Source organism: Streptomyces canus 299MFChir4.1 (assembly GCF_000383615.1).
Taxonomy (GTDB): Bacteria; Actinomycetota; Actinomycetes; order Streptomycetales; family Streptomycetaceae; genus Streptomyces; species Streptomyces canus_C.
The window spans coordinates 416,593-474,263 of record NZ_KB911584.1 but is presented as its reverse complement, the minus strand read 5'-3'; the positions used below and the strand labels follow the sequence as shown (position 1 = coordinate 474,263).

At 71.1% G+C, this 57,671-nt stretch carries 50 protein-coding genes and 1 tRNA gene; 24 read left to right on the top strand and 27 right to left on the bottom strand.

The annotated features are described in order from the left end of the window. Window positions 1–83: 83 nt before the first annotated feature. The 3 genes from H293_RS0110220 to H293_RS0110210 are packed head-to-tail and all read left to right on the top strand — an operon-like array spanning window position 84 to window position 3,141. A complete protein-coding gene (locus H293_RS0110220; protein WP_020117775.1) occupies window positions 84–857 on the top strand; it encodes an SDR family NAD(P)-dependent oxidoreductase in 774 nt (257 codons plus the stop codon). Further along, a complete protein-coding gene (locus tag H293_RS0110215; protein ID WP_020117774.1) occupies window positions 854–2,521 on the top strand; it encodes a class I adenylate-forming enzyme family protein in 1,668 nt (555 codons plus the stop codon). Before H293_RS0110220 ends, H293_RS0110215 begins: the two co-directional genes overlap by 4 nt. Before the next feature lie 26 nt (window positions 2,522–2,547). Further along, window positions 2,548–3,141: a TetR/AcrR family transcriptional regulator gene (locus H293_RS0110210; protein WP_007380924.1), complete on the top strand. Its 594-nt coding sequence runs from the start codon at window positions 2,548–2,550 to the stop codon at window positions 3,139–3,141. An 8-nt stretch (window positions 3,142–3,149) separates the two neighbouring features. On the opposite strand, the gene H293_RS0110205 is transcribed toward H293_RS0110210, so the two are convergent. From H293_RS0110205 to H293_RS0110180, 6 genes are all read right to left on the bottom strand, one after another. Continuing rightward, window positions 3,150–4,373 carry an acyl-CoA dehydrogenase family protein gene (locus H293_RS0110205; RefSeq protein ID WP_020117773.1) on the bottom strand — a complete coding sequence of 408 codons (1,224 nt, stop codon included), beginning with the start codon at window positions 4,371–4,373 and terminating at the stop codon, window positions 3,150–3,152. Between the two features lie 5 nt (window positions 4,374–4,378). After that, entirely contained in the window at window positions 4,379–5,410 is a 1,032-nt protein-coding gene (locus H293_RS0110200; protein ID WP_020117772.1) for a phosphotransferase family protein, read from the bottom strand. A gap of 188 nt (window positions 5,411–5,598) precedes the next feature. After that, complete coding sequence (locus tag H293_RS0110195) at window positions 5,599–5,895, bottom strand: hypothetical protein (RefSeq protein ID WP_020117771.1); 297 nt, start codon at window positions 5,893–5,895, stop codon at window positions 5,599–5,601. 238 nt (window positions 5,896–6,133) lie between these two features. Next, on the bottom strand, window positions 6,134–6,457 hold the full coding sequence (locus H293_RS0110190) for a DUF202 domain-containing protein (RefSeq protein WP_020117770.1): 324 nt from the start codon (window positions 6,455–6,457) through the stop codon (window positions 6,134–6,136). Then, the gene (locus H293_RS0110185; RefSeq protein ID WP_028807719.1) at window positions 6,454–6,846 is read right to left on the bottom strand and encodes a YidH family protein; all 393 of its coding nucleotides are present in this window, start codon (window positions 6,844–6,846) and stop codon (window positions 6,454–6,456) included. Before H293_RS0110185 ends, H293_RS0110190 begins: the two co-directional genes overlap by 4 nt. 66 nt (window positions 6,847–6,912) lie before the next feature. Further along, window positions 6,913–7,992 carry an endonuclease/exonuclease/phosphatase family protein gene (locus H293_RS0110180; RefSeq protein WP_020117768.1) on the bottom strand — a complete coding sequence of 360 codons (1,080 nt, stop codon included), beginning with the start codon at window positions 7,990–7,992 and terminating at the stop codon, window positions 6,913–6,915. 373 nt (window positions 7,993–8,365) lie between these two features. On the opposite strand from H293_RS0110180, the gene H293_RS0110175 reads away from it, so the two are divergent. Beyond that, window positions 8,366–9,463: a sensor histidine kinase gene (locus H293_RS0110175; RefSeq protein ID WP_051138080.1), complete on the top strand. Its 1,098-nt coding sequence runs from the start codon at window positions 8,366–8,368 to the stop codon at window positions 9,461–9,463. On the opposite strand, the gene H293_RS0110170 is transcribed toward H293_RS0110175, so the two are convergent. Further along, window positions 9,438–9,944: an NUDIX hydrolase gene (locus tag H293_RS0110170; RefSeq protein ID WP_020117766.1), complete on the bottom strand. Its 507-nt coding sequence runs from the start codon at window positions 9,942–9,944 to the stop codon at window positions 9,438–9,440. The genes H293_RS0110175 and H293_RS0110170 overlap by 26 nt on opposite strands. A 60-nt stretch (window positions 9,945–10,004) precedes the next feature. Then, window positions 10,005–10,898, bottom strand: a complete 894-nt coding sequence (locus H293_RS0110165) for a DMT family transporter (protein WP_020117765.1) — start codon at window positions 10,896–10,898, stop codon at window positions 10,005–10,007. A 518-nt stretch (window positions 10,899–11,416) separates the two neighbouring features. On the opposite strand from H293_RS0110165, the gene H293_RS0110160 reads away from it, so the two are divergent. The 4 genes from H293_RS0110160 (at window position 11,417) to H293_RS0110145 (ending at window position 15,385) form a co-directional block, all read left to right on the top strand. Continuing rightward, on the top strand, window positions 11,417–12,367 hold the full coding sequence (locus tag H293_RS0110160) for a hypothetical protein (RefSeq protein ID WP_020117764.1): 951 nt from the start codon (window positions 11,417–11,419) through the stop codon (window positions 12,365–12,367). 29 nt (window positions 12,368–12,396) lie between these two features. Further along, window positions 12,397–13,929: an APC family permease gene (locus tag H293_RS0110155; protein ID WP_020117763.1), complete on the top strand. Its 1,533-nt coding sequence runs from the start codon at window positions 12,397–12,399 to the stop codon at window positions 13,927–13,929. Window positions 13,930–14,052: 123 nt separating this feature from the next. Next, entirely contained in the window at window positions 14,053–14,781 is a 729-nt protein-coding gene (locus H293_RS0110150) for a molybdopterin-dependent oxidoreductase (protein ID WP_020117762.1), read from the top strand. Next, window positions 14,765–15,385 carry a cytochrome b/b6 domain-containing protein gene (locus tag H293_RS0110145; protein WP_028807717.1) on the top strand — a complete coding sequence of 207 codons (621 nt, stop codon included), beginning with the start codon at window positions 14,765–14,767 and terminating at the stop codon, window positions 15,383–15,385. Before H293_RS0110150 ends, H293_RS0110145 begins: the two co-directional genes overlap by 17 nt. Before the next feature lie 36 nt (window positions 15,386–15,421). Here H293_RS0110145 and H293_RS0110140 read toward each other — a convergent pair whose 3' ends face one another. From H293_RS0110140 to H293_RS0110130, 3 genes are all read right to left on the bottom strand, one after another. Then, a complete protein-coding gene (locus H293_RS0110140; RefSeq protein ID WP_028807716.1) occupies window positions 15,422–16,021 on the bottom strand; it encodes a YdcF family protein in 600 nt (199 codons plus the stop codon). Between the two features lie 113 nt (window positions 16,022–16,134). Continuing rightward, a complete protein-coding gene (locus H293_RS0110135) occupies window positions 16,135–17,532 on the bottom strand; it encodes a GntP family permease (protein WP_020117759.1) in 1,398 nt (465 codons plus the stop codon). Window positions 17,533–17,632: 100 nt separating this feature from the next. After that, the gene (locus H293_RS0110130; protein WP_020117758.1) at window positions 17,633–18,139 is read right to left on the bottom strand and encodes a gluconokinase; all 507 of its coding nucleotides are present in this window, start codon (window positions 18,137–18,139) and stop codon (window positions 17,633–17,635) included. Window positions 18,140–18,276: 137 nt separating this feature from the next. Between H293_RS0110130 and H293_RS0110125 the strand changes: the two genes are divergently transcribed. Further along, entirely contained in the window at window positions 18,277–18,978 is a 702-nt protein-coding gene (locus H293_RS0110125; protein WP_020117757.1) for a FadR/GntR family transcriptional regulator, read from the top strand. Between the two features lies 1 nt (window position 18,979). On the opposite strand, the gene H293_RS49310 is transcribed toward H293_RS0110125, so the two are convergent. From H293_RS49310 to H293_RS0110105, 4 genes are all read right to left on the bottom strand, one after another. After that, window positions 18,980–19,372, bottom strand: coding sequence for a YchJ family protein (locus H293_RS49310; RefSeq protein WP_028807715.1), 393 nt, complete (start codon window positions 19,370–19,372; stop codon window positions 18,980–18,982). After that, window positions 19,369–20,745 (bottom strand): M1 family metallopeptidase, encoded by a 1,377-nt coding sequence (locus tag H293_RS0110115; RefSeq protein ID WP_028807714.1) that lies wholly within the window; start codon window positions 20,743–20,745, stop codon window positions 19,369–19,371. The genes H293_RS49310 and H293_RS0110115 overlap by 4 nt, the downstream gene beginning before the upstream one ends. 77 nt (window positions 20,746–20,822) lie before the next feature. Continuing rightward, a complete protein-coding gene (locus H293_RS0110110) occupies window positions 20,823–24,689 on the bottom strand; it encodes a Pls/PosA family non-ribosomal peptide synthetase (RefSeq protein ID WP_020117754.1) in 3,867 nt (1,288 codons plus the stop codon). A gap of 285 nt (window positions 24,690–24,974) precedes the next feature. Then, window positions 24,975–25,062: transfer RNA gene (locus tag H293_RS0110105), tRNA-Leu, on the bottom strand. Between the two features lie 199 nt (window positions 25,063–25,261). On the opposite strand from H293_RS0110105, the gene H293_RS0110100 reads away from it, so the two are divergent. The 3 genes from H293_RS0110100 (at window position 25,262) to H293_RS61370 (ending at window position 27,950) form a co-directional block, all read left to right on the top strand. Further along, window positions 25,262–26,587, top strand: a complete 1,326-nt coding sequence (locus H293_RS0110100; protein WP_007380903.1) for a M20/M25/M40 family metallo-hydrolase — start codon at window positions 25,262–25,264, stop codon at window positions 26,585–26,587. Window positions 26,588–26,733: 146 nt separating this feature from the next. Continuing rightward, the gene (chpH, locus tag H293_RS0110095) at window positions 26,734–26,967 is read left to right on the top strand and encodes a chaplin ChpH (RefSeq protein ID WP_020117753.1); all 234 of its coding nucleotides are present in this window, start codon (window positions 26,734–26,736) and stop codon (window positions 26,965–26,967) included. A 149-nt stretch (window positions 26,968–27,116) separates the two neighbouring features. Further along, window positions 27,117–27,950 carry a chaplin gene (locus H293_RS61370; protein WP_020117752.1) on the top strand — a complete coding sequence of 278 codons (834 nt, stop codon included), beginning with the start codon at window positions 27,117–27,119 and terminating at the stop codon, window positions 27,948–27,950. An 86-nt stretch (window positions 27,951–28,036) separates the two neighbouring features. Here H293_RS61370 and H293_RS0110085 read toward each other — a convergent pair whose 3' ends face one another. Then, window positions 28,037–28,225: a DUF5703 family protein gene (locus H293_RS0110085; RefSeq protein ID WP_007380901.1), complete on the bottom strand. Its 189-nt coding sequence runs from the start codon at window positions 28,223–28,225 to the stop codon at window positions 28,037–28,039. A 47-nt stretch (window positions 28,226–28,272) separates the two neighbouring features. Between H293_RS0110085 and H293_RS0110080 the strand changes: the two genes are divergently transcribed. After that, complete coding sequence (locus H293_RS0110080) at window positions 28,273–28,944, top strand: hypothetical protein (RefSeq protein WP_028807713.1); 672 nt, start codon at window positions 28,273–28,275, stop codon at window positions 28,942–28,944. Between the two features lie 62 nt (window positions 28,945–29,006). On the opposite strand, the gene H293_RS0110075 is transcribed toward H293_RS0110080, so the two are convergent. Further along, window positions 29,007–31,217, bottom strand: coding sequence for a helix-hairpin-helix domain-containing protein (locus tag H293_RS0110075; protein WP_020117750.1), 2,211 nt, complete (start codon window positions 31,215–31,217; stop codon window positions 29,007–29,009). Then, the gene (locus H293_RS0110070; protein WP_028807712.1) at window positions 31,214–32,197 is read right to left on the bottom strand and encodes an aldo/keto reductase; all 984 of its coding nucleotides are present in this window, start codon (window positions 32,195–32,197) and stop codon (window positions 31,214–31,216) included. Before H293_RS0110070 ends, H293_RS0110075 begins: the two co-directional genes overlap by 4 nt. A gap of 175 nt (window positions 32,198–32,372) precedes the next feature. On the opposite strand from H293_RS0110070, the gene H293_RS0110065 reads away from it, so the two are divergent. Beyond that, window positions 32,373–33,428 carry an LLM class F420-dependent oxidoreductase gene (locus H293_RS0110065; RefSeq protein ID WP_020117748.1) on the top strand — a complete coding sequence of 352 codons (1,056 nt, stop codon included), beginning with the start codon at window positions 32,373–32,375 and terminating at the stop codon, window positions 33,426–33,428. A gap of 225 nt (window positions 33,429–33,653) precedes the next feature. After that, a complete protein-coding gene (locus H293_RS0110060) occupies window positions 33,654–34,442 on the top strand; it encodes a ferritin-like domain-containing protein (protein ID WP_020117747.1) in 789 nt (262 codons plus the stop codon). Window positions 34,443–34,449: 7 nt separating this feature from the next. Here H293_RS0110060 and corA read toward each other — a convergent pair whose 3' ends face one another. After that, a complete protein-coding gene (gene corA / locus H293_RS0110055) occupies window positions 34,450–35,445 on the bottom strand; it encodes a magnesium/cobalt transporter CorA (protein ID WP_020117746.1) in 996 nt (331 codons plus the stop codon). A gap of 62 nt (window positions 35,446–35,507) precedes the next feature. On the opposite strand from corA, the gene H293_RS0110050 reads away from it, so the two are divergent. The 5 genes from H293_RS0110050 to H293_RS0110030 all read left to right on the top strand — a co-directional run bounded on the left by H293_RS0110050 (window position 35,508) and on the right by H293_RS0110030 (window position 40,165). Beyond that, entirely contained in the window at window positions 35,508–36,194 is a 687-nt protein-coding gene (locus H293_RS0110050) for a histidine phosphatase family protein (RefSeq protein ID WP_020117745.1), read from the top strand. Window positions 36,195–36,299: 105 nt separating this feature from the next. Continuing rightward, a complete protein-coding gene (locus H293_RS0110045) occupies window positions 36,300–36,890 on the top strand; it encodes a DUF3090 domain-containing protein (RefSeq protein ID WP_020117744.1) in 591 nt (196 codons plus the stop codon). Beyond that, a complete protein-coding gene (locus H293_RS0110040) occupies window positions 36,854–37,666 on the top strand; it encodes an SCO1664 family protein (RefSeq protein WP_199790146.1) in 813 nt (270 codons plus the stop codon). The genes H293_RS0110045 and H293_RS0110040 overlap by 37 nt, the downstream gene beginning before the upstream one ends. A 125-nt stretch (window positions 37,667–37,791) precedes the next feature. Further along, entirely contained in the window at window positions 37,792–39,021 is a 1,230-nt protein-coding gene (gene mshC, locus H293_RS0110035) for a cysteine--1-D-myo-inosityl 2-amino-2-deoxy-alpha-D-glucopyranoside ligase (RefSeq protein WP_020117742.1), read from the top strand. 205 nt (window positions 39,022–39,226) lie between these two features. Next, a complete protein-coding gene (locus H293_RS0110030) occupies window positions 39,227–40,165 on the top strand; it encodes an SMP-30/gluconolactonase/LRE family protein (RefSeq protein ID WP_020117741.1) in 939 nt (312 codons plus the stop codon). 38 nt (window positions 40,166–40,203) lie between these two features. Here H293_RS0110030 and H293_RS49305 read toward each other — a convergent pair whose 3' ends face one another. The 6 genes from H293_RS49305 to H293_RS0110000 form a co-directional block, all read right to left on the bottom strand. After that, window positions 40,204–41,235, bottom strand: coding sequence for a PAC2 family protein (locus H293_RS49305; RefSeq protein ID WP_020117740.1), 1,032 nt, complete (start codon window positions 41,233–41,235; stop codon window positions 40,204–40,206). A gap of 152 nt (window positions 41,236–41,387) precedes the next feature. Then, window positions 41,388–42,059 (bottom strand): FadR/GntR family transcriptional regulator, encoded by a 672-nt coding sequence (locus H293_RS0110020; protein ID WP_020117739.1) that lies wholly within the window; start codon window positions 42,057–42,059, stop codon window positions 41,388–41,390. A 230-nt stretch (window positions 42,060–42,289) separates the two neighbouring features. Then, on the bottom strand, window positions 42,290–43,906 hold the full coding sequence (locus tag H293_RS0110015; RefSeq protein ID WP_020117738.1) for a glycerol-3-phosphate dehydrogenase/oxidase: 1,617 nt from the start codon (window positions 43,904–43,906) through the stop codon (window positions 42,290–42,292). Window positions 43,907–43,947: 41 nt separating this feature from the next. Then, window positions 43,948–45,489 (bottom strand): glycerol kinase GlpK, encoded by a 1,542-nt coding sequence (gene glpK, locus H293_RS0110010; RefSeq protein WP_020117737.1) that lies wholly within the window; start codon window positions 45,487–45,489, stop codon window positions 43,948–43,950. An 81-nt stretch (window positions 45,490–45,570) separates the two neighbouring features. Next, window positions 45,571–46,371 (bottom strand): MIP/aquaporin family protein, encoded by an 801-nt coding sequence (locus tag H293_RS0110005; protein WP_020117736.1) that lies wholly within the window; start codon window positions 46,369–46,371, stop codon window positions 45,571–45,573. Window positions 46,372–46,691: 320 nt separating this feature from the next. Beyond that, on the bottom strand, window positions 46,692–47,465 hold the full coding sequence (locus H293_RS0110000; RefSeq protein ID WP_020117735.1) for an IclR family transcriptional regulator: 774 nt from the start codon (window positions 47,463–47,465) through the stop codon (window positions 46,692–46,694). Window positions 47,466–47,750: 285 nt separating this feature from the next. Between H293_RS0110000 and metH the strand changes: the two genes are divergently transcribed. The 4 genes from metH to H293_RS0109980 all read left to right on the top strand — a co-directional run bounded on the left by metH (window position 47,751) and on the right by H293_RS0109980 (window position 55,832). Next, a complete protein-coding gene (metH, locus tag H293_RS0109995) occupies window positions 47,751–51,272 on the top strand; it encodes a methionine synthase (RefSeq protein ID WP_020117734.1) in 3,522 nt (1,173 codons plus the stop codon). 117 nt (window positions 51,273–51,389) lie between these two features. After that, complete coding sequence (locus H293_RS0109990) at window positions 51,390–52,088, top strand: HAD family hydrolase (protein ID WP_020117733.1); 699 nt, start codon at window positions 51,390–51,392, stop codon at window positions 52,086–52,088. A gap of 445 nt (window positions 52,089–52,533) precedes the next feature. Further along, entirely contained in the window at window positions 52,534–54,138 is a 1,605-nt protein-coding gene (locus H293_RS0109985; protein WP_020117732.1) for an ABC transporter substrate-binding protein, read from the top strand. A 113-nt stretch (window positions 54,139–54,251) separates the two neighbouring features. Then, complete coding sequence (locus H293_RS0109980) at window positions 54,252–55,832, top strand: ABC transporter substrate-binding protein (protein ID WP_020117731.1); 1,581 nt, start codon at window positions 54,252–54,254, stop codon at window positions 55,830–55,832. Window positions 55,833–55,939: 107 nt separating this feature from the next. Here H293_RS0109980 and H293_RS0109975 read toward each other — a convergent pair whose 3' ends face one another. Together H293_RS0109975 and H293_RS0109970 are read right to left on the bottom strand one after the other, a co-directional pair. Continuing rightward, complete coding sequence (locus H293_RS0109975) at window positions 55,940–56,611, bottom strand: response regulator (RefSeq protein ID WP_020117730.1); 672 nt, start codon at window positions 56,609–56,611, stop codon at window positions 55,940–55,942. A 14-nt stretch (window positions 56,612–56,625) separates the two neighbouring features. Beyond that, window positions 56,626–57,504, bottom strand: coding sequence for a RecB family exonuclease (locus tag H293_RS0109970; protein WP_259294453.1), 879 nt, complete (start codon window positions 57,502–57,504; stop codon window positions 56,626–56,628). Window positions 57,505–57,671: the final 167 nt, after the last annotated feature.

Sequence of the window (57,671 nt, the reverse complement as noted above, 5' to 3'; positions counted from 1 at the left end):
CTAGGGCAACCAGCTCACTCTTCCTTCCACCATACCGACCGGTTAGTCTGGCCGTGCATTCGAGCCGTAGTCGAAGGAGACCGATGGTGGAAGCCCTGCACGATGCCGGAGTGGTCGTCACCGGAGCGGGAGGTGGCATCGGGGCTGCGCTTGCGCGGCGGTTCGCCGCCGAAGGGGCTCGGGTCGTCGTCAACGACCTGGATGCCGGGCGGGCCAAGGCCGTGGCCGAGGAGATCGGCGGGATCGCCGTCGCCGGGGACGCCTCCGCCGTGGTCGCCGACGCCCTTGACGCCCTGAACGGCGTGGTCGACGTCTACTGTGCCAACGCCGGGGTCGCCTTCGGGGGCGGCAACGCCGACGAGCCGTTCGACGAGACCGGGTGGGCCACCTCCTGGGACGTCAACGTCATGGCCCATGTACGGGCCGCCCACGCGCTGCTCCCCGGGTGGCTGGAGCGGGGGAGCGGGCGGTTCGTGTCCACCGTGTCCGCCGCCGGGCTGCTGACCATGATCGGAGCCGCCCCCTACGCCGTCACCAAACACGGGGCGTACGCCTTCGCCGAGTACCTGTCGCTGACGTACCGGCACCGGGGGGTCAAGGTGCACGCGATCTGCCCGCAGGGAGTGCGGACCGACATGCTCGCGGCCGCAGGGACCGCGGGGGACCTGGTGCTCAAGCCGACCGCTGTCGAACCGGAGGACGTGGCCGAGGCCCTGTTCCGGGGGATCGAGGAGGACCGGTTCCTGATCCTGCCGCATCCGGAGGTCACCGAGTACTACCAGGCGCGGGCCGCCGAGCCCGACCGCTGGCTGGCCGGCATGAACCACCTCCAGCGCACGTGGGAGGAGACCCGATGAGCGAGTCCCGGTACGCGGCCAAGCCCTGGCTCGGCCTGCTCAGCGAGGCCCAGCGCGGTCCGATCGAGCCCGACGACTCCCTGGTGCACGCCCTGCGGCGGGCCGTCGCGGAGGCCCCCGAGCGACCCTTCCTCGCCTACTTCGACGGGCGGCTCGGCTACCGCGAGGTCGACGAGCTCAGCGACTCCGTCGCCGGGCACCTCGCCGCTCGCGGTCTGGAGCGCGGGGACCGGGTGGCGATCCTGCTCCAGAACTCGCCCCTGTTCGTGCTCGCGCTGCTCGGCGCCTGGAAGGCGGGCGCGGTCGTCGTGCCCGTCAACCCCATGTACAAGTCGGGGGAGGTCGGCCATGTCCTGCGGGACGGCGAGGTGGCCGCGCTGATCTGCTCCGACCGGGCCTGGGAGGCATATCTGCGGGAGACGGCGGCCGGCTCGCCGGTGCGGATGGTGCTCACCGGGTGCGAGCTGGACTTCCAGACGCGCGGGGACGCGCGCGTGCTCACCTTCGAGCGGCTGCCGCGGGCCGAGGACGCCGACGACCTGGTCGAGGTCGCGCGGGCCGGGCACAAGGCGCCCGAAGGGCGGGACGTCACACCCGGCGACATCGCGCTGATCAGCTACACCTCCGGCACCAGCGGCACACCCAAGGGCGCCACCAACACGCACGGCAACCTCATGTACAACGCCGAGCGGCAGCGGACCGGGCTCGCGTTGCCCGAGGCGCCCGTGTACTACGCCCTGGCACCGCTGTTCCACATCACCGGCATGGTCTGCCAGCTCGGGGCGTGTCTGAACAGCGTGGGCACGCTCGTGCTGACGTACCGCTTCGAGGCGGGTGTGGTCCTGGATGCCTTCGCCGAGCACCGGCCGCACTACACGGTCGGCCCGTCGACCGCGTTCATGGCGCTGGCCGCCCACCCGGACGTCACCCGCGAGCACTTCTCGTCGTTCGTCAACATCTCCTCGGGCGGGGCCCCGCTGCCGCCCGCCCTGGTGGAGAAGTTCCGGGCCGGTTTCGGACCGTACATCCGCAACGGCTACGGGCTGACCGAGTGCTCCGCGCCCTGTGCGTCCGTGCCGCCGGAGCGGGAGGCGCCCGTCGACCCGGTGTCCGGGACGCTCGCCGTGGGGGTGCCCGGGCCCGACACGGTCGTACGGATCGTCGACGAGAGCGGCGTCGAGGTGCCGTTCGGAGAGCAGGGCGAGATCGTCGTGCGCGGGCCGCAGGTGGTGCCCGGGTACTGGCGGCGGCCGGACGCGACGGCCGAGACCTTCCCGGACGGCGAGCTGCGTACGGGTGACATCGGCTTCATGGACCCGCAGGGCTGGCTCTACGTCGTCGACCGCAAGAAGGACATGATCAACGCGTCCGGCTTCAAGGTGTGGCCGCGCGAGGTCGAGGACGTGCTGTACACGCATCCGGCGGTGCGCGAGGCGGCCGTCGTCGGGGTGCCCGACGGGTACCGAGGGGAGACCGTCAAGGCGTACATCAGCCTCCGTCCGGGTGTCGAAACCGACCCCGATGCACTCGCCGCGTACTGCAAGGAGAGACTGGCGGCCTACAAATACCCGCGGCAGGTGGAGATCCTGCCCGAGTTGCCGAAGACGGCCAGTGGGAAGATCCTCCGTCGGGAACTCCGTTCCCGACCGCACGACAACGATTGACCTCTCGAAAGGCAGGTGGCGGCACAGTGCCCAGGACGACGGACGGAGACGGTACGCCCGTCCCGCAGCGGCTGCTGGCCGCCGCCACCCGGCTCTTCGCCGAGCAGGGCTACGACCGCACCTCCGTGCAGGAGATCGTCGAGGCGGCCGGCGTCACCAAGGGGGCGCTGTACCACTACTTCGGCTCCAAGGACGACCTCCTGCACGAGGTGTACGCGCGCGTGCTGCGCGTCCAGCAGGAGCGCCTGGACGCGCTCGCGAACGCCGACGAGCCGATCGAGAAGCGGCTGCGGGCCGCCGCCGCGGACGTCGTGGTCACCACGATCGAGAACCTCGACGACGCGATGATCTTCTTCCGCTCGATGCACCACCTGAGCCCGGAGAAGAACAAGCAGGTGCGGGCCGAACGGCGCAAGTACCACGAGCGCTTCCGCGCACTCATCGAGGAGGGCCAGGAGGCGGGCGTCTTCTCGAAGGCGACCCCGGCCGACCTCGTCGTGGACTACCACTTCGGCTCCGTCCACCACCTGTCGACCTGGTACCGCCCCGACGGCCCGATGGGCCCGCAGGAGGTCGCCGACCATCTGGCCGACCTCCTCCTGCGAGCCCTGCGGCCGTAGCGCGCCGCCTAGAGGTACTTCTTCAGCTCCCGTCGCGCAAGCGAGCGCTGGTGCACCTCGTCCGGCCCGTCCGCGATCATCAGCGTGCGGGCGCCGGCGTACAGCTCGGCCAGGGGGAAGTCCTGGCTGAGGCCGCCCGCGCCGTGCAGCTGGATCGCCCGGTCGATGATGTCCACCACCGCGCGGGGCGTGGCGATCTTGATGGACTGGATCTCGGTGTGGGCGCCCCGGTTGCCGACCGTGTCCATCAGCCAGGCCGTCTTCAGGACCAGCAGTCGCAGCTGCTCGACGGTCACGCGCGCGTCGGCGATCCAGTTGTGGACCACGCCCTGCTGGGCCAGCGCCTTGCCGAAGGCCGTGCGGGAGACGGCTCGCCTGCACATCAGCTCGATCGCCCGCTCGGCCATGCCGATCAGCCGCATGCAGTGGTGGATCCGGCCCGGGCCGAGGCGGGCCTGGGCGATGGCGAACCCGCCGCCCTCCTCGCCGATGAGGTTCGAGGCCGGCACGCGCGCGTGGTCGAAGATCACCTCGGCGTGGCCGCCGTGGTAGTGGTCCTCGTAGCCGAACACCTGCATCGCCCGCTTGACGGTGACGCCCGGGGTGTCGCGGGGCACCAGGATCATGGACTGCTGGCGGCGGATGTCCTCGCCGTCCGGGTCGGTCTTGCCCATCACGATGAAGATCTTGCAGTCCGGGTTCATCGCCCCGGAGATGTACCACTTGCGGCCGGTGACGACGTACTCGTCCGTGCCTTCCGGGGACCGCTCGATGTACGTCGTGATGTTCGTGGCGTCCGAGGAGGCCACCTCCGGCTCGGTCATCGCGAACGCCGAGCGGATCTCGCCGGCCAGCAACGGCTCCAGCCACTGCTTCTTCTGCCGCTCGTCGCCGAACTGGCTCAGAACTTCCATGTTGCCGGTGTCGGGCGCCGCGCAGTTCAGCGCGGTGGGCGCGAGCTGCGGGGAGCGGCCGGTGATCTCGGCGAGCGGGGCGTACTGGAGGTTGGTCAGCCCCGCGCCGTACGCGGGGTCGGGCAGGAAGAGGTTCCACAGCCCCTGCCTGCGTGCCTCGGCCTTCAAATCCTCCACCACGGCCGGGGTGTCCCACGGCGAGGCCAGTTGGGCGCGCTGCTCCTCCGCGACGGCCTCGGCGGGATAGACGTACTCGTCCATGAAGGCGAGCAGCTTGGCGCGCAGCTCCTCGGTGTGCGCGTCGAACGCGAAGTCCATGCGGATCAGCCTTCCTGGATGCCGTCGTGAAGCGTGGTCAGACCGTGCTGGATGAAGACCGGGACGAGGTCGCCGATGCGGTCGAAACCGCCGCCGACCGTCTGGCCCAGGGTGTAGCGGTAGTGGATGCCCTCCAGGATCACGGCGAGCTTGAACCAGGCGAACGCCGTGTACCAGGACACCGCCGAGACGTCCCGGCCCGAGCGCTCGGCGTACCGCGCGACCAGTTCGGCCGGATCCGGGTGGCCGGGGGCCTCGGCGGTCGTGGAGACCGGGGACTCGGGCATGCCCAGCGGCAGGCTGTACATCACCAGCAGGCCCAGGTCGGTGAGCGGGTCGCCGAGGGTGGACATCTCCCAGTCGAGGATCGCCTTGATGCGGTCATCGCCCATCAGGACGTTGTCGAGCCGGTAGTCGCCGTGCACGACGGTGGCGGCGGGGGACTGCGGCAGGTGGCGGCCGAGGGCCGCGTGCAGCTCGTCGATACCGGCCAGGTCGCGGTTGCGGGAGGCGTCCAGCTGCTTGCCCCAGCGGCGCAGCTGGCGGTCCAGGAAGCCCTCCGGGCGCCCGAAGTCCGCGAGCCCGACCTCCGCGGGGTCCACCGCGTGCAGCTCGACGAGGGTGTCGACCAGGGACAGCACGGCGTCACGGGTGCGCTCGGGGCCCAAGGGGGCGAGCTGGTCGGCGGTGCGGTACGGGGTGCCCTCGACGAAGTCCATGACGTAGAAGGGCGATCCGAGCACCTTCTCGTCCTCGCACAGCAGGACCGGGCGCGGCACCGGCACGTCCGTTGGGTGCAGGGCGCTGATGACCCGGTGCTCGCGCTTCATGTCGTGCGCGGTGGCCAGGACATGGCCGAGCGGGGGCCGCCGTACGACCCACTTCGTGGTGCCGTCCGACACCGCGTACGTCAGGTTCGACCGTCCGCCCTCGATCAGCCGGCCGGTCAGGGGGCCCTGCACCAGGCCGGGCCGCTCCAGGTCGAGCAGGCCGCGCAGCCGGTCGAGATCGAGGCCTGGCGGATGGTCGGGACTCATCGGGGCTCCTTACGCGCGCGTGAACGGGTAAGGACCATCATGCCGACTGGTCGGTATGTCGTCCAGGGGGAACGGTGAACGTGATCCGGCCCACGATAGGCCGACAGCTCCCCACGCGGATGCGGCGGGGAGCTGTCGGCGGTGCCTGTCGGCTGTGTGCTGTGCTTCTTTGGCGGTTCTCGCCCCGGTCAGTGGTCGTCCCAGTGGCCCTCGTGGGCGGCGTGGCGGTGGCCGTCGTGGAGGTAGTCGACGTGATCGCCGTGCAGCACGCTCTCGTGTCCGCAGTCCTGGCCGTGCCGGTGGTCGTGCTCCTCGTGGGACACGTGCCCGCCCGGCTCGCACTCGTCCCAGTGCCCCTCGTGCTCGCGGTGCAGGTGCCCGTCGTGCGCGTAGTCGACGTGGTCCTCGTGCGGCACCTCGGTGTGTCCGCAGTCCGAGCCGTGCGTGTGCGAGTGGGAGGCGTGCTCGTGGTGGAGGGTGGTCATGGTGCTCACCTTCGAAGCGACGGGCGATGACGTCGGACAGGCTGCCACGGGTGGGGTGCATATCGGGCGATTCGGTGCGCGTGGCGTGGGTGTGCCCGGTGGGGGTGAGGGCTGGGACTGAGGCTGGGTGGGTGGCGGGGGTACGGCGCGTGCGCAGGTGGGGGGCACGGGTGAGGGGGCGCGGCGGGTCCACGGTGGTCGAGTGCGCGGTCGCGTCGCCGGGGCGGCGTGGCTCTGTTCAGAACACCAGGGCCGCCCCGCACACCGCCATCGCCACCGTGCACAGCACTGCTGTCGTGGCGGCCCGAGGGGTCAGGGTCGGCGGGGTGTCGGACGAGGACAGGGTGCGGATGCGGCGGTGGGCAAGGTAGAGGAAGGCGAGCCACAGCGCGCAGCACAGGGCACACGCCACGAGGGCGGCCGGGGACGGGCCGCCGTGCAGGGCCGTCTTCACCGCGAGTACGGCGGAGACGGTGCCCGAGAGGGTCGTACGGCGCCAGGCGAGGCGGGTGCGTTCGGGCTGGAGCCCCGGGTCGCGGTCCGCGGCGGCGCCCTCGCTCATCCCTCCCACCCGACCAGCACCACGAAGACCATGGCCACGGCCACCACCGCGACCACCACGCTCAGCAACGCCGGGAACCGCGACACCGGCAGATCCTCGCCCCGCCGCATCGCCCGCTCGCACCGCACCCAGTGATTGACCGCCCGCAACGAGCACAGCACGCCCGCCGCAAGCAGCGCGAGCGCCAGCCCGACCCGCCACCCCCAGCGCAGATCCGGCAGGAACTGGTCCACGGCGAAGCCTCCGCCGATGAGCGCGAGCGCCGTCCGCAGCCAGGCCAGGAAGGTGCGCTCGTTGGCCAGCGAGAACCGGTAGTCGGGGGTACGGCCCTCCTGCCGGACCTCCTCGGGGGCGAACCAGACGCGGACGTTCCGTGCAAAATCGATCACGCGCACGAGCCTATCGGCCCCGCCGTCAAAGGGCGTTGCCGGTGCTCACCGGTGCTCCCGGGGCGTTCACCAACTGATCCTCGCCGCCACCGGCAGATGGTCGCTCCCGGTGGCCGGAAGGACCCAGGAGCTCTCCGGCCGCACCCCCCTGACCAGGATCTGGTCGATCCGCGCCAGCGGGAACCCGGCCGGCCAGGTGAAGCCGAAGCCGTCCCCGGCCGCGTCCTGGGCCGAGGTCATCCGCGCGCCCAGTGCGGTGAACGCGCGGTCGTCCAGGGTGCCGTTCAGGTCGCCGAGCACCACCACCCGCTCGTTCCGCTCGGCGGCGACGGCCCGGCCGATCGCCTGTACGCCCCGGTCCCGCTGGGCCGTACCGAAGCCGTCCCTGGGCGTCACCCGCACGGACGCCAGGTGGGCCACGTAGACCACCAGCGGCCCCCGGTCCGTGGTCACCGTCGTGCGTAGCGCCCGCGTCGCGGTCGTGTCGACCGGCTTGGTGTCGGCCAGCGGCCCGTAGTCCATGTCGATGTCGACCCGCCGGGTGTCCGACAGCGGGAGCCTGCTCCACAGCCCGACCGTCCCCCGCACGGCGTGGAACGGGTACGCCCCCGCCAGTTCCTTCTCGTAGGTGCCCGTGGCCTCGGGGGTGATCTCCTCCAGCGCCAGCACGTCCGCTCCGGAGGCGGCCAGGTCGCGGGCGGTGGCCGTCGGGTCGGGGTTGTCGGCGCCGACGTTGTGGCTGACCAGGGTCAGGTCACCGCCGGTGTGGGACCTGTCGCCGAGCAGCCCTCCGAAGAGGTTCAGCCACACCACGACCGGCAGCAGCAGCGCGACCACCGCGGAGGCGGAGCGGCGCCACAGCGCCCCGGCCAGCAGCACCGGGACGAACAGGCCGAACCACGGCAGGAACGTCTCCACCAGACTGCCGAGCTGCCCGATCCGGTTCGGGACACTCCCGTGCAGCAGCATCAGCAGGCCGAGCAGCAGCGCCGACGCGGTGAGCAGCGGGCCGCGCCTCCAGGGCCCGGGGCGGGCGACGGCCAGGACCGCCCGGCGGACACCGGCTCCGGCACGCGGGGTCCAGGAGCCGGTGTCCTGGCGGTGCTCGCCGTCCTGTCCGCTCTCCGCCGTGTCCACCTGTGTCATCGTCGTCCGTCCTTGCTCACTGCTGGTCACTGCTGGTCACTGCCGCGTCCTCGGGTCCCGGGCGGGGGCGGTGCGCGGGCAGCCGTCGTCGACCGTCACGCCGTCCGGGGTTCCGCGTCATGCCATAAGCCAAGGCGACGCGATGTTGCCGGGCCGTATGCGGATTTCGATACACCGGCGATATGCGCCGGTTCGTAGTATCGGGACCATGCGAGTGCTGACGGTCGAGGACGAGCCCGGTCCGGCGGAGGCCGTCCACGGCACCTGGCTGGACGCCAAAGCCCGCGACATCGCCCGCACGAGACGAGAACGCCGACCCGCGACACGAGGCCGGCCGGCAAGCAGGGAGCGGACCGTGGACAGGCAGCCGGGGCTGAGCGTCCGCCTCAAACTCACCCTCAGCTACGCGGGGTTCCTCATGGTCGCGGGCCTCCTGCTGCTCGCCGCGGTGTGGCTGTTCCTGCTGCGCTACGTCCCCAACCGCGCGATGCTCTACAACCCCGACGACGGACCCACGGGCGGTGTCTTCCCCATCCGGTCCGCCCTGCTGGAGGTCTTCGCCCCGAGGGCGGCCGCGGTGCTGGCGTTCCTGCTGGTGTTCGGCCTCGTGGGCGGGTGGATCCTCGCCGGCCGGATGCTCGCCCCGCTGACCCGCATCGCGGAGGCCACCCGCCTGGCCACCCACGGATCGCTCTCCCACCGGATCCTGCTGCCGGGTCACAAGGACGAGTTCCGCGAACTCGCCGACGCCTTCGACGCGATGCTGGCCCGGCTGGAGGCGCATGTCGCCGAGCAGCAGAGATTCGCGGCCAACGCCTCGCACGAGCTGCGCACCCCGCTGGCCATCTCGAAGGCCCTGCTCGACGTGGCCCGCGCCGACCCGCACGCCGACACCGGCGAAGTCATCGCACGCCTTCACTCCGTCAACGCCCGGGCGATCGACCTCACGGAGGCACTGCTCCTGCTCAGCCGCGTCAACCAGCGGTCCTTCACCCGAGAACCCGTCGACCTCTCCCTCCTCGCGGAAGAGGCCACCGAGGAACTTCTGCCGCTGGCGGAGAAGCACGGGGTCACCCTTGAGACCGGCGGGGACGCCGCCCCCACCAACGGGTCCCACGCGCTCCTGCTCCAGCTCACGACGAACCTCCTGCACAACGCGATCGTCCATAACCTGCCCGAGGGGGGCACCGTGCGGGTCACGACCGGCGTCAGCCCCGGGGCGGTGGTGCTCACGGCCGAGAACACCGGCGATCGGCTCACCCCGGAGCTGGCCGCGACGCTCACCGAACCGTTCCAGCGCGGCACCGAGCGCGTGCACACCGATCACGCGGGCGTGGGGCTCGGACTGGCCATCGTGAAGACCATCACCCACGCCCACGACGGAACGCTCGCCCTGGCCCCACGCCCTGGCGGCGGGCTGCGCGTCACGGTGGCGCTCCCGGCGGTCAGCCCATCGACCGGTACGCCCTGAGCCGCTCGTAGGCCGCCAGCCCGTCCGGGACCCACGCCCAGTCCCGCAGCCGCAGCTCCACCTCGTCCTCGGTCAGGAAGTCGTGCCAGGCGACCTCCTCGACCTGGGGACTGACCGGGAGCTCGCAGCGGACCTCGTACACCGCGGACCACCAGGTGTGGCCGGCGCCGTCGGCGTACAGGAACTTGAAGAGGAACTCCGGTCGGGGCAGGCCCGTCACGCCCAGTTCCTCCTCGGCCTCGCGCAGGGCCGCGTCGTCGTAGGACTCGCCCGCGCCGACCACGCCGCCCACGAACATGTCGTAGAGGGACGGGAAGACCAGCTTGGTGGGCGTGCGGCGATGGACGAAGAGCCGCCCCTCGGCGTCCCTGGCCTGGATGAAGACACAGCGATGACGCAGGCCCTGGGCGTATGCCTCACCACGCGGTGACTGTGCGACGACGTTGTCGTCTTCGTCGACGATCTCGTCAGCAGCGCTCATGTCCCCCATCCAAGCAGGGGTACGGGGCCATGCTCGGGGGGCGTCCGTGCAGGGATCCCCTCAGCTCGGCTGAAGATTCCGTGTGGGTTCCGACCGGTCGGCTCCGCGGGGCATCGCGGGATGCATCCCCAGCAGCACGATGCCCGCGACGATGGCCGCGAGCCCCACCGCCTCCCAGGTCAGCGCGGCGGTGTCGGTGCGCAGGCGGTCGCCCAGGAAGCCCACCCCGCACACGATGCCGGCGAGCGGCTGGGCCGCGGTCAGCGCGGGCAGCGACATCCGCAGCGGCGCGGTCTCGAAGGCGCTCTGCACCAGGACGAGCCCGGTGATGCCGAGGGCCAGCACGGCGTACGGCTGCCAGCCGGTCAGCAGCTCGGCGAGGCCGCTCGCGGAGAAGCGCTGGCCGCTGACCCGGGTGAGGGCGTCCTGTACGCCGTAGAGCAGACCGGCCGCCAGGGCCAGCAGGACCGGCCCCGCACTGAGCCGGGAGCGCTTGGCGTAGGTCGTGAGCAGCAGGGCCAGGCCGATCATGACGCCGATGATCAGCCAGTGGCGGAAGGGATCGGTGACCGCCGTACCACCGCGCGGCTCGCCCGCCACGATGAACGCGGTCACCCCGCCCGCCAGCAGCGCGAGCCCCGCCCAGCCCTGGCGGCCCAGGGGCTGCTTGGTCTGCCTGCGGGAGAGGCCGAGGGCGAACAGCAGGTTCGTGGCGAGCAGGGGTTCGACCAGGGAGACCTCGCCCTGACCGAGCGCGATGGCGCCCAGCACCATGCCGACCACCATCAGCCCGATGCCACCGAGCCAGCGCGGTACCTTCACGAGGTCGAGGAGCAGCCGGGGGGAGAGGAAGTCGCTCAGCGGGGCCTGACGGGCCGCGTTCTGCTGCAGCACGAAGCCGAAGCCCAGGCAGCAGGCAGCACTCACGGCGAGAATCAGAACCAGAACCGACACGCTGCGTACCTCGATCGTCCGGCCGGGCGGCGGGGTGGTTGTCGCCGACTGTAGCGTCCCAGCGTCCGGCATGCCCCTGGGAGTACCCGGATTCGGGCCGTCGACTCGGCCGCCGAACCCTTCTCGGCGGCGGGGTGTCCCGCCATGGTGCGGTGCCGGGAAGGGCGGCGCCATGGCGTACGCCACAGAAGCGGGGCCTTGACCCCGCCCCACCAGCACCGCATCGCCACAACTTCCTCTCGGGCGTGGAGAGTTGACGCGTGTAATGCGCCTTCGACCCTTGACTCAAACCATAGGCGGGGGGTTGGCTGTCCGTGATCAGTCGATGGCCGTGCGAATCGGCACCCCGACCTGCCCGCGTTGACCGTCGGCCTGCCCGCATCCTCCCAGGCATCCCGCCTTTCACCCGGCCCGCACCCACCCCGTCACCCCCTGGCACTCCTTTCCGCCCCACCTGCCCCCTCACCCCCTTCCGCCCCACCGGCCACGTGCCATGTTCCGTGAGGAAAACCCACACGGTGTCCCCGCCCCCACCCCCCTTCGGCCGCAGTCGGAAACGCGCCTCCCAGGCCTTCGACGCGGCCCTCGACGACGCCGAACTCATCGACGTGCGCGCCGCGTTGGCGCAGGGCAGGTGGCAGGCGGCCCGGGCGTTGCTCACCCGGACAGGTGATGAGTGGGACCGGCGGGGCCACCGGGTCACGGTGCTCGCGGCCGAGCCGTACAGCGACGCCTGGGCCAGGGACTGGCTGGTGGCCGAGCCGGACTCCGCCGACGCCGCCGTACTGCTCGCCCTCGCGCTGGTCCAGCGCGTCCGGCGGGGCAAGGGCAAGCCCGTCGCCGCCCGCGAGGCCTGCCGGACCGCGGCCGGCCTCGCGCCCGCCGACCCGACCCCCTGGCTCGGCCTGCTGATGCTGGAGCGGGACCTCGGGGCGGCGGACGAGGTGGCCCACGTCTTCGGTGAGATCCGACGGCGGCACGCCGACCACCACCACGCCCACCACCTGATGGTCGCCCGGCTCGCCGAGCGCCGGGCCGACACCGGCCCCGACCCGCTGCACGAGGTCTACGACTTCGCCAACTGGGCCGCCGAACAGGCCCCCGCCGACTCACCGCTCGCGATCCTGCCGGTCATCGCGCACACCGAGCGCTACCGTGCCCTGGCCGCCGCCGGGCACGAGCCGCACGACCCCGCCGCCTCCGCCCACTGGACCGGCCGCCGGGCCCGGCAGGTGATGAAGGCGGCCTTCGACTGGTGGCTGGAATGGGAGCACGAGGGCCATCCCCGCCGCCTGGTCGACCTCAACTTCCTCGCCCACGCGAAGGTCTGCGAGGGCCGCGGCGCCGAGGCCGCCGCCCTCTTCCACCGCATCGGCGAACGCCCCACCCCGGCCCCCTGGTCCTATCCGGACCGCGAGCCGTACTCCGCCTTCCGTGCCGCCCGCGACACCGCGCTCGGCACGGTGTGACACCCCCGAACCCCAGAAGGACGGTCCCCATGGCCACCGAGAGTTCCAGCAAGAGCAGACCAGGCATCAGTACGTTCAAGGGGCAGGACCGCGCGCTGCGGGCCGGCCGGCTCGGCACCGGGGGCCTGCTGCTCTCCGTCCTCGCGGCGACCGCCCCTCTCATGGTCGTCGCGGGTGTCATGCCCACTACATTCGCAGTGATGGGGATCGTCGGCCAGCCCCTCCTCTTCGTCATCCTCGGCGTCGTCCTGGTCCTGTTCAGCGTCGGTTACGCCGAGATGAGCCGGCACGTCCACAACGCCGGTGCCTTCTACGCCTACATCTCCCGCGGCCTCGGCGGCACCGCCGGGGCGAGCGCGGCCCTCGTCGCCCTGGTCGCCTACAACGCCCTCCAGGTCGGCATCTACGGCATCTTCGGCTTCGAGGTCTCCAGCCTGCTCGCCACCTACGCCGACCTGTCGGTGGCCTGGTGGATACCGGCGCTGGTGGCCGCCCTGGTCGTCGGCGCGCTGGGCTGGCTCAAGATCGATGTCAACGCGCGCGTGCTCGGTGTCCTGCTGATCATCGAGGTCGCCCTGGTCGTCACCTTCGACATCGCCGCCGTCGCCGACCCGGCGGCCCAGGGCCTGTCGCTGCACGCCTTCAACCCGGACACCCTCAGCGGCGCCGGCGTCGCCACCGCCCTGTGCTTCTGCATCGCGGCCTTCACGGGCTTCGAGCAGGCGCCCGTGTACGCCGAGGAGACCAGTCGGCCGCACATCCTCGTGCCGCGCGTGATGTTCCTGGCCGTCAGCGGGGTCGCCGTGTTCTTCGCGCTCAGCAGCTGGGCCCTCACCGTCGCCACCGGCCCGTCGGCGATCGTCGCCGAGTCCCAGAAGCAGAGCGCCGGACTGCTCTTCGGCCTCACCGAGTCCCGGCTCGGCGGCACGTTCACCGACGTCCTGCACTTCCTCTTCGTGACCGGCATGTTCGCGGCCCTGCTCAGCTTCCACAACGTCGTCGCCCGCTACGCCTTCGCGATGGGCCGCGAGGGCCTGCTGCCCGCCGCCTTCGGCCGCACCAACAGCGCGAGCGGCGCGCCCGGCACCGGCTCGCTGCTCCAGACCGCCGTGTCCGTGGTGGTCGTGGCCGTCTTCGCGATCGCCGACGACAAGCCCACGGGTGACCCGACCGTGCCGGTCCTGCACCTTTTCACCTGGTTCGGCAACATCGGCTCCCTCGGTGTGATCGTGCTGATGGCGGCGGCCTCCGCGTCCGTGGTCGTGTTCTTCGTCCGGCGCGGTGCGGCCGGTGCCCAGGCCTGGCGCCTGGTCACCTCGGTCGTCGCGGGGATCGCCCTGCTGGTGATCGCCGTCTACACCGTGAAGGACTTCGACGTCCTGGTCGGCGCGGGCCCGGGCTCCTCGCTGAGCTGGGTGCTGCCCGGCATCATCGGCCTTGCCGTGCTGGTGGGCCTGGCGCAGGGCCTGCTCCTGCGGGCCCGCAGGCCCGAGGCCCACGCCCGGATCGGGCTCGGCAACGAGGCGTTCCAGCTGGAGAAGGCGGCGGGGGAGACGTCGTAATCCTCGTCGCGACCCTCCGCGTACCGGAGGCTCGCTGAGAACCGGGTGAGAAGTGGTTACGGAAGTCTGACGAGCCCCCGCGAGTCCTGGTCCCGCAGGCCTCGCGGGTGTTCGAATGAGTAGGTGAACTCCGAACAGCCCGAGGAGCACCGCGGTACGCCGATCGGCCGCCGTGTCTTCCTCGGCACTCTCGGCCTGGGCGCTCTCGGCGTGGTCGCCGCGCCCACCCTGCAACGCGGCCTGGAGGCCTTCCTCGGCAGCGCCGCCGACAAGGACCCCACCGGTCTGACGGGCCTGCTCCCCAACGGCGGCGGCTTCCGCTACTACTCCGTGACGTCGTCGGTGCCGCACAGGAACGCCGGGAACTACCAGCTCAAGATCGACGGTCTGGTCTCGCACCCGCGGACGTACACCCTGGCCGACCTGCGGGCGCTGCCCCAGACCCGGCTGGTCAAGGACGTGCAGTGCGTGACAGGCTGGCGGGTCCCGGACACGCCGTTCGAAGGCGTACGGCTCTCCGCGCTGCTGGACGCCGCCGGAGTGACCGCCAAGGCGGGGGCCGTTCGCTTCAGCTGCTTCGACGGGGCGTACACCGAGAGCCTCACCCTCGACCAGGCCCGCCGCCCGGACGTCCTGGTGGCCCTTCGCATGCAGGACAAGGACATCGGCCACTCCCACGGCGGCCCGGTCCGCCTCTACGTGGCGCCGATGTACTTCTACAAGTCCGCCAAGTGGCTGTCCGGCATCACCGTCACCGAGGACGTGAAGCCGGGCTACTGGGAGGACCGGGGCTACGACGTGGACGCCTGGGTGGGCCGATCGAACGGGCGGGATGATGATCCTACGAGTTGACGCGGCACCGCAGGCGCCCGTCCGGCGTTTCGGGCGCAGCCAGAAGTGGGTCCACCGCGCGACCGCCGCACTGATGGGCGTCTGCGTGGTGACGGCGGCCGCTCTCTACGTCCCCCAGTTCGCCGAACTCGTCGGCCGCCGTGAGCTGGTGGTCCGCATCCACGAATGGGCGGGCCTGGCCCTGCCGGTACCCGTCCTCATCGGCCTGGCCTCCCGCGCCTTCCGCGCCGACCTGGGCTTCCTGAACCGCTTCGGCCCCCACGACCGGGTCTGGCTGCGAGCCGCGTTGCACCGCGACAAACGCCGGTCCTCCCGCCCGGCGGGCAAGTTCAACGCGGGCCAGAAGGTCTACGCCTCCTGGATCGCCGGCGCGACCCTCGTCATGCTCGGCACCGGCCTGCTGATGTGGTTCACCCACCTCACCCCGATCCAGTGGCGTACCAGCGCGACCTTCGTCCACGACTGGCTGGCCCTGACCATCGGAATCGTCCTCGCGGGCCACATCGGCATGGCCCTCGGCGACCCGGAGGCCCGACGAGGGCTGCGGACGGGGTCGGTGAGCCGGGAGTGGGCGGAACGGGAGCACCCCCTGTGGCGGCCGTAGCGCGAAGCGCGACCTCACACTGCGTACAGCCGCTCGCTACGGCGCGAGCCTCCGCTCGTCGGCCCGCAGACCGCGGAGCGTCCACAGTCCGTACAACGCCAGCAGCGGTTTGACGACGATCCATTCGCCGGGTCGGTAGTCGTCCGCGCGCACCAGCCGCGCCGCCAGATCCGGGCGCTGCCGCCGCAGGTACGCGCGGGCCTTGAGCGCGTGAGCCGGCTGGGAGACGATCTTGATGCGGTCCACGTTCTCGAGCAGCGGGATCACGTTCGTGATGTTCTCCCACGTCGTCGTGGAACGGTCCTCCAGGAGCACCGGTCCCTCGAACGCGAGCACCGACTTCGCGTAGTCGGCCATCAGCCGGGCCTCCGTGGCGCCGCTGCCGGTCGTACCGCCGCTGAAGATCACGCGGGTCCCGTGCCCACCGTCGGCGCTGATCGAACGGATCCCGGCACGGACGCGCCATCGGTTGACCAGGTTCACCGTCGTCCGGGAGTTGCGGTAGCCCAGCACCACCACGGCCGCGGAGGCGCCCTCGCTGTTCCCCACCAGTGCTCGGGACCAGCGCCAGTTCACCCACTCGCCCCAGACAAGGGCCGCAGCCCCGGCCACCGCCAGTCCCGTCCTTCGCCGCATGCGGTGACTCTAGGGCACCTCGACGCCGGCTCCCCGGGGTCGGGCCGGCAACGGCGGACGGGCGAGGCCGGAAACCGTGCCTCGCCCGCTCGGGTGCTCTCGTGGTCGTACCCCTACAGGACCAGCGACAGCAGCAGCACCAGACCGCCCGCCACCACGGAGATGATCGTCTCCATGATCGACCAGGTCTTGACCGTCTGACCGACGCTCAGACCGAAGTACTCCTTGACCAGCCAGAACCCGGCGTCGTTGACATGGCTGAAGAAGAGCGAGCCGGCGCCGATGGCGAGGACGAGCAGGGCCGTGTGGGCGGTCGACATGTCGGCGGCGAGCGGGGCCACCAGGCCGGCCGCGGAGACCGTGGCCACCGTCGCCGAGCCCGTGGCCAGGCGGATCGCCACCGCTATCAGCCAGGCCAGCAGCAGCGCCGGTATCGACCAGTCCTTGGAGATGTCCAGGACCATCTGACCCACACCGGAGTCGATCAGGGTCTGCTTGAAGCCGCCGCCCGCGCCGACGATCAGCAGGATGCCCGCGATCGGCGCGAGGCCCTTCTCGACGAGCGGGGTGAGGCGGTCCTTGCCGAAGCCGGCGGGGCGCAGGAGCGTGAAGATGCCCACGAGGACCGAGGCCAGCAGGGCGATCAGCGGGGAGCCGACGACGTCGAAGACGCGCTGCACGGTGTGGTCGGGGTCGTCGATCACGATGTCGACCAGCGCCTTGGAGAGCATCAGGACGACCGGGAGGAGGATCGTGGCGAGCGTGGGGCCGAAGGCGGGGCGCTTGTCCAGTTCCTCCGAGGCACGCTGCGGGATCATCCGGTCGGGCGCGGGGACGTCCACCCAGCGGGCCGCGACCTTCGAGAACAGCGGCCCCGCGACGATCACCGTCGGGATGGCGACCAGCACGCCGAGCGCGAGGGTCACCCCGAGGTTGGCCTGCACCGCGTCGATCGCCACCAGCGGGCCGGGGTGCGGCGGCACCAGGCCGTGCATCACGGACAGACCCGCGAGTGCCGGGATGCCGATCCGCATCAGGGAGTAGTTGCCGCGCTTGGCGACCATCAGCACGACCGGGATCAGCAGCACGACGCCGACCTCGAAGAACAGCGGCAGCCCGATGACGGAGGCGATCAGGACCATCGCCCACGGCATCGAACGGCCGCCCGCCTTCGCGAGGATCGTGTCGACGATCTGGTCGGCCCCGCCCGAGTCGGCGAGCATCTTGCCGAGGATCGCGCCGAGGGCGATCAGCACGCCGACGCCGGCGACCGTGGTGCCGAGCCCGGTGGTGAAGCTGAGGATGGTCTTGTCGAGCGGCGCTCCGGCGACAGCGCCGAGCACGAGCGTGCCCAGGGTCAGCGACAGGAACGCGTGGAGCTTGAACTGGGTGATGAGCAGCACGATGACGGCGATGCCCACCAGGACGGCGATGCCCAGCTGAGCGTGACCGGCCGAGGTGATCGGCTCCGGTGCGTCCGCTGCCAGCATCTCGACGCTGAGTCTGGTCACGGGGTTTCCCTTGCAGGTACGGGGACGTTCTTCGGAAAGGGGTGATGCGGGGAGAGGGGTGATGCGGGACAGAGGGGTGTCGCGCGAGTGAAGAGCGGTGTTACGGGAGTGCGGCGAGCGCCTTCGCGGCCCGTCCGGTGATCTCCTCCGGACCGCCGGACACGTCCACCACGACCCCGGCCTCGTCCTCCTGGAGGGGCTGGAGCGTGGCGAACTGCGAGTCGAGGAGCGCGGTGGGCATGAAGTGCCCCCGCCGGTGCGACATCCGGTCCTCGATGAGGGAGCGGTCGCCCGCCAGGTGCACGAAGACGACCCCGGGCGCCTCGCCCCGCAGCCGGTCGCGGTACGACCGCTTCAGCGCCGAGCAGCTGACCACCCCGCCGAGTCCCGCCCGCCCGTGCGCCCAGGAGCCGATGGCGTCCAGCCACGGCCACCGGTCGTCGTCGGTGAGCGGAGTTCCGGCCGACATCTTGGCGATGTTGGCCGGGGGGTGGAAGTCGTCGCCCTCGGCGTAGGGGACGCCGAGCCGGGCCGCGAGCAGGGGACCGATGGTGGTCTTGCCGGTGCCCGCGACGCCCATGACCACGACGACCTTCGGGGTACTCATCGCTGCCTCACTGTCTGTTGTCGCCCTCGACATCCGATGTCGACGCAACTGAAGCCGATTACATACGACAAATTCAAGACCCTGTGATGAATAAGTCTGACTTTTTCTTGGCGTGACGCGCCCCGTACTCTGAGTGCATGAGCACATCGGGCCGGGGGCTGCACGGACGCGTACTGGACGCCCTCGGACCCGCGATCACCGCGGGTGAGTACCCGCCGGGCAGCGTTCTGCGCACCGACGAACTCGCCCAGCGTTTCGACGTCTCACGCTCCGTGATGCGCGAGGCGGTCCGGGTCCTGGAGTCCATGCACCTGGTCGAGTCCCGCCGCCGCGTGGGCGTGACGGTCCGCCCCAAGGCCGAGTGGAACGTCTACGACCCCCAGGTCATCCGCTGGCGGCTGGCCGGCGCCGACCGTCCGCAGCAGCTGCGTTCACTGACCGTGCTGCGCTCGGCGATCGAGCCGGTGGCGGCGGGCCTCGCCGCCAAGCACGCCACCGCCGAACAGTGCGCCGAACTCACCGAGTGCGCGCTCGGCATGGTCGCCAATTCCAAGGGCCACCGGCTGGAGGGCTACCTCCTCCACGACATCGCCTTCCACCGGGTGATCCTCAACGCCTCCGGCAACGAGATGTTCGCCCGCCTCGGTGACGTCGTCGCCGAGGTCCTCACCGGCCGCACCCGCCACGAGGTCATGTTCGAGGACCCCGACCCGGCCGCCGTCACCCTCCATGTCCGGCTCGCCGAGGCGATCCGCGCGGGCGACGCGGGCCACGCGGAGGAGCTGACCCGCGAGATCGCGGAAGGCGCCCTTCAGGAACTCGACATCCTCGCGCCGTAGTTCAGCCGAGGAACTCCCCGTCGACGTACACCCAGGTTCCGTCGACCCGCTCGAAACGGCTGCGTTCGTGCAGGGAGCCGCCCTTGAACGAGGCGCGGAACGTCACCGTCCCGGAGCCGTGGAAGGCCGAACCGCCGGTCGTGTCCAGGATCTCAAGGCCGGTCCAGCGCATGCCCGGGTCGAGGTCCAGCGAGCCGGGCCGGGTCCGGGGGTGCCAGGTGCGCAGCAGGTAGTCCCGCTCCAGCTTCACGAAGGCGCTGTAGCGCGAGCGCATGAGCGCTTCGGCGGTGGGTGCCGCCGACTCGCCCCGGTGGAAGCGGCCGCAGCAGTTGTCGTACGGCTCCTGGAGACCGCAAGGGCAACCGGGCCGTTGCCGTGAGGCACGTCGGGTCACGGCTGCACCCTGCCGGTGTTGGTCGGCGGGTGCGTCGGCCGCGCCGGGATCGGCGTCGGCAGCGGAGGCAGCGCCACGCCGTACACCCACGCGTCGAGGAGTCCGTTCAGCGACTCGTCCGCGAACCGGTTGACGTGGGCCGTGAACGTCGAGGTGGTCACGGCCCCGCCCCGGTGCAGCCCGGCCCAGCCGCGCAGCATCCGGAAGAACGCCTCGTCGCCCATGGCGCAGCGCAGCGCGTGCACGGTGAGCCCGCCACGCTCGTAGAGCCGGTCGTCGAACATCGACTTGCGGCCCGGGTCGGCCAGCCGCAGGTCCTGGGGCAGCGAGGACAGCAACCGGTGTGCGGCAGCGGCCAGTTGCTGGGCCGTACGGCCCCCCGAGCGCTCCGACCACAGCCACTCGGCGTACTTGGCGAACCCCTCGTTCAGCCAGATGTGCCGCCAGTCCGCGATGGACACGCTGTTGCCGAACCACTGGTGCGCCAGCTCGTGCGCCACCAGCCGCTCCCAACCCCGGGCGCCGTCCACATGGTTGGCGCCGAACAGCGACAAACCCTGGGCCTCGACAGGCACATCGAGCTCCTCCTCCGTGACGACGACCGCGTACTCGTCGAACGGATACGGCCCGAACAGCTCCTGGAACAGCTCCATCATCTGCGGCTGCCGTGCGAAGTCCCGGGAGAACTCCGGCAGTAGATGCGCCGGGATGTGCCCGTGCTGCGGCACCCCGCCCGGCCCCGGGTCACCGAGCAGCACCGTCTGGTACTTGCCGATCGATAGCCCGACGAGATAGCTGGAGGTGGGCGCGGCCTGCTCGTACACCCAGGTCGTCGTGGACGCCTTGGTCGTACGGGTCAGCAGCCGCCCGCCCGCCACGACCGCGTAGGCGGACGGCGTGGTGATCGAGATCTGGTACGAGGCCTTGTCCGCGGGCCGGTCGTTGCACGGATACCAGGACGGCGCCCCGATGGGCTGGCTCGCCACCAGCGCCCCGTCCTCCAGCTCCTCCCAGCCCAGCCCGCCCCAAGGGCTGTGCACCGGCTTGGGATTGCCCGACCAATGGATCTCGACCGTGAACGCGGCCCCGGGCCGCACCGGCTTCGCGGGCCGGACCCTGAGCTTCCCGCCCCGATGCGTGTAGTGCGCCGGCCGGCCGTCCACCCGGACCCGGCCGATCTTGAAGTCGGACAGGTTGAGCATGAACTCGGCGAGCGGTGAACGCCCCGCGATGGCGTTGATCCGGGCGCTCCCGGCCAGCCGGTTCGGGGCGGGGCGGTAGTCCAGCGCGAGCTCGTAGCGGTGCACCCGGTACCGGGCGTCACCGTGGTCCGGGAAGTACGGGTCCGAACCCGCCGCCTGCTGAACTGCCACTGCCGCTTCCGCTCCCTGCGCCGCGTTGCCACTCGGATCCGCCGGTACACCGCCCACCGACTCCGAGTGGCCCGCGTTCAGGGCCGCCATGCCTCGATCGGGTTGCCGAGCCAGCGGGTGTCGTCCGGGACGGACTCCGCGGCCATGACGAGCGACGCGGGGCCCAGCGTGGTGCGGGCCCCGATCGTGCTGCCGGGCAGCACGATCCCGCCGGGGCCCAGCGTGGCGCCCTCACGGAGCACCACAGTATCCGTCCGCAAGATCCGGTCGTGGAAGAGGTGGGTCTGGAGCACACAGCCGCGGTTCACGGTCGCCGCGTCCCCCAGCTCCACCAGGTCGGTCTCCGGCAGCCAGTAGCTCTCCACCCAGACACCCCTGCCGATCTTCGCGCCGAGCCCGCGCAGCCACGCCGTCATCACCGGCGTACCGGGCACGGCACCCGCCAGCCATGGCACCGCCAGCACCTCGACGAAGGTGTCCGCGAGCTCGTTGCGCCACACGAAGCCGCTCCACAGCGGGTGCTCCCCACTGCGGTGCCGCCCCACGAGCGCCCACTTGGCGGCCACCGACACCAGCCCGGCCACCGCACCGGCCGCGAGCAGCACGACCCCGGCCAGCAGCCAGGCCCACGGCCCCAGCACGCTCAGCGCGGCGATCGTCAGCACGAGCAGCCCGGCCGAGCAGAACACGGGCACGATCCGGCACAGCTCCACCAGCCCGCGCGCCCACAGCAGCCCCGCCGAGGGCTCGTACGTCCGGCTCTGGTCGCTGTCGGCCGCGCTGCGCGGCAGCTTCACCGGCGGCAGCCCCAGATACGACGTGCCCTTCTTCGCCTTCTTCGGCGTCGCCGACAGCACCCCGACGAGGCCGCCGTCCGGCACACTCCGCCCCGGCGCGGTCATCCCCGAGTTCCCGAGGAACGCCCGCCGCCCGATCTCGGCGCGCCCGATCCTGACCCAGCCGCCACCCAGCTCGTACGGCGCGGTCAGCGTGTCGTCGGCGAGGAACGCGCCCTCGCCGACCGTCGTCAGGCTCGGCAGCGCCAGCACGGTCGACACCTCGGCGCCCCGCCCGATCCGCATCCCGAGCAGCCGCAGCCACACCGGCGTGACCAGCCCGGCGTACAGCGGGAACAGCGTCTCGCGCGAGCGGTCCATCAACTGCGTCACGGTCCACGCCTGCCACCCGACCCGGCTGTGCGTCGGATACGTCCCCTCGCGCAGCCCCAGGCTCAGCAGCCGTACGGCGACCAGGAGCAGCAGCGCGAAGGCCAGCCCGAAGGCGAGCGTGGCCGGGACGAGGGCGAGGAAGGCACCCTTCAGGGGCGCGAACGCGGCGAGGAACGGCCGGGCGACCAGGAAGGCCGCGCCGCCCGCCAGCACCGGGAGCATGCTCATGGAGAAGCCGGTCAGGCCGTACATCACCCGCCAGTACGTCCCCCGCGCAGGCCGCTCCTTCGGCCAGTTCCGCTTGGCCTTGCCGAGCTTGACCGCCGGCGCGCCCGCCCAGCGCTGCCCGGTTGGGATCTGCCCGGTGACCGCCGAACCCGGAGCCACCTCGGCCCGCTTGCCGACCCGGGCGCCCGGGAACAGGATGCTGCGCGTGCCGACGACGGCGTGCCCGCCCACCTTGACCTGGCCGATCTCCAGCCGGTCGCCGTCCAGCCACCAGCCGGACAGGTCCACCTCGGACTCCACGGCGGCGCCCCGGCCGAGCTTGAGCATGCCGGTGACCGGCGGCAGCGAGTGCAGGTCCACGTCCGGACCGATCCTGGCACCCAGCGCCCGCGCGTACCGCTCCAGCCAGGAACCGGTCAGCGAGGTCGCCCCGGTGTACTCGGCGAGCCGCTCAGCGGCCCACAGCCGCAGGTGGACGCTGCCACCGCGCGGGTAGCGGCCGGGCTGGACGCCTCGCAGCAGCAGCCGGGCCCCGCCCGCGGCGATCGCGAGCCGTCCGGGCGGGCTGTACAGCAGCAGGGCACCGGCCCCGACCAGCCACCAGGAGGCGGACGGCAGCCAGCCGTAGGAGGGCAGGAGGTTCCCGACGGCAGCCAGCGGCAGCAGCCAGCGCAGCCCCGTCAGCGTGAACAGGGGGATCAGGACGAGGAGCTGGATCATCTGGGCCCGCAGCGGCACCGGCGCGATCACGCGCGCGGCCCCGTCGTCCTGCGCGGACTTCTCCAGGTGCCGGGCCAGCTTGCGCAGGGCGGGCTGCTGGTAGATGTCGAGGACGGCCGCGCTCGGGTAGCGGGTGCGCAGCCGGGTGGTCAACTGGGCGGCGGCCAGGCTGCTGCCACCGATCGCGAAGAAGTCGTCGCGGGCACTGGAGACCGGGATGCCGAGGACTTCCGCCCACTGCTCGGCGAGCCAGGCCTCGGTGCCGTACAACTCCTCCGCCGGACCTGCGGATTCGAGCCCCTCCAGGGGCCACGGCAGCGCGTTGCGGTCCACCTTGCCGGAGGTCCGCGTCGGCAGGTCGTCGACGGGGGCGAGCAACGGCACCAGCGCGGCAGGCAGTTCGGCCCGCAGCCGCTCCACGGCCGCAGCCTGGTCCCAGCCGTCCTGCGTGACGACGTACCCGACGAGGAGCTGATTGCCGCTGCGGGCCGTGCGCACGGCGGCGGCCGCTCCCGCGACCCCCGGCAGCGCCTGGAGCGCCGCGTCGACCTCACCGAGCTCGATCCGCCGGCCACCGAGCTTGATCTGCTCGTCGGCCCGCCCGAGGAAGACGAGCCCCTCGGGTTCCGCCTTCACGAGGTCACCGCTGCGGTACGCCCGCTCCCAGCCCAGCGACTTCAGCGGCGCGTACTTCTCCGCGTCCTTCTCGGCGTCCAGGTACCGGGCGAGCCCGACGCCGCCGATCACCAGCTGTCCGCTCGCGCCCATCGGCACGGGATCCCCGGCCTCGTCGACGACGGCCAGCTCCCAGCCGTTCAGCGGCAGCCCGATCCGGATCGGATCCTCGCCGCTCATCAGCGACGCGCAGGCCACCACGGTCGCCTCGGTGGGCCCGTAGGTGTTCCACACCTCACGCCCCTCCGTCACCAGGCGCTGCGTCAGCTCGGGCGGACAGGCCTCACCGCCGAAGATCAGCAGCCGTACGTCGTTGAGGGTCTCGGGCTCCCACAGCGCGGCCAGCGTCGGCACCGTGGAGACCACGGTGATCTCCTGCTCGACCAGCCAGGGCCCGAGATCGGCCCCGCTGCGGACCTGCGAACGCGGCACCGGCACCAGACAGGCCCCGTACCGCCAGGCCAGCCACATCTCCTCGCAGGACGCGTCGAAGGCGACCGACAGCCCCGCCATGACCCTGTCCCCGGGACCGATGGGATCGTCGGTGAGGAACAGCGCGGCCTCGGCGTCCACGAAGGCGGCGGCGCTGCGGTGCGAGACCGCCACGCCCTTGGGCTTGCCGGTGGAGCCCGAGGTGAAGATGATCCACGCGTCGTGCTGGATGCCGGGCCGGGCGGCGGGGGCCTCACCGCGCCCGTCGACGGTCAGTTCGTGCCCGGCGCCGAGCACGGCCCGCACCTCGGCCTCCCCGAACACCAGCTCGGCCCGCTCGTCGGGGTCCTCGGCGTCGACGGGAACGTAGGCGGCACCTGCGGCGAGCACGGCGAGGATCGCGACGTAGAGGTCATTGGTACCGGACGGCACCCGGACGCCCACCCGGTCGCCGAGCCCGACCCCGGCCTCGGCGAGCCGCAGCCGCAGCCGCTCGACCTCGACGGCCAGGGCGCGGTAGGTGAGCCGGGTCGTCCCGTCGTCCAGGGCGAGCTCGTCGGGGTAGGACCGCACGGACGCGTCGAACACGTCGACGAGGGTGCGCGGGGAGGCCGCGGGACCCCCGGAGAAACGGGCGGTGTCCCCGAACTGTGCGCGGATCTCTGCGCTGAACTCTTCGTTGAGCAGGCCGAGAGCGCTGCTCTCGTCTATGGCTGCCATCGGTCCTCGCGTCTCGATCCCGGGCCTCCGGGGCGCTGGCGGGCCCGCAGGTCTGCCTGGGGTTGTCCGGCTCCAGCTCGTAACAAGCCGGAAATTTTAGTACGAAGCTAGGTCCGCGCCATCGAAACGGCGACTCGGCAAGGCCGTTCGGGGGGCGATGCAGACCTGCCGCGCGCCTTTGACCTGGTGATCTTTACAGCGAGCGAGAGATGCCCCACATACAGCGAACAAGGGGCCGTACACGACGAATCCCCCCGGCCGCCTGAGCGGCCGAGGGGATTCGGCTGGTGTCCGAGGGGGGACTTGAACCCCCACGCCCGATAAAGGGCACTAGCACCTCAAGCTAGCGCGTCTGCCATTCCGCCACCCGGACAAGGTGTCTGTCGTGCGGGGCTTCCCCTCGCGGCGACGAAGGAAACATTACCAGGCTTTCGAGAGGGCCCGATCACCCCCCGTCCCCTCCCGGGGGCGCGCGTGAACGGCGTGTGACGGGCCGGGCCCGGTCTTGGGGCCGACCGGGTCACGGGGAGAGGATGAGGGCAACCACCAGCAGTGACAGCGGGAGGAACAGCGTGAGCGACACGGACACGGCCAGGGGCGTCACCGGCGAGGACGAGGTCGTGGACCTCTGCCGCGAGCTGATCCGGTTCGACACCAGCAACTACGGCGACCACTCCGGCCCGGGCGAGCGCAAGGCGGCCGAGTGGGTCGCGGAGAAGCTCGCCGAGGTGGGGCTCGACCCGCAGATCTTCGAGTCGCACCCGGGCCGCGCCTCCACGGTGGCCCGGATCGCGGGCGAGGACCCGTCCCGGCCCGCCCTGCTGATCCACGGCCACCTCGACGTCGTACCGGCCAACGCGCAGGACTGGACCCACGACCCGTTCTCCGGCGAGGTCGCCGACGGCTGTGTGTGGGGCCGGGGCGCGGTCGACATGAAGGACATGGACGCGATGACCCTGGCGGTGGTCCGCGACCGGCTGCGCAGCGGCCGCAGGCCGCCCCGGGACATCGTTCTCGCGTTCCTCGCCGACGAGGAGGCGGGTGGGAAGTTCGGGGCCCGGCACCTGGTCGACCACCACCCGGACCTGTTCGAGGGCGTGACCGAGGCGATCAGCGAGGTGGGCGGCTTCTCCTTCACCGTGAACGAGCAGCGCCGGCTCTACCTGATCCAGACGGCCGAGAAGGGCATGCACTGGATGAAGCTCACCGTGGCCGGCACCGCCGGACACGGCTCGATGATCCACCGGGACAATGCCATCACCGAACTGTCGGAGGCAGTCGCGCGCCTCGGCCGGCACAAGTTCCCGGTGCGGGTCACCAAGACCACCCGGGCCTTCCTCGACGAGCTCGGCGACGCGCTCGGCACCGAGCTGGACCCGGAGGACATGGAGGGCACGCTCGCCCGGCTCGGCGGCATCGCCAAGCTCATCGGCGCGACCCTCAGCAACACCGCCAACCCCACCCAGCTCGGCGCCGGCTACAAGGTCAACGTCATCCCGGGCGAGGCCACCGCGCACGTCGACGGGCGGTTCCTGCCCGGCTTCGAGGAGGAGTTCCTCGCCGACCTCGACAAGATCCTCGGCCCCAAGGTCAGGCGCGAGGACGTGCACTCCGACAAGGCCGTCGAGACCACCTTCGACGGTGCGCTCGTGGACGCCATGCAGTCCGCGCTGGTCGCCGAGGACCCGGCCGCCAAGGCCATCCCCTACATGCTCTCCGGCGGCACCGACGCCAAGTCCTTCGACGAGCTCGGCATCCGCGGCTTCGGCTTCGCGCCGCTCAAGCTGCCCCCGGAGCTGGACTTCGCCGGGATGTTCCACGGTGTCGACGAGCGGGTGCCCGTGGACGGCCTGAAGTTCGGCGTGCGCGTTCTCGACCGGTTCATCGACGCGAGCTGACGCGTGTTGACGTGGTTATTCGGCCGGGCGTGCGAAATTGGCCGAGAAGAGTGAATGCGCTCATAAGCTCGTATCCCCATTACTCCCTCCTCGTTACAGGTGATGCGATCCGCTACTTGGGGTCGCATTGCCAACAAGGAGGAACAATGATCAAGAAGATCGTCGCCGCTGCGGCTGCCACTGGTGGCCTGGTTCTCGCGGGTGCGGGCCTTGCCGTCGCCGATGCGGGTGCGCAGGGTGCCGCTGTGGGCTCCCCGGGTGTGCTGTCCGGCAATGTCGTGCAGGTTCCCGTTCACGTCCCGGTGAACGTCTGCGGCAACACGGTCTCCGTGATCGGCCTGCTGAACCCCGCCTTCGGCAACACCTGCATCAACAAGTGACGTTGTGCCTCGCCCTTAGTTAACAGGGATGAGCCCGTCGGCCCCGGAGTGCAAGCCATGCGCTCCGGGGCCGACCGGCCTTTTCGAAAAGAAAAGGAACCGCGATACAGCGGAATTTCGAGACAAGGTCGAAAGCAGGGATTAGGTACATGCGACAAGTCACCCGCAAGGGCCTGATGACAGTGGCGGCCGCGACCGGCGTGATCGCCGCCGCAGGAGGCGCTGCCCACGCGGACGCGGGCGCGAGCGGAACAAGCGCGAACTCTCCCGGCGTACTGTCGGGCAACACGGTGTCGGCGCCGGTGCACGCACCGGTGAACGCGTGCGGCAACACCGTGAACGTCGTCGGGGTCCTCAACCCCGCGATGGGCAACAGCTGCGCCAACAAGGGCGGCGGCGCCCCCGGTGGGGACCGCGGCTCGGGCGGCTCCACGGGACACGGCGGCGGTCACGGCGGGCACGGGCACGGCGGACACGGCGGCTCAGGAGGCTCCGGTTCCGGGGGCTCGGGGGGCTCGCACGCCGGCGGTCACACCGGTGGCTCACCCGGCGTGGGCTCGGGCAACCACGTCGAGGCGCCGATCGACGTCCCGGTGAACGCCTGCGGCAACAGCGTCGACGTCATCGGCATCGGCAACCCCGCCATGGGCAACGGCTGCGGCAGCGGTTCCGGCGGCGGGCAGCACACCCCGCCCGGATCACCGGAACAGCCCGGCACCCCGGCGCAGCCCGGCACTCCGGGCCACCCCGGCGACCCGGTGGAGCCCGGCCACCCCGGCTCCCCGGCCACTCCGCCCGGAGCGCACGGCGGGGGACCGGGCGGCGGCAACCACCCCGGCACCCAGACGGTCACCCAGCCCCTGGGCAGCGCGCAGCTCGCACAGACCGGCAGCGACCTGCCGATCGGGCTGGCCATCCCGGTGGGCGCAGGGGCGCTTCTGGCGGGCGCGGTGCTCTACCGCAAGGCGCGGGCTTCGGCCTAGGGCATGCCGCCTGAACTCTGCCTAGGACATCCCGCGTGAAACGGAGCGGGCCCCGCCTCGGCGGGGCCCGCTCCGTTCGTGCTGTCTCACCACGTGGCACGCACCTGGCGGATGATCCGCCGGCGCAACCGCACCCTGCGGCTGCCGTCGCGCATGAGACTCAGTCGGTCCAACTCCCAGTGTCCGTACTCGGCATGGTCCGTCAGCAGACGTGTGGCGTCCTTGCGGGAGACACCCCGCGGTACGTACACGTCGACAAATTCGTATTCCGGCATCGCATCTATTGTGCGGGCCGGGGCCCGCTACGGATAGCGTCTGCACTATGTCTGATGCTGTGCAGCCCACCGCTGCCGAGGTACGTGCCGCCGCCGAGGCGGTCAAGACCGCGCTCGACCGCCACCTGGCCGCGGTCGAACGGAGGTCGGGGGAGGACGACCCCGCCGTATACGAGGCCTTCAACGAACTGGCCGCGGCCGCCGAGGTGTACGACGAGCTGCTCTACGACCGCTACGACGAGGTCACCCCCTTCGAGATCCCCGGCGCGGAGGACGCCACGCCGTACACGGGCCCCGAGGAGCCGAACGCGCTCAGCGTGCTGATCCGCCGTGACTACGCCGTGGTGGAGCCGCAGCGGTTGCTGGCGCAGGCCCAGCGGGTCGAGGCGGCCGACGAGGGGCTCGGCACGGAGGCCTCCGGCACGGTGCACGGTGCGCTGGAAGTGCTGTTCGGCGAGTTCGAGCCCGACGAGATCGCCTCCCGGCACAAGGAGTTCGGTCTTGAGGAGGGCGACTCCACGCTGTGGGTGACCGCGGCGGACGAACCGGCCGAGCCCGGGGAGTGGCTGGAGACGCCGTTCGAGCAGGTCGACGTCGAGCGGGTGGTGTGCCGGTTCGATGTCAGCGCGGTGTTCGACGACGATGACGATCTCGACGACGCCGACGAGCCCGACGCCGAGGGCGAGGATGTGGAACCCCTGGACGTGGATCGCCGCTGAGGCGCAGGAAAAGGAGCGCGGCCCCGGAGATTTTTCCGGGGCCGCGCTCCTTTGCGTGCGCCTCAGCCGGCCGTCGGGGCCCCGAGGAGGACGGGCAGCCGGGTCGTCCGGGGCTTGGCCGGGATCTCGGCGACCGCCCTCGGCAGGGCCTGTTCCACGCCGTGGACCACGGACAGGTGGCGTTCCGCCCTGCCGAACGCCGTGTAGACCCAGGGCCGGCTGAGGGCCTGCGCCGCGTCCCCGGGCAGCACCACCACGGCCGCGGGCCAGCGGCCGCCGACCGCCTGGTGCGCGGTCAGGGCCCAGCCGTGCCGCACGGTCTGCTCCACCCGCTCCTTCGGTACGACCACGGGCTCACCGGAGCAGGTCAGGTGCAGGCCGTCCGCGTCGGCCTTCACCACCTGGCCCGGGAGCGTACGGCCCGGTGCGGGGGAGTAGGCGACGCGGTCACCGGGGTCGAATCCGCCGAACCGGCCGGGGCCGGGGTTGAGGCGCTCCTTCAGGGCAGCGTTGAGCGCGCGGGTGCCGACGGCGCCGCCGTGGCCCGGGGTGATCACCTGGGTCTCCTCGGCGGGGACTCCGATCGCCCGCGGCACCGAGTCCGCGACCAGCTGCACGGTCCGGTGGACCGCCTCGCCCGCGTCCCGCACCGGCACGATCACGACCTCCTTGCCGGGGGCCTCGACCTGGTTCAGCTCACCGATGCCGATCCCGGAGACCAGCTCGCCCAGGGGGCCGGGGTCCGGCCTGCGCGAGGCGACCTGCGGACAGATCCGGGCGGCGAGCAGATCGGCGAACACCCGCCCGGGCCCCGCCGACCACAGCACCGCCGGATCCCCGCCCAGCACCAGCCGCGCCCCGTCCGGCAGGGACTCCACGAGCAGCGCGGCCGTCTCGACGTCCAGCTGAGGCGCGTCGAGCACGACGAGCAGGTCGAGGTCGAACGCCCCGTCGGTATCCCGACCGGGCCCCTCGGCACCGGAGAGGAGCCCGGCGACGGTGGCGACCTGCCGGGCGGGGGCGTGGGGGTCGGCTTCGTGGAGCAGGGCGCCGAAGCGGTCGCGGCCCAGTGGGCTGTGCGTCGCCGCCCACGCCCGCAGCCCCAGCCCGCGCGCCGCCACCAGCAGCGCCGCCGGTTCCGTCAGGGAGGCCTCGCCGCCGGTGTGCAGGACCAGGCCGGCCGCCGCGGCCGCGCGGATCAGCTCGGCGGCCGAGCCCTCGGCCGACCCCGCGACGCTCTCCCAGTCCGCGGCCGAACCGTCCTCCTTGGGCACCGAGTTGATCAGCCGGGCCAGTCCGTCGGCGAGGCTCTCCTCCGCGAGGGCGTACCGCTCCAGCCCGACCAGGATCCGGACCGGCCGCTCCGCCCCCTCCTCGTCGTCCTCCGCGGGCTCCGGTGCCGCCGGGTCGAGGGCGTCCTGGAAGACCAGCGCCTCGGCCTCGGCGATCGTGCTCTGCACGGCCGCGTCGGCGTCCGGCACGCCCCGCTGGGCCAGCGCGGCCACGAGGGCCGGCATCTCCAGCACGGTGTGCCCGGCCAACGCCGCCTGCTCCAGGAGCCAGACGGTGACCGCTCGCCCCCGCCGCTCGTCGTCCGGCGCGCACTCGGCGCCGAGCAGCGCCCGCGCGAACCCGTCGGCCTGCTCGGGCCGTACGCCCGTGACCCGCAGCAACTGCCAGGGATCCGCCCGCAGCTGGTCGTCGGCCCCTTCGCCGAGGACCGCGGCGACCTGCGCCGCGAGCCCCTCCGGCGCCCCGCCTTCGGCCAGCACACGCCGTACGGCCTCCACGGCCTCCGGCGCGGGTACGCCGACCGAACCCCCGGCCCCGGCCGCCTCCGCCGACACCGGCCGGGGCCGCACCGGCTCCTGGGCGGCCCGTCGCGGTGCCTCGGGCTCGCTGAAGACGGCGGCCACGGGCTTCGCCCCGCTCTCCACCGCCCGTACGGCGGCCAGGAGATCGGCCGCCTTCCCGCTGAGCTTGGCCCCGCTCGCGACGGGCCCCTGCTTCTCGGCCTTCCGGCGGGCGATCCGCTCCCGCTCGATCCGCTGGGCCGCCAACTCGGCCTCGGCCTCGGACAGTCGCGCCTTCTCCGCGTCGTCCGCGTCGACGCCGGCGGAGTCACCGCCCTCGCCCGCGTCGGCCCCCGGTTCCTCGCCCACGCTTTCAGCAGCGCCGGCTCCGGCCGACTCCGCCGTGACCGCTTCACCGCCCACGGCGCCGTCCGCCTCCTGCTCCGGCGCTTCCTCCGTGCCCTCCGGCTCCGTGCTCACAGCGTGCTCCAGTCGTGATCGGGATAGCGGTGCACGGGCGCCGACACATCGTCGAGCGCCCGGCAGATCTCGTCAGGAAGACTAAGGGCCTCCACTGACAATGCCGCCGTGAGCTGCTGCGAGTTGCGCGCGCCGACGATCGGCGCGGTCACTCCGGGCCGGTCGCGGACCCATGCGAGGGCCACCTGGAGGGGCGTCACCGCGAGTCCGTCGGCCGCCGTGGTCACCGCCTCCACGATGTGGCTCGCGGTGTCGTCGAGGTACGGCGCGACGAACGGCGCCAGATGCTCCGAGGCACCCCGCGAGTCGGCCGGGGTGGATTTGCGGTACTTGCCCGTCAGCACACCGCGGCCCAGCGGCGAGGAGGGCAGCAGCCCGATGCCCAGATCGAGCGCGGCCGGCAGCACCTCGCGCTCCACCCCGCGCTGCAGCAGCGAGTACTCCAGCTGTGTGGCGGCCAGCCGGGTCCGGGTCCCGGGCGCCGCCAGCTGCCAGGTGCCTGCCTTGGCCAGCTGCCAGCCGCAGAAGTTGGAGACCCCGGCATAGCGGGCGCGACCGCTGCTGACGGCCACGTCGAGGGCCTGGAGCGTCTCCTCCAACGGGGTGCAGGGGTCCCAGGAGTGGATGTGCCACACGTCGACGTAGTCGGTGCCGAGCCGGGCCAGCGAGTCGTCCAGCGCGGAGAGCAGATGGCCGCGCGAGCCGTCGACGCGGACGTCCGGGTCGGGCACGCTGCCCGCCTTCGTGGAAATGACCAGGTCCCGGCGCGGGACCAGGCCTTCTATCAGGCGCCCGAGCAGATATTCGGCCTCCCCGTCGCCGTACACGTCCGCCGTGTCGACCAGCGTGCCGCCCGCCTCCCAGAACGTTTTCAGGAGGTCCGCAGCGTCGTGCTCGTCGGTGTCCCTGCCCCAGGTGAGGGTGCCGAGCCCGATGCGGGACACGCGCAGGCCGGTACGACCGAGATGCCTCTGCTCCATGAACGCCGAGATTACTGGCCAGAACCTGTCGCGTGGGGGCCTGTGGACAACGGATTCAGACAGGTGCGCGGCAATCGCCCCCAGGTCACCGGCACGGGCCGGGGCCTGCCCGGAGCCGCCCGGCCGCGCTATGGTCTGCGACAAGGACGTTACTGATCGGTAAGGGGAATCGGCCATGCAGCTCGGGATCAACCTCGGCTACTGGGGCGCCGGAATGGACGCGGACAATCTCGCCGTCGCCCAGGAGGCCGACCGGCTCGGATACGCCGTCTGCTGGGCCGCCGAGGCCTACGGCTCGGACGCGGCCACCGTGCTCACCTGGGTCGCGGCCCAGACCGAGCGCATCGATGTCGGTTCGGCCATCTTCCAGATCCCGGCCCGCCAGCCGGCGATGACCGCGATGACCGCCGCCACCCTCGACTCCCTCTCCGGGGGCCGTTTCCGCCTCGGGCTCGGTGTCTCGGGTCCGCAGGTCTCCGAGGGCTGGTACGGCGTCAAGTTCGACAAGCCGCTGGCACGCACGCGTGAGTACGTCGAGATCGTCCGCAAGGCCATGTCTCGCGAGCGCCTCTCCTACGAGGGTCAGCACTGGACGCTGCCGCTGCCCGGCGGCCCCGGCAAGCCGCTCAAGCTGACCGTGCACCCGGAGCGCGAGCACATCCCGCTGTACATCGCCGCGATCGGTCCGAAGAACCTGGAGCAGACCGGCGAGATCGCCGACGGCGCCCTGCTGATCTTCCCCTCCGCCGAGCACCTGGAGGACACCGCGATCCGGCATCTGCGCGCCGGACGCGAGAAGGCGGGCAAGACCCTGGACGGGTTCGACATCGCCCCGACCCTCCCGCTCGCCCTCGGCGAGGACAAGGACGTCACCACGCTCGCCGACACCTTCCGCCCCTACACCGCGCTGTACGTGGGCGGCATGGGCAGCCGCAAGCAGAACTTCTACAACCAGCTCGCCCAGCGCATGGGCTTCGAGGCGGCGGCCGCCGAGATCCAGGACAAGTACCTGGCCGGCGACAAGGACGGCGCCGCGGCCGCCATTCCGCACGACCTCATCGACAAGACCACCCTGCTCGGCTCCGTGGACCGCATCGCGGACCGTATGAAGGAGTACGCGGCGGCCGGCGTCACCACCCTGACCCTGGCTCCCGCCGGCTTCACCCTCGACGAGCGCCTCGCCTCACTCCGCGCCGGCACCGAGGCCCTGGAGCACGCGGGTCTCGCCTGATCGCCTTCGCGATGCTCTACGGCCGTGGTGGGGGCTCGGGGGTCTTCCCCGCCACGGCCGTCACGTGATTCAACGCGCCCGCGCCCGCGCGGTTACGCCCCCTGGTGTCCCCGGTCATCCTCCTTTTGGCGGAGTCGTCCGGCACAGCTGTTGCAGCACCCCTCCCGCCGCATTTGACTCGTTCTTTGCGGATTGCCGCGGAGTCCGGCAGAGAGGTGCCCCACGATGCTTTCGGCCAAGAGCCTGTTCCAGGAGATCCTCGACCACGACGAGTCCTTCCGGCTGTTCTGCTCCATCGCGGCCAGCGGGGAGTCCCAGGGCGGCTGGGAGAACGCCCGCATCGCCGCTCTGGTACCGCCGGGCGAACGTGAACTCGCCCCCAAGATCGCCCGGCACGGCGCCGACGAGGACAAGCACGGGCGGATCTTCAACGCCCTCATGAAGAAGCGCGGTCTCGCACCCGTCCCCGTCCCACCGGAGACGGACTACACGATGCTCCTGGAGAAGCACGGCATCGGTCTCGCCCACGAGAAGCTCCACAGCGACGAGCCGCTGACCGTGCACGACATCGTCACCTACCTCGCCCACAGCCGGGTCACCGAACAGCGGGCCTCCGAACAGATGGAGCTGCTGCGCAAGCACTTCGCCGACCACCCCGACCTCGGGCGGGCGGTGCGGATGATCTCCAGCGACGAGGACAACCACCTCGCCTACTGCCACGAGGAATTGCTGCGCTTCGCCCACGCCGGCCACGGCCGCGCCATCCAGCACACGCTCAGGCAGTGCGCGCTGGCCGAGATCCGCGTCTACCGGGACGTCAGCCTCGCGGTGATGGCCCACATGGGACGGGTCCTCGGCTGGTCCCGCGCGAAGTCCGCCGTCCTCGCCGCGGGCATCCACGGCGTCTACGCCTACGAACGCGCCGCGGGCTGGCGCCGCATGGTCTCCCTGAAGCCGCCGCAGCGCCGCGACGCCCTCGGCGGACCCGCCACCTCCGCCCCCGAGTTCGCCTGAGCGTCCGCTACAGCCAGCCCCGGCGTTTGAACGTCCGGTACAGCAGCACTTCCAGCACGCCCATCAGCACGATCACCGCCGGATACGCCCACACCCAGTGCAGCTCCGGCATGTGGTCGAAGTTCATGCCGTAGATCCCCGCGATCATCGTGGGGATCGCCGCCATGGCCGCCCACGCGGAGATCTTCCGCATGTCGTCGTTCTGCCGGACGCTCATCTGCGCCAGATGCGCCGACAGGACGTCCGACACCAGCCGGTCCAGGCCCTCCACCGACTCGTTCACGCGCGCGAGGTGGTCGTTGACGTCCCGGAAGAAGGGCCGCGCCTTGTCGTTCACGAACGGCACCGTCCCGCCGTACGCCCCCACGCCCGCGAGCCGGGTCAGCGGCATCGTGAGCGGGACGGTGGCCCGGCGGAACTCCAGGACCTGCCGCTTGAAGGTGTAGATCCGCGACGCGGTGCCCCGCGAGCCGCCGCCGTCCGGCGAGAACACCTCCGCTTCCAGCTCCTCCAGGTCGGTCCCCAGTTCCGTCGCCACCTCCAAATAATGGTCCACGACGGCGTCGGCCACCGCGTACAGCACCGCGGTGGGCCCCTTGCCGAGCAGCTTCGGCTCCTGCTCGAGACGCTCCCGTACGGCCTTCAGCGGCGAGCCCACACCATGACGGACCGTCACCACGAAGGCGTCGCCGAGGAAGAGCATGACCTCGCCGGTGGACACGGTGTCGCTCTCCGGCTCGTACACCACCGGCTTGAGGACCACGAACAGCGAGTCGTCGTACACCTCCAGCTTGGGCCGCTGATGCGCCTTGAGGGCGTCCTCCACCGCCAGCGGATGCAGTCCGAACTCCTTGGTGACCAGCTCGAACTCCTTCTCCGTCGGCTCGTGCAGTCCGATCCAGACGAACCCGCCCGCCCGCCGCGCCTGGTCCAGCGCGTCCGACAGGTCCTCGGGCCCCTCCGACCGGTGTCCCTCCCGGTAGATGGCACAGTCAACGATCACGGAGTGTGTTCTCCCCTCGCTCGAAGGACGCCGCAGCCCGGCGTACGCCTACCCTGGGCCGCATGCCCACGTTGATCCTTGTCAGGCACGGACGATCCACCGCGAACACCGAGGGACTGCTCGCCGGGTGGACGCCCGGGGTCGCCCTGGACGAGCGCGGCACCGCACAGGCCGCCTCGCTGCCCGGACGGCTCGAAGGGGTGCCGCTCTCCGAGATCGTCGCCAGCCCCCTCCAGCGCTGCCAGGAGACGATCCAGCCCCTGCTCGACGCCCGGCCCGGCCTCCGGGCGCACAGCGAGGAGCGCATCGGGGAGTGCCACTACGGCGACTGGTCCGGGCGCAAGCTCGCCGAGCTCGGGGACGAGCCGCTCATGGAGGTCGTCCAGGCGCATCCGTCGGCGGCCGCGTTCCCCGGCGGCGAGTCCATGCGGGCGATGCAGACGCGCGCGGCGGAGGCCGTACGCGAGTGGAACGCGCGCGTGGAGCGCGATCACGGAGCCGACGCCGTCTATCTGATGTGCTCGCACGGCGACATCATCAAGTCGCTCGTCGCCGACGCACTCGGACTTCATCTCGACCTCTTCCAGAGGATCTCTGTAGAACCGTGTTCCATCACCGTCATCCGTTACACCCGGCTGCGGCCGTTTCTCGTCCGCCTCGGCGACACCGGTGACTTCGCCTCCCTGGTGCCGCGCGAGGAGGCCCCGGGCGGTGACGCCCCGGTGGGTGGTGGTGCGGGCGCACCGTGATCGTCGGGCGCAGTAGGGTGAAGCGGTTCGCACAAGCGCGTTGACGCGTGGACGATCCCGTCGTTCCCGTCGATCCCGTACTCACGAATCCAATGGAGACAGGACGTGTCCCGTCAGGTGTTCCTCTATGACCCGCCGGACCGTTTCGTGGCCGGCACGGTCGGACTGCCCGGGCGCCGTACGTTCTTCCTCCAGGCCACGGCCGGCCCCAGAGTGACCAGCGTGGCCCTGGAGAAGACGCAGGTGGCCGCCCTCGCCGAGCGGATGGACGAACTCCTCGACGAGGTCGTGCGCCGCAGCGGCGGCAGCGCTCCCGTGCCGGCCGTGCCGCCCACCGAGATCGCCGACACCGCGCCCCTCGACACCCCCGTCGAGGAGGAGTTCCGGGTGGGCACCATGGCCCTCGCCTGGGACGGCGACGAACAGCGCATGATCGTCGAGGCGCAGGCCCTCGTGGAGCTGGAGGCCGAATCCGAGGAGGACCTCGCCGAGGCCGAGGAGAGACTCCTCCAGGACGAGGAGAACGGACCCCCGATGCTGCGGGTCCGCCTCACCGGCGCGCAGGCCAGGGCCTTCGCCAAGCGCGCCCTCGATGTGGTCAACGCGGGGCGGCCGCCCTGCCCGCTGTGCAGCCTCCCGCTCGACCCGGAAGGACACGTATGTCCGCGCCAGAACGGATACCGCCGCGGAGCGTGACCACGGCAGAGGTGCTCGCCCGGGGCGAGCTGACGGTACGCGGGCAGATCCGGGACGCCTCCAACGCGGTGCTGCACTGCTCCGTCTCGTACGAGGGCCAGGAGGTCCTCTGCGTCTACAAGCCGGTCCGCGGCGAGCGACCCCTGTGGGACTTCCCGGACGGCACCCTCGCCCAGCGCGAGGTCGCCGCGTACGAGGTGTCCGAGGCGACCGGTTGGGGCCTGGTGCCGCCCACCGTGCTGCGCGACGGGCCCTTCGGCGAGGGCATGTGCCAGCTGTGGATCGAGGGGGTGCCCGGCAGTGAGCTGCTCGCCCTGGTCGACGCCGAGGAGCCCGAGCCGGGCTGGAAGGCCATCGGCTTCGCCGAGGTCGGCGAGGGGAGGACCGCGCTGCTGGTGCACGCGGACGACGAGCGGCTGCGCAGGCTCGCCGTCCTCGACGCGGTGATCAACAACGCGGACCGCAAGGGCGGCCATCTGCTGCCCGCCGAGGGCGGCCGGCTCTACGGCATCGACCACGGTGTGACCTTCAACGTCGAGAACAAGCTGCGGACCCTGCTGTGGGGCTGGGCGGGCGAGCCGCTGACGGGGGAGGCGGTCGACGTCCTGAAAGGCCTCAAGGAGGCCCTGTCGGGCGAGCTGGCGACCCGGCTGGCCACTCTGATCACCCCCGCCGAACTCGACGCCACACGCGCGCGTGTCGACGCGCTGCTGGACTCCGGCAAGCACCCCGAACCGAGCGGCGAGTGGCCGGCCATTCCCTGGCCGCCCGTCTAGCAGGACACTGCACCCGGGCCCGCGGCGCGCATTGCACACCGGGCCGTACGGCGCAAGAAGGCCTTACCGGCCATCTGGCCCGGTCCGGTTCGTATACGGAACATCCGTCCGGTTAGGCTCATGACATGCATGCCTGGCCCGCTTCCGAGGTCCCCGCCCTGCTTGGTCAGGGCCGCGACCTGAGGATCCACGACACCGCGACCGGTGGTCTGGTCTCCCTCGACCCCGGTCCTGTCGCCCGTCTCTACGTCTGCGGCATCACGCCGTACGACGCCACCCACATGGGGCACGCCGCGACCTACAACGCGTTCGACCTCGTGCAGCGCGTGTGGCTCGACACCAAGCGCCAGGTTCACTACGTCCAGAACGTCACCGACATCGACGATCCGCTCCTGGAGCGCGCCGAGCGGGACAGCATCGACTGGGCCGCGCTCGCCGAGAAGGAGACGGTCCTCTTCCGCGAGGACATGACCGCCCTCCGAATGCTGCCTCCGCAGCACTACATCGGTGCGGTCGAGGCGATACCCGGGATCGTGCCGCTCGTCGAGCGGCTGCGGGACGCCGGTGCCGCCTACGAGCTCGAAGGCGACACCTACTTCTCCGTCGAGTCCGACCCGAACTTCGGGAAGGTCTCGAACCTCGACGCGGCCGCCATGCGGCTGCTGTCCGCCGAGCGCGGCGGCGACCCGGACCGTCCGGGCAAGAAGAACCCCCTCGACCCGATGCTGTGGATGGCCGCCCGCGAGGGCGAGCCCAGCTGGGACGGCGCCTCGCTCGGCCGGGGACGCCCCGGCTGGCACATCGAGTGCGTGGCGATCGCCCTTGACCACCTCGGAATGACCTTCGACGTCCAGGGCGGCGGTTCCGACCTCGCCTTCCCGCACCACGAGATGGGCGCCTCGCACGCCCAGGTGCTGACCGGCGAGTTCCCCATGGCCAAGGCGTACGTCCACGCCGGCATGGTCGGCCTCGACGGCGAGAAGATGTCGAAGTCCAAGGGCAACCTGGTCTTCGTGTCGCAGCTGCGCCGCGAGGGCGTCGACCCCGCCGCCATCCGGCTCGCGCTGCTCGCCCACCACTACCGGGCCGACTGGGAGTGGACCGACCAGGTCCTCCAGGACGCCGTGGAGCGGCTGGGCCGCTGGCGTGCCGCCGTCTCCCGGCCCGACGGACCCTCCGCCGAGGCGCTCGTCGAGGAGATCCGCGAGGCCCTCGCGAACGACCTCGACGCGCCCACCGCACTGACCGCCGTCGACCGCTGGGCCGTCCTCCAGGAGGAGCAGGGGGGTACCGACATGGGCGCCCCCGGTGTGGTGACCCGCGCGGTGGACGCGCTGCTCGGCGTGGCCCTCTAGAAGGCCGAACGGAAGGGGCGCTTCCCTCCCTGCGGTGGGAAGCGCCCCTTCCTTGAGTTGGGCATCGGGTGCAATCCATCCAGAAAGCGACGTCACGTCACAATCCGGCCGAAGCCTGTGGAGGCCGCTGTCATGTGATGGGGTGGGAGCGTCGCTTGACTGTTCGGCCGGCCCCCGGGCCAGCCTATTGCGGAAGGACGCACCCGTGGCACCCGCAGACCGTTCCTTCGCACGTCGCACACTCCTGACCACGACCGCCGCGCTCACCGGAGCGGCCCTGCTCGGCGGCACCGCGCACGCGGCCGGCACCCGGCGCGCCGCGTGGCCCGCGCAGTTCCCCCTGCCCGAGGGCTTCCAGCCCGAGGGCATCACCATCGGCTCCGAGCCGTACGCCTGGTTCGGCTCGCTCGCGAACGGCGACATCTACCGGGCGAGCCTGGCCACCGGCCGCGGCGGGATCGTCGCGAGAGGCACCGGCCGCCCGACGGTGGGCCTGAAGATCGACCGGCACGGCCGCAGACTCTTCCTCGCCGGCGGCGACAGCGCCGAGATCCGGACCGTCGACGTCCGCTCCGGCGTGACCGAGCAGGTGTACGCCACCGGCGGCACCTTCGTGAACGACGTGGTCCTCACCCCGGGCGCCGCCTGGTTCACCGACTCCTTCAAGCCGGTGCTCTACAAGCTGGCCAAGGGCGCGGTGACGACCGTACCCCTGACCGGGGACTGGCAGCAGGGACCCGACTTCACGGCCAACGGCATCGAGCGCACCCCCGACGGCCGCGCCCTGCTCGTGGTGAACGGCTTCGCGAACGGCGGCGGCCTCATGCGGGTCGACCCCGCCACCGGCGCCGCCCGGGCCGTCGACCTCGGCACCGCGAAACTCCCCAACGGCGACGGCCTGTTGCTGCTCGGCCGGACCCTCTACGCCGTCCAGCAGCAGCAGAACGCGATCGACGTGTTCCGGCTGAACGACGCCGGCACCCGGGGCACCGCGATCACCCGTGTCACGGACCCGCGCTTCCGCATCCCGACGACGGTGGCCGCCTGGGGAAGGCGCCTGTATCTGCCCAACGCGCGCTTCGACGTGGAGCCCACGCCCACCACCGATTACGACGCGGTGGCGGTGAACCAGATCCAGAGCTGAACCGGAGAGGGCGGTGCGTGTGCACCGCCCTCATCCGCTCAGTCCTCCGGCGACGAGTCCTCGTCGTCCGTCTCCGGTTCCCGCTCGGGTGCCCGCTCCGGTTCCGTCTCCGCCGCCTCCGGCTTCGGCGGCTTGGGAGGCTTCGTACGACCGCCGGGGCTCTCCCGCAGGTAGGCCGAACTGTCGCTGCCGTCCGCGGTCGCGTGCCCGCCCGGCTGACCCGGCTGGCCGCCGTCCCGGCGCCGCAGATACCGCTCGAACTCCCGGGCGATCGCCTCGCCCGAGGCCTCCGGCAGCTCCGCGGTGTCCCGGGCCTCCTCCAGCGTCTGGACGTACTCGGCGACCTCGCTGTCCTCGGCGGCCAGTTGGTCCACGCCCACCTGCCAGGCGCGCGCGTCCTCGGCCAGCTCGCCCAGCGGAATCCGCACGTCGATCAGGTCCTCCAGACGGTTCAGGAGGGCCAGTGTCGCCTTCGGGTTCGGCGGCTGCGACACGTAGTGCGGAACGGCCGCCCACAGCGACACCGCGGGCACGCCCGCGTGGGTGCAGGCCTCCTGGAGGATGCCGACGATCCCCGTGGGACCCTCGTACTTGGTCTCCTCCAGGTCCATCCGCTGAGCCAGATCCGCATCGGACGTGGTCCCGCTGATCGGAACCGGACGGGTGTGCGGGGTGTCACCGAGCAGCGCGCCCAGGATCACCACCAGCTCCACGCCCAGTTCGTGGGCGAAGCCCAGCAGCTCGTTGCAGAACGAGCGCCAGCGCATCGACGGTTCGATACCTCGGACGAGTACCAGGTCACGCGGCTTGTCACCGCCGACGCGGACCACCGACAGCCTTGTCGTCGGCCACGTGATCTTGCGCACCCCGCCGTCCAGCCACACCGTGGGGCGGTTCACCTGGAAGTCGTAGTAGTCCTCGGCGTCGAGTGCCGCGAACACCTCGCCCTTCCACTCCCTGTCCAGATGCGCGACCGCGGTGGAGGCGGCGTCGCCGGCGTCGTTCCAGCCCTCGAACGCGGCCACCATGACCGGGTCGATCAGCTCGGGAACCCCCTCGAGCTCGATCACCCAGCGCCTCCTTCCGACGTGCCCTCGCTTAACGCACCAACCTTACGGCGTCCGGCGGGGGCGCCCGCAGCCCCCTTGCACGGGGGAGTGAACGATCACTGCCCCGTTCGCCACCCGGGAACACCCCCGTTCCGATGCCACTCGGAGGCTTCTCACAGCGTGGAGCGCAACCACTGCTCCACGCTCGCGATGTGCACGGTCGCCCACGAGCGGGCCGCCTCGGCGTCCCGGTCGCGCAGGGCCGCGAGGATCGCGCGGTGCTCGTGCAGGGTGCGGCTGACCGCGTCCTCCTGGGTCAGGCCGCGCCAGATCCGGGCCCGGGTGGTGGGCCCGGACAGGCCGTCCAGGAGGGAGCAGAGCACGGAGTTGCCGGAGCTCTGCACGATCCCGCGGTGGAAGTCGAGATCGCAGGCGACCAGTTCCTCCACCGACGGGCTGTCGCCGAGCTTGTCCAACTGGGCGTTGAGCGCGTCCAGTTGCTGCTCGCTGATCCGGGAGGCGGCCATCGCGGTGGCGGCCGGCTCCAGGATGCGGCGCACCGCCAGGAATTCCAGGACCGTGTCGTCGCGGTGGAAGTCCACGACGAAGCTCATCGCCTCCAGGAGGAGTTGCGGGTCCAGGCTGGTCACATATGTGCCGTCACCCTGACGTACGTCCAGGATGCGGATCAGCGACAGCGCCCGCACGGCCTCGCGCAGCGAGTTTCGGGACAGCCCCAGCTCGGAGGCGAGCTCGCTCTCCTTGGGGAGCCGCTCGCCGGGGCGCAGCGCGCCCGAGACGATCATGCCCTTGATCTTCTCGATCGCCTCGTCGGTGACAGCCATGTCCGGCCTCCTTCTCGCCCCGCACTGCGCTGAGACGTCGGATGTCTCAGCACATTATGGAGGCAGTCCGGTGCGGCCCGTCCCCAGGAGGGCAGCGGGCACCACCGGGCAGACGAAAGGGGGCGGCCCCGTCGGCGGGGAGCCGCCCCCTTTCGCAGGCCGGCCCCCACAGGGGAGGAGGGGCCGTTCTCGGGATGCCGGTCCCGGTCGGGGAGGGACCGGACCCGGGGCTACTTCTTGTCGAGCAGGTCCTGGACCTTCGCGCGGACCTCGTCCGTGGCCAGACCCCGGATCGTCAGCGTCGTCCGGCGGCGCAGCACGTCGTCCGGCGTCTCGGCCCACTCGTTGTCCCGGGCGTACACGACCTGCGCCCAGATCTCCGGGGCGTCCGGGTGGACCCGCTCACCCAGCTCCGGGTTCTCGTTGGCCAGACGCGCGATGTCGAAGGCGAGCGAGCCGTAGTGGGTCGCCAGGTGCTTCGCCGTGTCGGCGGCCATGCGCGGACCCGGTGCCGGGTTGTCCACCAGCAGGCGGTGCGCGACCGCGCGCGGGTTGGCGACACCGGGGAGGGGGAGCCGCTTCGGCAGGGCGGAGATCGGCTCGAAGTCGTCACCGAGCGGGGCGCCGGGCAGCGCCTCCAGCTTCTGCATGACCGTACGGCCGATGTGCCGGAAGGTCGTCCACTTGCCGCCCGCGACGGACAGCATGCCGCCACGGCCCTCCGTCACCACGGTCTCGCGCTTGGCCTTCGCCGTGTCACCGGGACCGCCCGGCAGCACCCGCAGACCCGCGAAGGAGTACGTGATCAGGTCGCGGGAGAGCTGCTGGTCGCGGACGGAGAACGCGGCCTCGTCGAGTATCTGGGCCGTGTCCTTCTCCGTGACCGCGACGTCCGCCGGGTCGCCCTCGAACTCCTCGTCCGTGGTGCCGAGCAGGAGCATGTCCTCCCAGGGCAGCGCGAAGGTGATCCGGTACTTGTCGATCGGGGTGGCCAGCGCGGCCTTCCACGGCGCGGTCCGCTTCAGGACCAGGTGAGCGCCCTTGGACAGGCGGATGGACGGCGCCGCGTTCGGGTCCTCCATCTTGCGCAGGTGGTCGACCCACGGCCCGGTCGCGTTCAGCACGAGCCGGGCGTTCACGCCGAACTCGTCGCCGGACTGCCGGTCGCGCAGGTCCGCGCCGGTCACCCGGCCCCTGGTGAACCGGAGCCCGGTCACCTCGGCGTGGTTCAGCACGACCGCGCCCGACTCGACGGCCGCGCGGACCGTCATCAGCGCCATGCGCGCGTCGTTCATCTGGTCGTCGCCGTACACGGCCACGGCCTTGAGGTTCTCGGTCCGCAGCTCGGGCACGTCCTGCGCCGCCCTGGAGGGGGACAGGAGGTGTCCGACGCCGTCACCGAACGCCGAGAGCGCGGAGTAGGCGAAGACGCCCGCCCCGAGCTTCGCGGCGCCGTGCGGCCCGCCCTTGTACACGGGGAGGTAGAAGGTGAGCGGGTTCGCCAGGTGGGGTGCCACCTGGCGGGAGACCGCACGGCGCTCGAAGTGGTTCTCCGCCACCAGCCTCACCGCGCCGGTCTGCAGATAGCGCAGACCGCCGTGGAGCAGCTTGGAGGAGGCGGAGGAGGTGGCGCCGGCGAAGTCGCCGGCGTCGACCAGGGCCACCCTGAGGCCGGACTGCGCGGCGTGCCAGGCGGTGGAGATGCCCAGGATGCCGCCGCCGATCACGAGAAGGTCGTACGACGCCTTGGAGAGCTGCTCCCGGGTCTCGGCGCGGCTCGGGTGGGAGCCGGAGGCCGGGTGCGTACCGAGGGCAGGCACGGACTGCAGGGTGGACTGACTGGTCATGTGGGGTTCTTACTCCTCGTCAGAGCTGGTGAGGGTGGTGCTCAGCTCTCGTCGTCCTCGAGCCAGCCCATGGTCCGCTCGACGGCCTTGAGCCAGCTCTTGTACTCACGGTCGCGCTTCTCCGCGGCCATGTTGGGGGTCCACTCGGCGGCCCGGCGCCAGTTGGCGCGCAGGTCGTCGGTGCTGGTCCAGAAGCCGACGGCGAGACCGGCGGCGTAGGCGGCACCGAGGCAGGTGGTCTCGGCGACCATCGGACGCACCACGGGGGCGTCCAGGAAGTCCGAGAGCGTCTGCATCAGCAGGTTGTTGGAGGTCATGCCGCCGTCGACCTTGAGGGCCGCGAGCTCGACGCCGGAGTCCTTGGTCATGGCGTCGCTGATCTCACGGGTCTGCCAGGCGGTGGCCTCCAGGACGGCGCGCGCGATGTGCGCCTTGGTGACGTACCGGGTGAGGCCGGCGATCACACCGCGGGCGTCCGGGCGCCAGTAGGGGGCGAAGAGCCCGGAGAAGGCGGGCACGAAGTACGCGCCGCCGTTGTCCTCGACCGAGAGCGCGAGCGTCTCGATCTCGGCGGCGGTGGAGATCAGGCCCATCTGGTCGCGCATCCACTGCACCAGCGAACCGGTGACGGCGATCGAGCCCTCCAGGGCGTAGACCGGCGCCTCGTCGCCGATGCGGTAGCCGACGGTCGTCAGCAGCCCCGAGTACGAGTTGATGATCTTGTCACCGGTGTTCATCAGCATGAACGTGCCGGTGCCGTACGTCGACTTGGCCTCGCCCTCGGCGAAACAGGTCTGGCCGAACAGGGCCGCCTGCTGGTCGCCGAGCGCCGAGGCGACCGGGATGCCGCCGAGCAGGTCGCCGAGCTTGCCGCCGCTGACCTCGCCGTAGACCTCGGCGGAGGAGCGGATCTCCGGGAGCATGTTCAGCGGGACGCCGATGGACTCGGCGATCTTCTCGTCCCACTCCAGCGTGCGGAGGTTCATCAGCATGGTGCGGGAGGCGTTGGTGACGTCGGTGTAGTGCTTGCCGCCGTCGACACCACCGGTCAGGTTCCAGATGACCCAGCTGTCCATGGTGCCGAAGAGGATGTCGCCGCGCTCGGCGCGCTCACGCAGGCCCTCGACGTTGTCGAGCAGCCAGCGGGCCTTCGGGCCGGCGAAGTAGGAGGCCAGCGGCAGACCCGTCTCGCGGCGGAAGCGGTCCTGGCCGACGTTGCGGCCGAGCTCCCGGCACAGCGCGTCGGTGCGGGTGTCCTGCCAGACGATGGCGTTGTGGACGGGCTCACCGGTGTTCTTGTCCCACAGCAGCGTGGTCTCGCGCTGGTTGGTGATGCCGATGGCCTTGATGTCGTCGCGGGTGATGCCGGCCTTCTGGACGGCTCCGGCGACGACCTCCTGGACGTTGGTCCAGATCTCGGTGGCGTTGTGCTCGACCCAGCCCGGCTTCGGGAAGATCTGCTCGTGCTCCTTCTGGTCGACGGAGACGATACGTCCGTCCCGGTCGAAGACGATGCAGCGGCTGGAGGTGGTGCCCTGGTCGATGGCGGCGATGAAGGGGCCGGCGGTGTGGGCGTCGGTCACTGTGTGCTCCTGGGTTCCGTGAGTGAGGGAGTGTCTACGACTGCTCTACGACTGCTTTGCTGTACGACCGCTAGGGATGTTCTAAGCGAAAGCGATGTTGTAGATGCCCGCGGCGATCGCCCCGCCGATCAGCGGACCGGCGATCGGGACCCAGGCGTAGGCCCAGTCGGAGCCGCCCTTGTTGGGCAGGGGCAGGAGGGCGTGCACGATGCGCGGACCGAGGTCACGGGCCGGGTTGATCGCGTAGCCGGTCGGACCACCGAGGGAGAGACCGATCGAGACCACCACGAGCGCGGTGATCAGGGCGCCCAGGGTGCCCAGGCCCTTGCCGTCGCCGTTGAGACCCTGCGTCAGGACGGCCAGCACGAGCACGATCGTGCCGATGACCTCCGTGGCGACGTTCTGCCAGGCGACCCGGACCTCGGGGCCGGTGGAGAAGATGCCGAGCACCGGGCCCGCGCCCTTCTCCTGTGCCTCGACGGCCTTGGCGGTCGTGGCCTGCGCGCCTGGGGCGCCGACGATCTCCTTGTCGGTCAGGTGCGCCTGGAACTGGCCGTAGTAGGCGATCCAGACCAGCGTCGCACCGATCATGGCGCCGAGCAGCTGCCCGCCCCAGTAGATCGGGACGTCGCCCCAGGAGATGCCGTCCTTCTTGAGCGCGAGCGCCAGGGTCACGGCCGGGTTGAGGTGGGCGCCCGAGAGCGGCGCCGAGGTGTAGACAGCCGTCAGAACGGCGAAACCCCACCCGAAGGTGATGGCGAGCCAGCCGGCGTTGCGGGCCTTGGAGGCCTTCAGCGTGACGGCGGCGCACACGCCACCGCCGAGCAGGATGAGTATGGCGGTACCGATGGTCTCGCCGATGAAGATGTCGGAGCTGGACACCCGCGACTCCTTTGTCCTTCGTCCAGGGGACCGAACCCCGGGTCCCTCCGGAGGTTCGAGCTGCTCTCGGGGTGAGAGCGATGCCGGCCCATGGCGTTGTCACACTCTAGCGCGTATTGCCGGTAGGTGTTCGACAATGCCGACCGATGGACGGGAGTCTTGCTCCGGGGCTGCGCGCCCGTCAAGGGTTCTGTTGTCGAAAACTCGATCGTTATTGACAGCTGTGAGTCAACGATCTTGTTTTGGCGATTTATGCCGTTGTGTCAGGGTGCGGCGAAGGGCCGGCACGTCACCGACGTACCAGCCCTGACCTGCGGTACTCAGAACCGCCCGGCGCCCAGGTCCCGCGAGACCGCGCGGGCGCAGTCCCGCACCGCCGCGATCAGCTCGGGACGCAGCGCGCCCTCCTCGTCGGGCCGGCACAGCCGCTCCACGGCGCCCGTGATGCCGACCGCGCCGACCGGCATCCGCCGCCGGTCGTGGATGGGCGCGGCGATCGACGCCACGCCCTCCCAGGTCTCCTCGACGTCCGCCGCGTACCCACGCGCGCGCGTGACGTCCAGGAGCTGCTCGAAGTCCTCCAGGTCGCACACGGTCCGTTCGGTGAACGCCTTGCGGTCGCTCTCCAGCGCCTCGCTGTGCGCGACCGGGTCGTACGCCGAGAGCACCTTGCCGAGCGCCGTGCAGTGCAGGGGCTGCATGGCCCCGATCTCCAGCACCTGGCGGCTGTCGTCGGGCCGGAAGACGTGGTGCACGATCAGCACGCCGTGCTGGTGCAGCACGCCCAGATGGACGCTCTCGCCGCTGGAACGGGCCAGGTCGTCGGTCCACACGAGCGCACGCGCGCGCAACTCGTGCACGTCCAGGTAGGTGGTGCCCAGGCGCAGCAGCTCGGCGCCCAGCTGGTACCGCCCGGAGGCCTCGTCCTGCTCCACGAACCCCTCCGCCTGGAGGGTGCGCAGGATGCCGTGCGCGGTGCCCTTGGCCAGGTCCAGGGACGAGGCGATGTCCGACAGGCCGAGCCGCCGCTCGCCGCCCGCGAGGAGCCGCAGCATCGCGGCGGCCCGTTCGAGCGACTGGATGTTCCGTGCCATCGCCGTCCTGCCTCCGTCCCCTTCGACAGCCGAGTGCTACGGCGTCGCTGCCGCTGTTCGGCAATGTCGAACACTACCGGTCGATGCCGACCTCCCGCTAATGGTCGGTCGGCATCTGTTGTGTCACTGGTATCCCGTCGGTGACCCGCCCGTCATCCTCGTCCGTCCCGTGGACGTGCCGACCATCCTCGCGAGGACCCGGCTACCCTGGCGTGGTGCGCCCGGCGTGGGACGACTCGCGGGCGCCCTGAAGCCGACAGCCGTCGCAACTGAGGGAGCCCCTTCATGGCCTCGTCGCCACCGACCCCTTCCGCCGACAGCCGGACCCGTGTGTCCGCGCTCCGCGAGGCGCTCGCCACCAGAGTGGTGGTCGCCGACGGAGCGATGGGCACCATGCTGCAGGCGCAGGACCCCACCCTCGAGGACTTCGAGAACCTCGAAGGCTGCAACGAGATCCTCAACGTGACACGCCCGGACATCGTCCGTTCCGTCCACGACGCGTACTTCGCGGTGGGCGTCGACTGCGTCGAGACCAACACCTTCGGGTCCAACCACACGGCCGCGTCGGAGTACGACATCGCCGACCGCGTGCACGAACTGTCCGAGGCGGGTGCCCGGATCGCCCGCGAGGCGGCCGACGAGCACACCGCCCGCGACGGCCGCCCGCGCTGGGTCCTGGGCTCCGTCGGCCCCGGCACCAAGCTGCCCACCCTCGGCCACATCGACTACGCCACGATCCGCGACGGCTACCAGGCCAACGTCGAGGGCCTGCTCGCCGGCGGCGCCGACGCCCTGATCGTCGAGACCACGCAGGACCTCCTCCAGACGAAGGCCTCCGTCCTGGGCGCCCACCGCGCGCTGGAGGCCACCGGCGCCGACGTGCCGCTGGTCGTCTCGATGGCGTTCGAGACCACCGGCACCATGCTGCTCGGCTCCGAGATCGGCGCCGCGCTGACCGCGCTGGAGCCGCTCGGCATCGACATGATCGGTCTGAACTGCTCGACCGGCCCCGCCGAGATGAGCGAGCACCTGCGCTACCTCGCCCGGCACTCCCGCATCCCGCTGCTGTGCATGCCGAACGCGGGCCTGCCGATCCTCACCAAGGACGGCGCGCACTTCCCGCTCGACCCCGAGGGCCTGGCCGACGCCCAGGAGAACTTCGTCCGCGACTACGGCCTCTCCCTGATCGGAGGCTGCTGCGGCACCACCCCCGAGCACCTGCGCCAGGTCGTCGAGCGGGTCCGCGACCTCACGCCCCCCGAGCGCGACCCGCAGCCCGAGCCCGGCGCCGCCTCCCTCTACCAGACGGTCCCCTTCCGCCAGGACACCTCCTACCTGGCGATCGGCGAGCGCACCAACGCCAACGGCTCGAAGAAGTTCCGCGAGGCCATGCTGGAGGCCCGCTGGGACGACTGTGTGGAGATGGCCCGCGAGCAGATCCGCGAGGGCGCCCACATGCTCGACCTCTGTGTGGACTACGTGGGCCGTGACGGCGTGGCCGACATGAAGGAGCTCGCCGGCCGCTTCGCCACCGCCTCCACCCTGCCGATCGTCCTGGACTCCACCGAGGTCCCCGTCATCCAGGCCGGCCTGGAGAAGCTCGGCGGCCGCGCGGTCATCAACTCCGTCAACTACGAGGACGGCGACGGCCCCGAGTCCCGCTTCGCGAAGGTCACCAAGCTCGCCCAGGAGCACGGCGCGGCGCTGATCGCGCTGACCATCGACGAGGAGGGCCAGGCCCGCACCCCCGAGAAGAAGGTCGAGATCGCCGAACGGCTCATCGACGACCTGACCGGCAACTGGGGCATCCACGAGTCGGACATCCTCATCGACACCCTGACCTTCACCATCTGCACCGGTCAGGAGGAGTCCCGCAAGGACGGCGTCGCCACCATCGAGGCCATCCGCGAACTCAAGCGCCGCCACCCGGACGTCCAGACCACGCTGGGCCTGTCCAACATCTCCTTCGGCCTCAACCCGGCCGCCCGCGTCCTGCTCAACTCGGTCTTCCTCGACGAGTGCACCAAGGCGGGCCTGGACTCGGCGATCGTCCACGCGTCGAAGATCCTGCCGATCGCCCGCTTCACCGAGGAAGAGGTCCAGACGGCCCTCGACCTCATCTACGACCGCCGCGCCGAGGGCTACGACCCCCTCCAGAAGCTGATGGCCCTGTTCGAGGGCGCCACCACCAAGTCCCTCAAGGCGGGCCGGGCCGAGGAACTGGCCGCCCTGCCGCTGGACGAGCGCCTCAAGCGCCGCATCATCGACGGCGAGAAGAACGGCCTGGAAGCCGACCTCGACGAGGCCCTCCGGACGCGCCCCGCCCTCGACATCGTCAACGACACCCTCCTGGACGGCATGAAGGTCGTCGGCGAGCTGTTCGGCTCCGGCCAGATGCAGCTGCCGTTCGTCCTCCAGTCCGCCGAGGTCATGAAGACCGCCGTCGCCTACCTCGAACCGCACATGGAGAAGGTCGAGGGCGACGAGGCCGGCAAGGGCACCATCGTGCTCGCCACCGTCCGCGGCGACGTCCACGACATCGGCAAGAACCTCGTCGACATCATCCTGTCCAACAACGGCTACAACGTGGTCAACCTCGGCATCAAGCAGCCGGTCTCCGCGATCCTGGACGCCGCCGCCGAGCACCGCGCCGACGTCATCGGCATGTCAGGCCTGCTGGTCAAGTCCACGGTGATCATGAAGGAGAACCTGGAGGAGCTCAACCAGCGCGGCCTCGCCGCCGACTTCCCGGTCATCCTGGGCGGAGCCGCGCTGACGAGGGCGTACGTCGAACAGGACCTGTACGAGATCTACGAGGGCGAAGTCCGCTACGCGCGCGACGCGTTCGAGGGACTGCGCCTCATGGACGCCCTCATCGGCGTCAAGCGGGGCGTGCCGGGCGCCAAGCTGCCCGAGCTCAAGCAGCGCCGGGTGCGCGCCAGTGCCGTACAGGTGGAGGAGGAGCGGCCCGAAGAGGGGCATGTCCGCTCCGACGTGGCCACCGACAACCCGGTGCCCACCCCGCCGTTCTGGGACACCCGCGTCATCAAGGGCATCCAGCTCAAGGAGTACGCCTCCTGGCTCGACGAGGGCGCCCTGTTCAAGGGGCAGTGGGGGCTCAAGCAGGCCCGCACCGGCGAGGGACCCACGTACGAGGAGCTCGTCGAGACCGAGGGCAGGCCCCGGCTGCGCGGCCTGCTGGACCGGCTCCAGACCGACAACCTTCTCGAAGCCGCCGTCGTCTACGGCTACTTCCCCTGCGTGTCCAAGGACGACGACCTGATCATCCTGGACGAGGAGGGCAACGAGCGCACCCGCTTCACCTTCCCGCGCCAGCGCCGCGGCCGCCGGCTCTGCCTCGCCGACTTCTTCCGCCCCGAGGAGTCGGGGGAGACCGACGTGGTCGGCCTCCAGGTCGTCACCGTCGGCTCGCGGATCGGTGAGCAGACCGCCAAGCTGTTCGAGGCCAACGCCTACCGCGACTACCTCGAACTGCACGGCCTGTCCGTCCAGTTGGCCGAGGCGCTCGCCGAGTACTGGCACGCGCGCGTGCGTTCCGAGCTCGGCTTCTCGGGCGAGGACCCGGCCGACGTCGAGGACATGTTCGCCCTGAAGTACCGGGGCGCCCGCTTCTCCCTCGGCTACGGCGCCTGCCCGAACCTGGAGGACCGCGCCAAGATCGCCGACCTGCTCCGGCCCGAGCGCATCGGCGTCCAGCTGAGCGAGGAGTTCCAGCTCCACCCCGAGCAGTCCACGGACGCGATCGTCATCCACCACCCGGAGGCGAAGTACTTCAACGCCCGCTGAGCCGCCGATCCGGCTCACCGGGCACACTGATCGGATAAGTCGTACACTGGTCGGTCCACCGGCAGGCCGGTTCCCCTCGTGGGAACCGGCCTGCGCGTCCCTCAAGGAGGTACGTGGATGACCAGCACGGTCCCCGCGCCATTGACCCGTACGGCAGACGGCTCCGCCCTTCAGGCCGTCCTCCTCGACATGGACGGCACCCTGGTGGACACCGAGGGCTTCTGGTGGGACGTCGAGGTCGAGGTCTTCGCCGGTCTCGGACACACCCTCGACGACTCCTGGCGCCATGTCGTGGTCGGCGGCCCCATGACCCGCAGCGCCGGATTCCTGATCGAGGCCACCGGCGCCGACATCACCCTCCCCGAGCTCACCGTCCTGCTCAACCAGGGCTTCGAGGACCGAATCGGCCGCTCCCTGCCGCTGATGCCCGGCGCCATCCGGCTGCTGGCCGAGCTGTTCGCGCACCGCATCCCCACCGCCCTGGTCTCCGCCTCGCACCGGCGCATCATCGACCGGGTCCTCGACTCCCTCGGCCGCCGGCACTTCGCCCTCACGGTCGCCGGCGACGAGGTGCCGCGCACCAAGCCGCACCCCGACCCGTATCTGTTCGCCGCCGCCGGCCTCGGCGCGGATCCGGCCAGATGCGCCGTCGTCGAGGACACCGCGACCGGTGTCGCCGCCGCCGAGGCCGCCGGCTGCCAGGTCGTGGCCGTGCCCTCCGTGGCCCCCATCCTCCCGGCCCCCGGACGCACGGTCGTCGGGTCGCTCGAAGACGTCGACCTGAGATTTCTGCGGGGCTTGATCGCTCTTCGATGACGGAAATGCCTCAGCTGTTCACCCAGCGTGCAGTGCGGATGGCGGGGTAATTCCCCAGAGCCCTGTCGAAACAATTCGAAGCCCGCCGGACGGCCGAATTCCGACCGGTCGGCGCCTGCGCGCGGGTGTGAGGTTCTTCACTCGACAGGCCCTCGACAGGCCCTCGACAGGCGGCCCGGGCTGTGCCGAACGCCCTGCTTCGAGGGGCGCGGGCGCGCCCATGTGTCCCGATTGATGAAACCCTGCACCAATCCTTCCCCCGGCGAACCTTCGGTGCGTCCACACCCGGTTTCGCTGTGTGATGGAAGCTCAACTCCCGTGACCGCGAACCCTCCTGCAGGTGCGGACTAATCTCCTGGTGAGAACATCGCCCTAACCCCGTGATCGGCCGCACCACCCCTGCATGCCGGGTACACGGACTGAACAGCTGTGGAGAAACTCGAGCATGAACCGCAAGACTTTGGTGCTGCCGGCCGTCATAGGTCTGCTCGCGCCGGTGCTCGCCGCTTGCGGCGGTTCCGACAGCGGCAGCGGCGGGGGCGACGCGATCGGGGTCGGCACCACGGACCGGTTCACCGCCACGAAGGACGCTCCCGCGCCCCTCGACCCGGCCTTCGCCTACGACGTCGGCACCTGGAACGTCCTGCGCCAGACCGTGCAGACCCTGATGATCCAGCCCAAGGGCGACGGCGAACCCGTGCCCGAGGCGGCCCAGTCCTGCGGCTTCAGCGACAGCGGCAACGAACGCTATGTCTGCACCCTGCGCGACGGCCTGAAGTTCGCCAACGGCGACGCCATCACCGCGGCCGACGTGAAGTACTCCATCGACCGCGCCCGCGCCATCAAGGCCGACTCCGGCGTCTTCGCCCTGCTCTCCACCGTCGACACCGTCGAGACCAAGGGCGACCGCGAGGTCATCTTCCACCTCAAGACCGCCGACGCCACCTTCCCGTACAAGCTGTCGACCCCGGTCGCCGGCATCGTCAACCCCGACGACTACGAGAAGAACAAGCTCCGCGACGGCTTCGACGTCGAGGGCTCCGGCCCCTACACCATGAAGGCCGACGTCAAGGACAACGTGCTCGTCGACGCCGTGTTCACCAAGAACCCCAACTACAAGGGGTCGTTGACGGTGAACAACGACAAGGTCGAGCTGCGTTCCTACGAGGACGCCGACGCCATGGGCGCCGCCCTCGAAAAGGGCGACATCGACCTCATCACCCGCACCCTGTCGCCCCAGCAGATCCAGAAGATGTCCAACGAGTCCGGCGGGAACGTCGACCTCGTCGAGATGGCCGGTCTGGAGATCCGCTACCTCGCCTTCAACACCAACGCGCCGACCGTGAAGTCCCGTGCCGTGCGCCAGGCGATGGCGCAGCTCATCAACCGCAGCGAACTCATCTCCAAGGTCTACGGCACCCAGGCCGAGCCGCTGTTCTCGCTGGTCCCGGCCACCATCACCGGCCACTCCAACTCCTTCTTCAACCGGTACGGCGACCCGAGCGTCACCAAGGCCAAATCCCTGCTGACCCAGGCCGCCATCAGCACTCCGGTGAAGCTGACCCTCCACTACACGACCGACCACTACGGGCCGGGCACCAAGCAGGAGTTCGAGGACCTGCAGAGGCAGCTCAACGCCAGCGGGCTCTTCGACGTCACCATCAAGGGCGAACTCTGGGACACCTTCCGCCCGGCCGAGCAGAAGGGCAAGTACGACGTCTACGGCATGGGCTGGTTCCCGGACTTCCCCGACGCGGACAGCTACCTCGCCCCCTTCCTCGACAAGGACAACTTCCTCGGCTCGCCCTACAGCAACGGCCAGATCCGCAACACGCTGATCCCGGACTCCCGTCGCCAGGCCGACCGTCTCGCCGCGTCAGGAAGCCTCACCGCGATCCAGGACATCGTCGCCAAGGACGTCCCGATGCTGCCGCTGTGGCAGGGCAAGCAGTACGTCGCCGCACGCGACGACGTCACGGGCACCGCCTATGCGCTCAACTCCTCCTCCTCGCTGCAGCTGTGGGAACTCGGCAAGGGCGTGAGCGGCTGACCGGCCGTTCGGCACAGGCGTGAGCGGCTGACCACCGACCACGCCTCCTTCGCCCCGGGCCCACGCGGACGGGTCCGGGAGGTCACAAGAAACCGACGACAAGGCACTCGCTCGTGAACAAGCGCATCCAGTGGCAGGTCCTGCCGATCATGGCGGGGCTGGCCTCCGGTCTGCTGACCGGCTGCGGCTCGGAGTCGGGGGACTCCGGGGCCGACGGCCCATCCGTGGTTATGGGGATGTCCGACGATGTCCTCGCCACCGACCCGGCCTCCGGTTACGACCCGGGATCCTGGCTGTTGTTCAACAACGTCTTCCAGTCGCTGCTCAGCTTCCCCAAGGGCGGCACGGAACCGGAGCCGGACGCCGCGAAGAGGTGCGAGTTCACCGACACCAAGACCCAGGTGTACCAGTGCAGCCTCAAGGACGGCCTCAAGTTCAGCAACGGTGACCCGCTCACCTCCGAGGACGTCAAGTTCTCCTTCGACCGCACGCTGCAGATCAACGACGACGCCGGTCCCGCGATCATGTTCCCGATGCTCGACAAGGTCGAGACCCCGGACGAGGAGACCGTCGTCTTCCGGCTGAACACCCCCGACGCGACCTTCCCCAGCAAAATCGCCTCCGGTGCCGGCTCCATCGTCGACCACACGCAGTACGACGCCGACGGCCTTCGCAAGGACGGCAAGGCGTTCGGCTCCGGCCCCTACCAGCTCGACTCGTTCGACGACGACCAGGCCGTCTTCTCCGTCAACGAGAACTACAACGGCACCGCCGACCCCCAGAACTCCGGCGTCACCCTGAAGTTCTTCCACGGCGACCAGGCCGCCCTGAAGACCGCCCTGACCGATGCCGAGGTCGACCTCGCCTACCGCGGTCTGAGCGCGGGCGACATCGCCGACATCGAGGAGGCCTCACCCGACTCCGGCGTCGAGGTCGTCGAGGGCACCAGCGCCGAGGTCCAGCACCTCGTCTTCAACATGAACGACCCGGTCACGGGCAAGCTCGGCGTCCGCAAGGCGATGGCCTACCTGCTCGACCGCGAAGCCCTCATCCACGACGTCTACCAGGGCACCGCGACCCCGCTCTACTCGATCGTCCCGGCCGGTATCGCGGGCCACAACACGGCCTTCTTCGACACCTACGGCGCCCAGCCCTCCCGGTCCAAGGCCGCCGCCGCCCTGGCCGACGAGGGCATCACCGGCAAGGTGAAGCTGACCCTGTGGTCGACCCCCTCGCGCTACGGCCCGGCCACCGACCAGGAACTCAAGACGATCGCCCGGCAGCTCAACGCCAGCGGGCTGTTCGACGCCGACGTGCAGTCCGTGGCCTTCGACCAGTACGAGAAGGACGTCGCCGCCGGCAAGTACGGCGTGTACGTCAAGGGCTGGGTACCCGACTACCCGGACGCCGACAACTTCACGGCCCCCTTCTTCGGCAAGGGCAACGTGCTGGAGAACAACTACTACAACAACAAGATCACCGGCTCACTCATCCCCGAGACCGCCGCCCAGCCGGACCGCGCCGCGACGGACGGACACTTCGGCACGCTCCAGGACCTCGTCGCCAAGGACGTCCCGGTTCTGCCGGTCTGGCAGGCCAAGCAGTACGCCGTCGTCCGGGACGACGTCTACGGCCTGGAGTACTGCCTCGACGCCTCCACCGTCTTCCGCTTCTGGGAACTCGGCAAGGGCTGATCCGACGGGCCGCCGACACGCGCTGATCCGGCGGCCGCACGCACGAAGAGGGCGCCCCCCGTCAGGTGGGGGACGCCCTCTTCGCTCTCGTACCGCTGAGGCGCCCGCTACTGCGCGCCGGGGCGCACCAGACCGCTCTCGTACGCGTACACCGCGGCCTGCACCCGGTCCCGCAGCCCGAGCTTGGTCAGCACATGACCGACATGCGTCTTCACGGTGGTCTCGCTGACGAACAGATCCGCGGCGATCTCCGCGTTCGACAGCCCGCGCGCCACCAGCTTCAGCACCTCGACCTCGCGGTCGGTCAGCGTGTGCAGGGTGTCCGGCACCGGCTCGTCACCGGACGGCAGATGCGTGGCGTACTTGTCGAGCAGCCGGCGGGTGATGCTCGGCGCGAGCAGTGCCTCGCCCGCGGCCACCACCCGGATCGCCTGCACGAGCTCGTTGGCCGGGGCGTCCTTGAGCAGGAAGCCGCTGGCTCCCGCCCGCAACGCCTCCACCACGTACTCGTCGAGGTCGAAGGTGGTCAGCACCAGCACCTTGGCCGGGCCGTCCCGCCCGGGACCGGTGATCTGCCGGGTCGCCTCCACACCGTCCATCCGCGGCATACGGATGTCCATCAGGACCACGTCGGGCTGCAGCGCCCGCACCTGGTCGATGGCCTGAAGGCCGTCTCCGGCCTCGCCCACGACCGCGATGTCCTGCTCGGCCTCCAGAATCATCCGGAATCCGGTACGCAGCAGCGGCTGGTCGTCGACCAGTAGGACGCGGATGGCCACGTGAGTCTCCTTCGCTAGTCCGGCCCCATTCTGCCCTGCTCACTGATCGCGGACGTCACCGGTAGCGGGTAGGGCGGGGGAGTGCCGCCGAACTCCGGGCAGTGCTCCTGGTGGTCGCACCAGCCGCACAGCTTCGTCGGGCGCGGTCGCCAGTCACCCGACTGCGTGGCCTGCCGGATCGCCTCCCACAGCGCGAGCAGCTTGCGCTCGACACGCTCCAGGTCGGCGAGGACCGGGTCGTACGTCAGGACGTCACCGCTGCCGAGATAGACGAGCTGGAGCCGGCGCGGGATCACGTTCTTCAGTCGCCACACCACCAGGGCGTAGAACTTCATCTGGAACAGCGCGCCCTCGGCGTACTCCGGCCGGGGCGCCTTGCCGGTCTTGTAGTCGACGATCCGCACCTCGCCGGTCGGCGCCACGTCGACCCGGTCGATGATCCCGCGCAGTCGCAGCCCCGAGTCCAGCTCCGCCTCCACGAACAGCTCCCGCTCGGCGGGTTCCAGGCGCGTCGGGTCCTCCAGCGTGAACCACCGCTCGACGAGCCGCTCCGCCTCACCGAGCCACTGCGCCAGCCGCTCGCCGTCCGGGTCGTCGGCGAACAGCTCCACCACCTCCGGCCGGCTCTCCCGAAGCCGGTCCCACTGACCGGGAATCAGCGACTTGGCCGCGGGCGCGGTCCGCTCCCCGGCCGGCGCGTCGAACAACCGCTCCAGCACCGAGTGCACCAGCGTCCCCCGGGTCGCCGCCGCACTCGGCTTCTCCGGCAGCCGGTCGATCACCCGGAAGCGGTACAGCAGCGGGCACTGCATGAAGTCATTGGCACGAGAGGGCGACAGGGAGGCGGGAGCGACGGGCACCACCACGGCGGCCTCGGACACCGCACCACCCACCGGGCTGCCCGTAGCCTCGCCCGCGCCGGCCGCGTCTCCACCCTGCCGCCCGGGTGCGATCACCGCAGGCGCGGTCCCGGGTTCGGCCGGGTTCGGCGTGTCACTCGTCGTGGGCTGCGCTGCGACCGTTGTCTGGGTTGCTGCCGGGTCCTCGTGGGCCGGGTAGG

Excerpts from the sequence above, each read along its gene's own strand:
- H293_RS0109990 (WP_020117733.1), top strand. The coding sequence starts at position 51,390 with ATGACCAGCACGGTCCCCGCGCCATTGACCCGTACGGCAGACGGCTCC.
- H293_RS0110060 (WP_020117747.1), top strand. The coding sequence starts at position 33,654 with ATGCTTTCGGCCAAGAGCCTGTTCCAGGAGATCCTCGACCACGACGAG.
- H293_RS0110190 (WP_020117770.1), bottom strand. The coding sequence starts at position 6,457 with ATGAGCGAGGGCGCCGCCGCGGACCGCGACCCGGGGCTCCAGCCCGAA.
- H293_RS0109985 (WP_020117732.1), top strand. The coding sequence starts at position 52,534 with ATGAACCGCAAGACTTTGGTGCTGCCGGCCGTCATAGGTCTGCTCGCG.
- H293_RS0110130 (WP_020117758.1), bottom strand. The coding sequence starts at position 18,139 with ATGAGTACCCCGAAGGTCGTCGTGGTCATGGGCGTCGCGGGCACCGGC.
- H293_RS0110040 (WP_199790146.1), top strand. The coding sequence starts at position 36,854 with ATGTCCGCGCCAGAACGGATACCGCCGCGGAGCGTGACCACGGCAGAG.
- H293_RS0110000 (WP_020117735.1), bottom strand. The coding sequence starts at position 47,465 with ATGGCACGGAACATCCAGTCGCTCGAACGGGCCGCCGCGATGCTGCGG.
- H293_RS0110200 (WP_020117772.1), bottom strand. The coding sequence starts at position 5,410 with ATGAGTCCCGACCATCCGCCAGGCCTCGATCTCGACCGGCTGCGCGGC.
- H293_RS0110070 (WP_028807712.1), bottom strand. The coding sequence starts at position 32,197 with ATGGAGCAGAGGCATCTCGGTCGTACCGGCCTGCGCGTGTCCCGCATC.
- H293_RS61370 (WP_020117752.1), top strand. The coding sequence starts at position 27,117 with ATGCGACAAGTCACCCGCAAGGGCCTGATGACAGTGGCGGCCGCGACC.
- metH (WP_020117734.1), top strand. The coding sequence starts at position 47,751 with ATGGCCTCGTCGCCACCGACCCCTTCCGCCGACAGCCGGACCCGTGTG.
- H293_RS0110140 (WP_028807716.1), bottom strand. The coding sequence starts at position 16,021 with ATGCGGCGAAGGACGGGACTGGCGGTGGCCGGGGCTGCGGCCCTTGTC.
- H293_RS0110065 (WP_020117748.1), top strand. The coding sequence starts at position 32,373 with ATGCAGCTCGGGATCAACCTCGGCTACTGGGGCGCCGGAATGGACGCG.
- H293_RS0110050 (WP_020117745.1), top strand. The coding sequence starts at position 35,508 with ATGCCCACGTTGATCCTTGTCAGGCACGGACGATCCACCGCGAACACC.
- H293_RS0110205 (WP_020117773.1), bottom strand. The coding sequence starts at position 4,373 with ATGGACTTCGCGTTCGACGCGCACACCGAGGAGCTGCGCGCCAAGCTG.
- H293_RS0110220 (WP_020117775.1), top strand. The coding sequence starts at position 84 with ATGGTGGAAGCCCTGCACGATGCCGGAGTGGTCGTCACCGGAGCGGGA.
- H293_RS0110145 (WP_028807717.1), top strand. The coding sequence starts at position 14,765 with ATGATCCTACGAGTTGACGCGGCACCGCAGGCGCCCGTCCGGCGTTTC.
- H293_RS0110180 (WP_020117768.1), bottom strand. The coding sequence starts at position 7,992 with ATGACACAGGTGGACACGGCGGAGAGCGGACAGGACGGCGAGCACCGC.
- H293_RS0110020 (WP_020117739.1), bottom strand. The coding sequence starts at position 42,059 with ATGGCTGTCACCGACGAGGCGATCGAGAAGATCAAGGGCATGATCGTC.
- H293_RS0110195 (WP_020117771.1), bottom strand. The coding sequence starts at position 5,895 with ATGACCACCCTCCACCACGAGCACGCCTCCCACTCGCACACGCACGGC.
- H293_RS0110170 (WP_020117766.1), bottom strand. The coding sequence starts at position 9,944 with ATGAGCGCTGCTGACGAGATCGTCGACGAAGACGACAACGTCGTCGCA.
- H293_RS0110080 (WP_028807713.1), top strand. The coding sequence starts at position 28,273 with ATGTCTGATGCTGTGCAGCCCACCGCTGCCGAGGTACGTGCCGCCGCC.
- H293_RS0110125 (WP_020117757.1), top strand. The coding sequence starts at position 18,277 with ATGAGCACATCGGGCCGGGGGCTGCACGGACGCGTACTGGACGCCCTC.
- H293_RS0110110 (WP_020117754.1), bottom strand. The coding sequence starts at position 24,689 with ATGGCAGCCATAGACGAGAGCAGCGCTCTCGGCCTGCTCAACGAAGAG.
- H293_RS0110215 (WP_020117774.1), top strand. The coding sequence starts at position 854 with ATGAGCGAGTCCCGGTACGCGGCCAAGCCCTGGCTCGGCCTGCTCAGC.
- mshC (WP_020117742.1), top strand. The coding sequence starts at position 37,792 with ATGCATGCCTGGCCCGCTTCCGAGGTCCCCGCCCTGCTTGGTCAGGGC.
- H293_RS0110015 (WP_020117738.1), bottom strand. The coding sequence starts at position 43,906 with ATGACCAGTCAGTCCACCCTGCAGTCCGTGCCTGCCCTCGGTACGCAC.
- H293_RS0110085 (WP_007380901.1), bottom strand. The coding sequence starts at position 28,225 with ATGCCGGAATACGAATTTGTCGACGTGTACGTACCGCGGGGTGTCTCC.
- chpH (WP_020117753.1), top strand. The coding sequence starts at position 26,734 with ATGATCAAGAAGATCGTCGCCGCTGCGGCTGCCACTGGTGGCCTGGTT.
- H293_RS0110155 (WP_020117763.1), top strand. The coding sequence starts at position 12,397 with ATGGCCACCGAGAGTTCCAGCAAGAGCAGACCAGGCATCAGTACGTTC.